Raw genomic sequence first — 57,264 nt, 5'->3', positions numbered from 1 at the left:
CACCCGGTGCGAAGCGGCGCGTGAGCCACACCACGGCGGCGGCGCAGGCCGGCGAGGCCAGCAGCGGCGACCACCAGGCCAGCGCCCGCATGGCGCCGAAATAATGGCTGGCGGTTTCGGCGAGCCAGGTGAAGCCGACCACGGTCAGGCCGGCGGCCACGGCGGCCGCGACCACCACGGTGCGCGCCCACCACAGGCGCCAGTCGGCAAGCTCCTGGCGCAAGGCCTCGCGCATGCTGCGTGGCGGCCTCATCGGGTTGTGGCGCCGCGATACGGCGCTGGCTCTGCTTGTGAATTTTCCGTTATCATTCGTCCATGTCCTCTTCTTCAACTTCGGCCAATCCGGCCGACCCCAACGATCCCGCACCCGCGACCCGCGTGCTGCGGCAGTTCCGCGTCGTCTTCAACTCGGTCAAAACCCACTTCCGACAGGTCGAGCGCGAAGCCGGCGTCGGCGGCGCCCAGCTGTGGGCGCTGTCCGTCATCCAGCGCCGCCCCGGCATCGGCGTGACCGAGCTGTCGCGCGAGCTCGACATCCACCAGTCCACCGCCAGCAACCTGATCAAGAGCCTGACCGAGCGCGGCCTGGTCACGGCGGCGCGCGAAGGCATGGACCGCCGCAGCGTGGCCCTGCGCATCGCGCAGGACGGCGAGACGGTGCTGAACAGCGCGCCCCTGCCCTTCGCCGGCGTGCTGCCCGATGCCCTGTCCAGCCTGGACCCGGCCACCCTCGACCGCCTGGAAGCCGACCTCGGCAAGCTGATCGCCATGCTCGCGGCCGACGAAGCCAGCGCCAAGGTCCCGCTGTCCCAGCAGCTTTGACGCCGCATCAGACCAGCGCCGGCTCCGGCTGGCGGAAGCGCTCCAGCGCGGCGTCGACCACGGCTTCGCGGCTGCCGCCTTCGCGCCAGGCCCGGCGCAGGTAGTCGGCGTCGCTGCCCATCTCGATGTCGCGGCGCAGCTGGGCCAGCGCGGCGGTCGAGCCGAGGGCCTCGAAATCCGGTTCCAGGCGCTTCAGGGTGGCCAGGATGTCGTCGCGCAGCACCATCTGTTCGTGGCGCTGCGGGTGCACCAGGGTGCCGTCGAGGCCGAATCGGCAGGCCTGGAAGCGGTTGTAGTTGTAGACCAGGTAGTCGTCCTCGCGCGGCGCCGGTTCGTTGCCGGCCAACAGGTAGCGGCACAGCGCCTGCAGGTAGCAGGCCAGCGCGGCGGCGCGCTCGACCGACAGCGGGGTATCGCAGACGCGCAGCTCGATGGTGCCGTACTCGGGCTTGGGCCGCAGGTCCCAATAGAAATCCTTCATGCTCTTCACGATGCCGGTGCCGGCCATGCGCTCGAAATAGTCCTCGGCGAAGGCGTTCCAGCTCAGCAGGAACGGCGCCCTGCCCGACAGCGGGAAGGCGAACACCGAGTTCAGGCGGGCCGACTGGAAGCTGGTATCGGCGCCCTGCAGGAAGGGCGATGAGCCGGACAGCGCAATGAAGTGCGGCACATAGCGGTTCAGCGCATGCAGCAGGTACATGGCTTCGTCGCCGGAGCGGCAGCCGATGTGCACGTGCTGGCCGAACACCGTGAACTGCTTGGCCAGGTAGCCGTAGAGCTGGGACACTTCCTGGAAGCGCGGCTTGGAGAAGATGCGCCGGTCTGACCATTGTTGGAAGGCATGGGTGCCGCCGCCGCAGACGCCGACGTTGAGGCGGTCGCCCGCCGCCAGCAGGGTGTCGCGGATCTCGCGCAGCTGGGCCACCAGGCCCTCGTGGCCGCTGTGTACGCTGCTGTTAATCTCGATCATGCTCTGCGTGATCTCGGGCGTGACATTGCCCGGAAAAGGCGCGCGCGCCAGCAGGTCCAGCATGTCCGGCGAGGCCGGCACCAGGTCGAAGTCGGACAGGCTGACCAGCTGGAGCTCGAGCTCCACGCCCATGGTCAGGGATTCCGAGGTGGCGAAGGGTCCCAAGGTCATTCAAACCTCCTTGTGTTGATGGGCTTCGTCGGCCCAGACCAGCGCGCGCTGGGTGATGATGGGACCGACCACCTGGAGCACCAGGGCCATCGCGGTCAGCGGCGCCAGGCTGTAGTTGAACTCGACGCCGAGGCGCCGGGTCTGCTCGATCATCAGCACGGTGAACACCGCCACCGGCGCCAGCGCCAGGCCGGACAGCGCACCCTTGCGCACCGAAATCCCGGACGGACGGGCCAGCGCGGCGCACACCCCCACCTTGACCACCATCCGCACCAGCACCACCAGCAGGCCGAGCACCATGCCCTCCCTGGCATTCTGCCAGGTCAGGGTCGAGGCCGCGAACACGAACAGCAGCACGGACAGGATGTCGCCGAGGGCGCCGAAGTTGCGCTGGGTGACGCCGAGGGCGCTGCGGCGGTGGCGGGCGGCGAGGCCGAAGCACAGCGCCGCCAGCACCGGCGACAGTTTCAGCACGTGGGTGGCGGCCACCACCAGCAGCACCGCCAGCGCGAAGGTGAGCGTGGCATCCTTGCCGCCGACGCTCCTCAGCCACAGCGGCACCAGGGTGCCGGCGATGGCGCCCAGCAGGCCGGACACCGCGAGCACCAGCAGGCTGGAGCCGGCCGCATGCAGCAGGTCGCCCGAAGTCTGGAACACCTTGACGCCGACGATCAGGTTGAACACGAACACGGCGGCCACGCAGTTCAGGGCCGCCAGGTGCATCGCGCGTTCGCTCACCTGGCCGCCGGCGCCCTGCTCGTTCAGCACCCGCAGCAGGCCGGCCGGCGAGGTCGCCATCGCCAGCGCGCCCAGCAGGCCGCAGCTGATCGGCGGCGCGCCGAACCAGGTCGAGGCCAGGTAGACGGCGATGAAGGTCAGGCCGGATTCGAGCAGCGAGGTCGCCAGGATCCAGGGATTGGCGCGCAGCCAGCGCAGGTTGATGCGGTAGCCGAGCTCGAACAGCACCAGGCCGAAGGCCAGGCTGGCGAACAGCAGATAGGGAGAATGGTCGATCGGACCTTGTACTTCGAGCGCCAGGTTACCGGCAAGGAAACCGGCCAGGCCGTAGATGCTGATGCGGGGGATGCCGGTCCAGCGGTGCGCCAGTTCGCCCGCCATCCAGGACACCACCAGGGCCAGGGGCCAGGCCAGCTGGGCGGCGGCGGAAATCAACTCGTTCATATACCCTCCTCCGTCGGTACGGTGGAGCGGGCAACCAGGGAAAAAAAGCTCCCGGACCAGCCGGGAGCTGAAGAGATACAAAGTATCCTCATCGCTGATCACGAAGACGGGCCGGCTCAGCGCCGACCGCCCCGCTCACACTCCAATTGTGACATAAATTATGTGTTGCAGGCAATCACATTTGAGCAAATACATCTTGCATTACAGAAAAGCTCAGTGTTGTACCATGCGCGGCACCTGCGGCAGCGCACAGTGCGAACGGCGTCCCTCGACGCTGCAGGTATTCCGTTCCTTGCCGTCGCGGTCGTGGATCGCCACCGACCAGCGCGCCGGGCCCGTCCTTTCCATGGTCATGAAGCCGAAGCCGTCGATCCAGGAACTCATGGACTCGACGATGGCCCCCGGCGCCGGGGTGGTGCCCGGCGCGACCCTGACCGGCAGCGGCACGATGTCCTCGGCGGTACCGGCGAAGCCGCTGACGAACTGGGTCGGATGATCGGACGAGAAGCTGACCTGCTCCCACAGGTGGACGTGGCCCGACAACAGGACGTCGACGTTCGCCGGCAAGAGCCGCGGCTGGATGGCGCCGAAGGCCTGGATCAGGCCGGCGTCGCCGCCGAACAGGCTGATCGCGCCGGTCTTCTTGTCCTCGGTGGCGCCGAAGCCGTACAGCGGGTGATGATCGACCGCGATGGTGTGGCGGGCTTTCGACGACAGCGCCTCGATCTTGCGGTAGGTGTCGGAATATTTCTCGATCCGGACGTCGCCGGGCTTGAAGCCTTTATAGCTCGTATTCGCGCTGTCGAACACCAGCAGCTGGGCGTCGCCGCCGAGCGGCACGGTGTAGGGGTCGGTATAGTCGCCGGTCTCGTCCCTGGCCGGGTCGTCGCAGCTCGATTCCGGACGCAGTGGGCGCGGATCGAGGAAGCGCCACCAGCCCTGGCCGCCACGCGCACAGTTCTCGTGGTTGCCGCGCGCGACCACCCAGGGCGCCGCCTTCAGCAGGGTCGTCGCCGGGGCGAAGAAGTCGGCCTTCCACGCATCCCAGCCATAGCCGAAGGGACTGCCGGCGCAGCCCGGGCGGTCGGCCGGACAAGGATCTTCGCGGTAGTGAAAATCGCCGACGTGGATCACCAGGTCCGGCTTCCAGGCGGCCGCGCTGGCGGCGACCCTGGCGAAGGGGAAGGCTTCCGGATCGTTACAGTCCTGGAATTCCTTGCCCTTCAGGCGGCAGCCGGTGTCGCCGATCACCACGATGCGTTTCGGCTCGGGCACCGGCAGCGGCAGCGCGCGGCCGGCCACCAGCACGCTGCGCACACCCGCCGGCAGCGGCGCTTCGCAGCTCTGCACCGGCGACGACACGGCCACAGGGCGATCCTTCGCCTCGCCGGCCTGGGGCCGCGGCGGAATCGGCGACAGGGGCGAGCGCACCGCCATCGGTGCGGATTTGCCGTCGATCTCGATGGCCGGGCAGCTGGCCGCCGTGGTGATGGCGCGGGCCGTCGCCATGCCGTCGTCGCCGAGGATCACGAAGGCGGATTCCACTCGTTCGCCGGCCGGCTGCATGCCGGCGCAACCGGCCAGGATGGCCGCACTCAGGGCGGCCAGGGGAAAGCGTTGAAATGACATGGGCGTTCGGTAAACGGAAAATTGACAATTTACCACACCCACCATGCATAAGATTTCCTAATGCAACCTGGCGCTTATCCCATCTGAGTATAAGCATAATCCGAAACGTTATTGGTCAGCCAATTTTCAGTCTGTTAAGCTCCCCACCCTCCCAGCCTTTGTGCTGTGCAACATTAATGAGAAGAACATGAGCGTCAAATATTCCCGTTCGAACCCCGCGCGCGCCCTGCTCGCCCTGAGCCTGATCGCCTCCGCCCTGCCCGCCGCCCGCGCCCAGGACGGCGCCGCCGCCAATACCGGCAACACCGCCGCCGATGCCGGCGGCCAGATGCAATCGGTGGTCGTCACCGGCACCCGCTCGCTGAACCGCCGCACGCTCGAGACCGAATCGCCGGTCGACGTCATCGGCAGCAAGGAACTCTTGAGCACCGGCTCGAGCGAGCTGGCCACCGTGCTGTCGCGCCTGCTGCCGTCGATGAACTTCCCCCACCCGACCGGCGCCGACGCCAGCGACGCCGTGCGCCCGGCCCAGCTGCGCGGCCTGTCGCCGGACCAGACCCTGGTGCTGGTGAACGGCAAGCGCCGCCATACCTCGGCCGTTGTGAACGTCAACGGTACCCTGGGCCGCGGCTCGGCCCCGGTCGACCTGAACGCCATCCCGCTGGCCGCGATCGACCACATCGAAGTACTGCGCGACGGCGCCGCCGCGCAATACGGCTCGGACGCCATCGCCGGCGTCGTCAACATCATCCTCAAGAAGGGCGCCGACGGCGGCGATGCCGAGATCCAGTACGGCGAATACGACAAGGGCGACGGCGAACAGACCACGGTGCGCGGCTCGACCGGCTTCCGGCTGGGCGACAAGGGCTGGGTGCGCGTGGCCCTGGAAGCCGCCAACCGCAACCCGACCAACCGCGCTTTCGCCGACCCGCGCCCCGAGGCCGGTCCGCGCCAGGGCACCATCACCCAGCGCTACGGCGATCCGGACAGCCGTCCGCGCACCCTGTTCGTCAACAGCCAGTACGCCATCAACGACGACATCGACTGGTACGCCTTCGCCAACTACGGCGAGCGCAAGACCTCGTCGGCCGCCACCTGGCGCACCGCCTACACCACGCCGTTCAACGCCGCCAGACCGGTGCAGCGTTCGGCGCTCTACCCGGAAGGCTTCCTGCCGCTGGAAGACAGCAAGTCGACCGACTCCTCGGTCGTGACCGGCCTGCGCGGCGAGCTGGCAGGCTGGCGCTGGGATGCGAGCCTGAACTACGGCCGCAACCGCTTCAGTCTGGACGTCGACAACACCACCAACCTGAGTGCCGGCTTCCCGAATCCCTCGCAGACCAGCTTCTACGCCGGCAAGCTGAGCTCGACCCAGGAACTGTTCAACCTGGACGTCGCGCGCGACATTCCGGTATCAATGATGGCCGGTCCGCTGACCGTGGCGCTGGGCCTTGAAGCCCGCCACGAATCGTATGAGATCGGCGCCGGCGAACCGAATTCCTACTTCGGCGGCGGCGCCCAGGGCTTCTCCGGCTTCCGTCCCGAGAACGCCGGCAAGAACAGCCGCAACAACCAGTCGCTCTACCTGAACCTGGAAGGCGACATCACCAAGAAGCTGTCCGGCTCCCTGGCCGTGCGCCACGAGCGCTACAGCGACTTCGGCAACACGACCTCGGGCAAGGCCTCGGCGCGCTACGCCTTCACGCCGGCATTCGCGCTGCGCGGCACGGTGTCGAACGGCTTCCGCGCACCCTCGCTGGCCCAGGAGTACTACACCATCACGACCACCAACTTCCTGGTGATCAACGGCCAGAACACGCCGATCGAAACCGGCACCTTCCCGGTCAACAGCGCCGCCGCCCAGGCCCTCGGCGCCCAGCCGCTGAAGCCCGAGCGCGCCCGCAACCTGAGCCTCGGCGCCCAGTGGCAGCCGATCCGCAACTGGACCACCACCGTCGACCTCTACCGCATCGACATCGACGACCGCATCATCTTCTCGTCGAACCTGCAGCTCTCGAGCGCCGCGGCCGCCGGCCTCAACACGGCGCTGCAGAACCGCGGCATCTTCGTCGGCGCGGCGCGCTATTTCACCAACGCCGTCGACACCCGCACCAAGGGCGTGGACCTGGTCAGCACCTACCGCATGAACCTGGCCCAGGGCGCGCGCGCCGACTTCACCCTGGCCTACAACCACAACGACAACGAAGTCCGCCACGTGGCCGCCACCCCGGCCGTGCTGTCCAACGCCAATCTGGTGCTGGCCGACCGCCAGACCGTGAATCGTCTCACGGTGGGTTCGCCGAAGGACAAGCTGACCCTGGCGGGCGATTACACCCGCGGCCAATGGAGCGGCCACGCCAACGTGACGCGTTACGGAAAATTCACCGTCCCGCAGAACAATGTGGCGCTGGACCAGACCTACGATCCGCAATGGGTGCTGGACGTCTCGGCTTCCGTGCGCGTGGCCAGCAACTGGCGCGTGACCCTGGGCATCGACAACCTGACCAACCGCTATCCCGCGCAAGTGACGGCTAGCGGCAACCTGAACGTGAACGGCACCCAGCCCTACAGCGTGTGGGCGCCGAACGGTTTCAATGGCCGCTTCTTCTACGGCAAGGTGGGATATACCTGGTAAGGTTTGCTGGTTTCAGCCTGCGAACGGCGGACTCCGGTCTGCCGTTTTCATTCCGGCTTGCGGTATAAGGCGCCATTTGGCAAAATGTCCGGACTTAGACATTTATTCCAGAGAGCCCGGACATGCCAATCTCGAACTACCTCGACGCCTTCCCCGCCCTCGACGAGCGCGTCTACATCCACCCATCCGCCCAGGTGATCGGCAATGTCCGGCTCGGCGCGGATTCCTCGGTATGGTGCAACACCGTGCTGCGGGGCGACGTCAACGACATCGTGATCGGCCGCTGCAGCAACGTCCAGGACTTCGCGATGGGCCACGTCTCGCACCGGTCGACCATGAAGCCTGACGGCTCTCCGCTCGTCATCGGTGACTACGTCACCGTGGGCCACTCGGTGATCCTGCACGGCTGCCGGATCGGCAACGAATGCCTGATCGGCATGGGCAGCATCGTAATGGACGACGTGGTGGTGCAGGACCATGTGATGATCGGCGCCGGCAGCCTGGTGTCGCCGAACAAAATACTGGAAAGTGGATTCCTGTATATTGGACGACCGGCAGTCAAGGTCCGCGCCCTGACCGAGGCCGAGATCGCCTACCTGCGCTACTCGGCCGAGCATTATGTGCGCGTCAAGGACAACTACCTCAAGGGCCCGGACCGTGCCTGAGATGCCCAAGCCATCCGAGACCCAGGCCTCGCTGATCGAACAGGTCCGGCAGATTGCCGCCGGCCTCGCCCAGACCTTCGCGCCCTTCTGCGAGGTGGTCGTGCACGACCTGCGCGATCCCCAGCATGCCGTGCTCGCCATCCACAACAACCTGTCCGGCCGCGCCGCCAGCGACCCCGCCACGGAGTTGGGCCTGGCGCGCATTGCCGACCCGGACTATCCGCAGATCGTGGCGAATTACACCAACCAGTTCGCCGACGGCCGCCCCGCCAAGAGCACCTCGATCGGCATCAGGGACGCCGATGGCCGCTACGTGGCCGCCCTCTGCCTGAACGTCGACCTGACCCTGTTCCGCTCGATGCGGAACGCGCTCGAACAGTTCACCGCCACCGATGCCTCGCCGCTGCAGGAATCCCTCGACCCGGCCAACGCCGAGGCGATCCGGCGCCGCATCGACCAGTACGCGGCCAGCCTGGCATCGTCGCCTCAGTTCCTGAAGGCCGACGAGCGCCGCGCGCTGATGCGCGAGCTGAAGGCCGGCGGCTTCCTCGAGATCCGGCGCGCCATGGAGATCGCCGCTACCCACCTGGGCATTTCGCGCGCCACCGCCTACAACGACATCAGCAGGCAATGATCAAGGCAATCCTGTGGGACAACGACGGCGTCCTGTGCGACACCGAGCGCCTGTTCTTCGAAGCGAACCGCCGCGTCCTCGAGGCCCACGGCCTGGCCCTCACCCACGCGCAATACGTGGCCTGGTACCTCGAACGGAACCACGGTGCCTGGCACGTGCTGCGCGCCCGCGGCTACGACGACGGAAGGATCGCGGAAGTCCGCACCGCCCGCGACGACTGCTATGCGCAACTGCTGTCGGATGCGCCGGGCCTGTGCTTCGAGGGCGTCGAAGCGATGCTGGCGCGCCTGGCGCGGCGCGTACCGATGTGCATCGTGACCGCCTCGTTTGCAGAACACATCGAACTCGCCCACCGCGCCGGCAAGGCCCTCGACCACATCGGCCACATCGTCGCCCGCGCGGACGGCCAGCGGCCCAAGCCGCATCCGGACGCCTATCTGCATGCGCTTGACAAGCTTGGCCTGCGCGCCGAGGACTGCGTCGCGGTCGAGGATTCGCCGCGCGGGCTGGCCGCCGCCCGCGCCGCCGGCCTGCGCTGCATCGTCCTGCGCAGCGCGCTGCTGGCCGGCTATCCCTTCGACGGCGCCTGGCGCGTGGTGGGCTCGCATCGCGAACTCGAGGCCGAACTCGCGCGTGAACTCGATGCTCTCCTCCCCTCCGAACCACTCTTTCAAACGGCATCCGCATGACTGAATTATCGACTCCGCCCGGCGTCGGCTCCACGCCCGTCTTCCTCAAACTGGTCGCGCTGCTCGACGCCGGCGCGGCCGGCTACCGGGTCATCGAGCACCCGGCCGCCGGCAAGTCCGAAGAAGTCGCCCGCATCCGCGGCACGGAGGTCGGCCAGGGCGCCAAGGCCATGGCCTGCAAGCTGCAGATACCGGATGCGCCGGCGAAGCACGTGCTGGCGGTGCTGGCCGCCGACCGCCAGCTCGACCTGGCCGCCCTCGCCGCGCACTTCGGCGCCAGGCGCGCCAGCCTGATGAGCCCGAGGGAGATCGCCGCCATGACCGGCTGCGTCCTCGGCGCGATTCCGCCCTTCTCCTTCCACTCCGAGCTGCAGCTGGTGGCGGATCCCGACCTGTTCGAACGCTATCGCGAGATCGTCTTCAACGCCGGCCGGCTGGATGCCTCGATGGTCCTCGACGCCGGCGATTACCTGCGCATCGCGCGGCCGGAGCTGGTGCGGATCCGCCAGCTCTGAGCCCGGCAACAAGCGGCCCCACCTGTGGGGGAAGCGGCGTCCGGTGCATTGCCATGCGTACCGACGGGAGATATCGTGCAGCCATCGCAGCTCCCGAATATCGGACAATGAACGAGGACACCATGACCCGCACCGCTTCCCGGATCGCCGCAATGCTTACCGCAGGCGCCTGCCTGCTCTCGATGAACGCCGCCCACGCCCAGCTGTCCGCCCTCGGCGGCCTGGCCAGCAGCATCGGCGGCATGCTGGCCGGCGGCGCGAATCCGCTAGCCGGCACCGACGCCTACGACGTCGACGGCTTCGTGCGCAAGAGCGCCGAATTGTCGGAGATCGCCGGCCGTTCGGTCACCGCGATCAACGCCGCCTTCGCCAACGAAGAACAACTGAGCACCAAGCGCGCCGCCCTGGCCGCGATCGCGCAGCTGGCCGACCCGAAGGAACGCGCGGCCCGCTACAGCGCCCTGTACGATGCGGAAGCCAGCGAGACCAGGCGCCTGATCGATTCCGGCGACATGGAAAAGCGCATGGCCGCGCTGGACGGCGAAAAAAAGAAACTGATCGGCCAGGCCCTGCTGAATTTCGCGATCGGCGCCCTGCAGGCCGCCGACCTGGGCCGCCAGGGCAAGGCGATGGCGTCCCAGGCCGGCATGAACCCGATGGAGCTGGCGCGGATGGCGCCGGTGAAGGATGCGATTCCGATGCTGGCCAAGGTGGCCTTCGACGTGTCCGGCTTCATGGGGACGGTGGTAAAGCTGGCGCGCGGTGCGGATATCGCGGTGCCCAAGGTGGGGGCGGATAGCAAGGCGGTGGTGTTGAACGTCTAGTTCGTCGTGCCGGGCATTGCCCGACCCGACTTCCCGCGAAAGCGGGAACGACGGGACACACTATTTGACTCGCTGCTTCTCCAGCTTCCGCGCCAGCGTCCGCCGGTGCATCCCCAGCCGCCGGGCCGCCTCGGAGATATTGAAATCGGTCTCGGCCAGCACCGCGTGAATGTGCTCCCACTCCAGGGTCTTGATCGAGGTCGAGCGCTTGGTCAGCTCCAGCTCCGTATTCCCGGCCACGTGGCCGAAGGCCGCTTCGATGTCGTCCGTATTGGACGGCTTGGCCAGGTACTGGCTGGCCCCCAGCTTGATCGCCTCGACCGCGGTACCGATGCTGGCGAAGCCGGTCAGGACCACGATCAGCATCTCGTCGTCATGGGCATGCAGCATCTGCACACAGGCCAGGCCGGAGCTGTTGCCCTTCAGCTTCAGGTCAACCACCGCATAGCCGGGGCTGTGCTCCTTCAGCAGCGCCTCGGCCTCCTCCAGGCCCGGCGCGTGCAGCACCCGGTAGCCGCGCCGCTCGAAGGAGCGGCCGAGGGTGCGCGCGAAGGCGTCGTCGTCCTCGATGATCAGCAGCAGGCGGTCTTCGATATCTTCAAGTTCTTCGATACTGGACATGTTCGTGTTCTTGTCGTCTTCACTCGTTGGCGAGGGCGATCGCCTTCAACGGCAGGGTCAGCGTAACCTTGGCCCCGCCCTCCGCCCGGTTGGTCACCGCCACCGTGCCGCCCAGGGTACGCGCCACGTTCACCACCAGGAACAGGCCCAGGCCGCCGCCCGGCCGGCCCTTGGTGGAATGATAGGGCTTGCCGTAGTTGACCAGCATGGCCGGCGTGAAGCCCGGCCCCCGGTCCAGCACCGACAGCACCAGGATGCCGTTCTCGACCTCGGCTTCCAGCTGCAACCAGTCGGGCGAGGCTTCCAGCGCGTTGTCGAGCACATTGTCGATCATCTGCTTGAGGGCTTCGTCGAAGGCCACCGGCRGGTCCTGCTCGATCCGGTTCACGTAGTCGAAGGCGCGTACCGGGCGGCTGTCCTGCCAGTCCTCGACCAGGTCGTCGAGGAAGTCGCGGATCGTGGTGCGGATCGCCGATTCGCCGCGCGCTTCCCCTGCCGACAATAATATCCCGCTGACGATGGATTTGCAGCGCTTGAGCTGGGTTTGCATCTCGTCGATCTCGGCCAGCAGGTCCGGATTCGACTTGAACTCGCGCATGCGCTTCCAGTCGCCGAGGATCACCGACAGGGTCGCCAGCGGGGTGCCGAGTTCGTGGGCCGCGCCCGAGGCCAGCAGACCCATGCGCACGATGTGCTCTTCCTCGGCGGCGCGCTGGTTCAGCGCCGCCAGCTGGGCCGCCTTGCCGCGCAGGGTGTTGCTGATGCGCGAGATGAAGACTACCAGCAGCGCGGCGTTCAGCACGAAGCAGATCAGCATGCCCTGCACGTACAGGCTGGAGATGCCGCGGGCGTGGTCGAAGGGCAGCGCCAGCGGCTTGGCGAAGATGGATAGTCCGGCCAGGCACAGCAACGTGATGCCGACGATGGTCCAGGTCGACCAGGCTTCCAGCAGCACCGCCGACAGGATCACCTGCAGCAGGTACAGGAAGGCGAAGGGATTGGTGGTGCCGCCCGACAGGTAGAGCTGCATGGTCAGGCTGGCGACGTCGACCAGCAGGGCCAGGAACAGCTCGTTGTTGGTGACGGGACGGTGTTCGTGCCAGCGCAGGTGGCTGGCGACGTTGAAGGCGATCAGGCAGGCCAGCACTTCGAGCATCTGCACCAGCGGCAGCTTGACGTCGAAGATCAGGATCGCGCCCGCGATCGTGGTGATCTGGCCGATGACGGCGATCCAGCGCAGCTCGATCAGCTGCAGCATGTTCTTGTGGCCGGCGACGTATTCGACGTCGGCGGCGGTGTTCTTCAGTAGCTCAGTGGTCGTCGTCATCATTCCCGGTCTTGCCCGATCGCGATCCGGCGCCGCGCGTGGTGTACCACCATGCGCCCGCCACCATCAAGGCCAGAGCATACCAAGTGAGGGCATAGACCAGGTGGCTGTTGTGGAAACCGACGACCGTGAGGCCGCCCTGCGGTTGGTCGGGCGAGCCGGGCGGGTTCTGGCCGGCGGCGGCGTCGATGAAGAACGGCGCCGTGAGCGAGCTGGGCAGGCCGCGGGCGGCCGCGATCCGGGCCACGTCGCGCGAGTACCAGCGGTTGGCGGCGGCATCGTTGGAGCGGGTGAAGGCACCGCCCTTCTCGCTGATGCGCAGCAGGCCGACCAGCTGGACCGCGCCGCCGGCATTGGTGGCGCAGGGATAGCCCTCGGATTTGCGCGGCGCGTAGCGGGTGCGCGCGCCGGGTTCGGCGGGAATGAAGCCGCGATTGACGAGGATGACGTGGCCGTCCGCGGTGCACAGAGGCGTCAGCAGCCAATAGCCGCTGCCCTGCTCGGTGAGCGCCTGGACCGGCGTCGTGTATTCGTAGAGATAGGTGCCGGCGACCTGTACCCGGCGGTATTCGTCGGAGCCGGCGGTGATGCCTTCCCAGCGCGCGCTTGGCGGCGGCGCCACCGGGGCGGCGTGCACGCGTGCGTTCACGCGGGCGATCAGGTCCAGTTTCCATTGCAGGCGGTAGACCTGCCAGGTGCCCAGACCTGCGAACAGCACGATCAGCAGCAGCGCCAGGATTCCCAGGATGATGCGCGGGGCCTTCCGGGCGGTACTGGCCGCCGCTGTCTGATCGTTTACTTCCATCTACTGCTTACTGTCTCTTTACTGCATGTCGTGCATGCCGTGCACGGCGGAGCCATCGTTGCCCATGTTCGGCATCATGTTGGCGTTCATGTGGTACATGACCCAGATCGAACCGGTCAGCACGATGAACAGCAGGATGACGGTGAGCAGCATTGCCATCATGTTCCAGCCGCCCTCGGACTTCGAGTTCATGTGCAGGAAGTAGATCATGTGCACGACCAGCTGGACGCCGGCGAAGGCCAGGATCACGGCCTTGGTGGTGCCGGGCGCCAGCTGGTGGGTCATCACCAGCCAGAACGGGATCGCGGTCAGGATCACCGACAGGATGAAACCGATCGAGTAATCCTTCAGGCTGCCGTGGGCTTCCATGTGGTCGTGGTGGTCGATGCCGTGGCCGTGCGCGTGGTCGTCATGGCCGTGAGCGTGGGTGTGGTGATCGCTCATGGCAGAACTCCCATCAGGTAGACAAAGGTGAATACGCCGATCCAGACGACGTCCAGGAAGTGCCAGAACATCGACAGGCAGGCGAGACGGCGGTAGTTGGCACCGGTGATGCCGTGCTTGCCGACCTGGACCATCAGCGTGACCAGCCACACGATACCGAAGGTCACGTGCAGGCCGTGGGTGCCGACCAGCGAGAAGAACGCGGTCAGGAAGCCCGAACGCCACGGGCCGAAGCCCTCGTGGATCAGGTGCGAGAACTCGTACAGTTCCAGGCCCAGGAAGCAGGCGCCCAGCACGCCGGTGATGGCCAGCCAGAGCTGGGTCTTGCCCAGGTCTTTCTTCTGCGCGGCCAGCATCGCGAAGCCGTAGGTGATCGACGAGAACAGCAGGAAGGCCGTGTTGATGGCCACCAGCGGCAGCTCGAAGATCTCGGCGCCCGACGGGCCGCCCGCGTAGTTGCGGCCCAGGACTGCATAGGTCGCGAACAGGCAGGCGAAGATGAGGCAGTCGCTCATCAGGTAGATCCAGAAACCGAGCAGGGTGCCGTTTTCCGGGTGATGCTCGCGCACGTAGTAGCGCGAGCTGATGTCGGCGCCGGTGGCGCTGACGGTGTTGGTATTAATGTCAGACATGGGCTTCCAGCAGTCGGGTATGGGCTTCTTCCGTACGTGCCACTTCTTCCGCGGGGATGTAGWAGTCACGCTTGTAGTTGAACGTGTGGTAGATGGTCACGGCGATCGTCGCAACGAAGGACAGTGCCACCAGCAGCCACATGTGCCAGATGATGCCGAAACCGAGCACGAAGGTGACCATCGGGATCACCGGACCTGCCCAGGTGTTGGCCGGCATGTGGATCGGCACGAAGCCGTTCAGCGGGCGCTTGTAGCCGGCTTTCTTCATGTCGGCCCAGGTGTCGTTGTCATGCACGACCGGGGTGAACGCGAAGTTGTAGGCCGGCGGCGGCGACGAGGTGGCCCATTCCAGGGTACGGCCGTCCCACGGGTCGCCGGTCACGTCGCGCAGCTTCTTGCGGTCGCGGACCGAAACGAAGACTTGCATCAGCAGGCAGGCGATACCGGCGGCGATCATCAGGGTGCCCAGCAGCGAAACCTGGAACAGCCAGTGGATCGACGGATCGTCGAAGTGGCTCACGCGGCGGGTCACGCCCATGAAGCCCAGGATGTACGGCGGGGTGAAGGCGACCCAGAAGCCGATCGACCACAGCCAGAAGGAGCGCACGCCCCAGGTACGGTCCAGCTTGTAGCCRAACATCTTCGGCCACCAGTAGTTCACGCCGGCGAACAGGCCGAACAGCACACCGCCGATGATGACGTTGTGGAAGTGGGCGATCAGGAACAGCGAGTTGTGCAGCACGAAGTCGGCCGGCGGGACCGCCAGCATCACGCCGGTCATGCCGCCGATGGTGAAGGTGATCATGAAGGACACGGTCCACATCATCGGCAGTTCATAGCGGATGCGGCCCTTGTACATGGTGAACAGCCAGTTGAACAGCTTGGCGCCGGTCGGGATCGAGATGATCATCGTGGTGATGCCGAAGAACGAGTTCACGCTCGCGCCCGAGCCCATCGTGAAGAAGTGGTGCAGCCACACGAGGTAGGACAGGACCATGATCACGCAGGTCGCGTACACCATCGAGGTGTAGCCGAACAGGCGCTTGTTGCAGAAGGTCGCGACGACTTCCGAGAAGATGCCGAAGGCCGGCAGGATCAGGATGTATACCTCCGGGTGGCCCCAGATCCAGATCAGGTTCACGTACATCATGGCGTTGCCGCCCAGTTCGTTCGTGAAGAAGTGGGTGTCGAACAGACGGTCCAGGCCCAGCATCGCCAGGGTGGCGGTCAGGATCGGGAAGGCCATCACGATCAGGATGTTGGTGCACAGTGCGGTCCAGGTGAACACCGGCATCTTCATCAGTTCCATGCCGGGGGCGCGCATCTTGACGATGGTGACCACCAGGTTGATACCGGACAGCAGCGTACCCACACCCGCGATCTGCAAGGACCAGATGTAGTAGTCCACCCCGACGTCCGGGCTGGCCAGGATGCCGGACAGCGGCGGATAGGCCAGCCAGCCGGTGCGGGCGAATTCGCCGACGAACAGCGAGGCCATCACCAGCACGGCGCCCATGGTGGTCATCCAGAACGAGAAGTTGTTCAGGAACGGGAAGGCGACGTCGCGCGCGCCGATCTGCAGCGGCACCACGTAGTTCATCAGGCCCGTCACCAGCGGCATCGCCACGAAGAAGATCATGATCACGCCGTGGGCGGTGAAGACCTGGTCGTAGTGGTGCGGCGGCAGGAAGCCGTGCGAATCGCCGAACGAGAACGCCTGCTGGGCGCGCATCATCAGCGCGTCGGCAAAGCCGCGCAGGAACATGATCAGACCGAGGATCATGTACATGATGCCGATCTTCTTGTGGTCGATACTGGTGAACCACTCGCTCCAGAGATAGCCCCACAGCTTGAATTTGGTGATCGCTCCCAGGACGACGATGCCGCCCAGGACCACCGCGATAAAGGTAGCGATCAGGATCGGCTCGTGGTAGGGAATCGCTTCCCAGCTGAGCCGACCGAAGATCAACTTCGCTAAGTCAAATTGCTCGTGCATGATTTACTTCTTCTTCACAGATTCATCGGGCGTGGTGCAGACTTCGCCGTTGTTGGCCTGGGCCAGGCGGGTCGCTGCCGCGTGTTGGGGCATCCGGTTCATCGCCATCTCGCGCGCCTTGCGGGCGTCGTCCATCATCATCTTGTCCATGCAGACGGCGCCGTCGGCGACGCAGCGGTTCAGGATGCGATAGTAGAGGTCGTCATCGACGCCGCCATAGTGGCGGACCGGATCCTTGATGCTCGGCTTCTCCAGCACCAGGTAGTTGGTGCGGTCGAGCTTGGCGGTGCCGGTGCTCTTGACCTGCTGCACCCAGGCGTCGAAATCGGCCTGCGGCACGCCGCGGTAGCCGAACTTCATGTCCGAATAGCCGGCGCCGCTGTAGTTGGACGAGATGCCGACCGACTGCACCGGCTTGTTCTGCACCGCATTCAGCGCGGTCTCCATGCCCGGCATCGCGTAGATCATGCCGGCCAGTTCGGGAACGTAGAACGCATTCATGACCGAGGTCGCGCTGATCTTGAAGCGCACCGGCACGTCGACCGGGACCACCAGTTCGTTCACGGTGGCGATGCCCTGCTCCGGATAGATGAACAGCCACTTCCAGTCCATGGCGACGGCCTGCACCACGAGCGGCTTGGCGGTTGCGGGGATCGGGCGGCCTTCGGCGAGGCGGTCGAGCGGACGGTAGGGGTCGAGCTTGTGGGTGTAGATCCAGGTCACCAGGCCCAGCACGATGATGATCAGGAGCGGTGCGCCCCAGATCACCAGTTCGAGCTTGGTCGAGTGGTCCCAGTCCGGCAGGTACTCGGCTTCGGTATTGCTGGCGCGGTATTTACGGGCGAACCAGACAACGAGGATCAGCACCGGTACGATAATCAACAACATCAGGACCACCGAGACGATGATCAGATGCGCCTGCTGCTTTGCTATGTCACCGGACGGGTTCATCACCACCGTATTGCAGCCGGCAAGGGCCGCCAGCAGGGGTGTGAGAAGCAATCCGCGACTTACGGTCTTAGGAATCATGCTTGTGTTTTACGTTACATGGGAAAGATAACATGCTAATGTAACGCCAACGGTGCACGTTTGGCGATTGGACGTTTTGTCCCACCCTTCGCGCTTTTGTTGTCGACGTTTCATCCTGAAGGGGCCCAGGCCCAAAAGTGTCATCGAGACCAAAGGAGACGAAATATGCAGCAGAACACCACGACGTACGGCGACGCAGCCGCCGCTCCGATCACCGCGCCAAACAGCGGTGCCCGTAACATCAATTCCCGCGATACGGCCATCGCCCCGGGTGACATCGCCGTCGGCGTGGTCATCGGGCGAGCCTCGGAATACTTCGACTTCTTCGTCTACGCGATCGCTTCCGCGCTCGTATTCCCGGCGGTGTTCTTCCCGTTTGCCGACCGCCTCGAGGGAACCCTGTACTCCTTCGCCATCTTCGCCCTTGCGTATATTGCAAGGCCGATCGGCACCGTCATCTTCATGGCCATCCAGCGCCACTTCAGCCGCGAAATCAAGCTGACCATCGCCCTGTTCATGCTCGGTACGGCCACCGTCGCCGTCTCCGCCCTGCCGACCTACTCGCGCTGGGGCGAATGGGCCATCATTTCGCTCGCCATCCTGCGCCTGGGCCAGGGTTTCGCGCTCGGCGGGACCTGGGACGGCCTGCCTTCGCTGCTCGCGCTGAACGCGCCTGAACACAAGCGTGGATGGTACGCGATGTTGGGACAACTTGGCGCACCGGTCGGATTCATCATCGCAGCCGGCATATTTTCCTACCTGATGGCCGAGCTGTCGCAGGACGATTTCCTGGTCTGGGGCTGGCGCTTTCCCTTCTATGTAGCCTTCGCGATCAACGTGGTCGCGCTGTTCGCCCGCCTGCGCCTGGTCTCGACCCCGGACTACACCCACCTGCTGGACGAGCACCAGCTGGACCCGGTGCCGGTGCGCGAAGTGGTCGGCAAGCAGGGCGGCACCATCGTGCTGGGCGCCCTCGCCGCCCTGGCCAGCTATGCGCTGTTCCATGTGGTGACCGTGTTCCCGCTGTCCTGGCTGCAGCTCTACGACACCCGCTCGATGGCGGAATTCCTGCAGATCCAGATGTGGGGCGGCGGACTGGCCATCGTCGGCGTGCTGGCCTCGGGCCTGATCGCCGATAAATTCGGGCGCCGCAATACCCTGGGCACCCTGGCCGCGCTGATCGCCCTGTTCGCCGGTTTCGTGCCGACCCTGATGGACGGCGGCGTGGCCGGCCAGAACACCTTCATCCTGATCGGTTTCCTGCTGCTGGGCATGTCCTACGGCCAGGCCGCCGGCGCCGTCACCTCCAACTTCCTGGCCGAGTACCGCTACACCGGCGCCGCCCTGACCTCCGACCTCGCCTGGCTGGTGGGCGCCGCCTTCGCGCCGCTGGTCGCACTGGGCCTGGCCGCCAACTACGGCCTCGGCTTCGTCAGCCTCTACCTGCTGTCGGGCGCGGTCGCATCGCTGGCGGCGCTGAGCGTGAACCGCGCGCTGGAGATCCGGAACTGAAGCTAGAGTAAACAGCAGCAGAGCTTCTGCCCCGGCGCCGACCGGGGCATTTTTTTGCGCGCTGCGGATTTTCTCTCCCCGCTATAATCGAACTGTACGGGCCTCTCCAGCCCGGCAGCGCCGGTACCGGTGCCAGCGCCGCACCCCGGGGAGGGGATGATCATGCGCAGACGGTTCACGTTCGCTCTCACGCTGCTGCTGGCGCTGGCGGTGATGTTCCTGCCGCCCTGGCTGGCCCTGCAGGAGGCGCAGCGCCAGGCCTTCGATGCCGAATCCTCGCTCACCCTCGCCTACGCCCACGACGTCCTGCACCGCACCGACGAGACCGCGCGCCAGGCGCTGGCCGCCATCAAGGTGCTGGTCAACTCCGGCCTCGATCCCTGCTCCAGCGGCGCACGCGCCCTGATGCGCGAGATCGACCTGACCTCGACCTACCTGCAGGCGATCGGCTACGTGCGCAACGGCGAGCTGGCCTGCTCGTCCATGACCGGGCCGCCGGTCCCGCTCGGCCCCGTGGCCTTCCAGACCTCCACCGGGTTCGACCTCTATCTCGACATCCCGATCCGCACCACCTACGGCCACCCGCTGATGGCGATTTCGCGCGACCACTACGCCGCCCTCATCCACCGCGACCTGCCGCTCGACATCTGGACCAACACGCCCGGGGTGTCGCTGGCCTCGGTTCACCTCGAACGCCGCCGCGCCAGCCTGCAGCACGGCTACATCGATCCGGCCTGGATCGACCGGCTCGGCAGCAACGGCAGCGTGACCTTCAACGACGGCCACCACCTCGTGACCATCGCCCGCTCGCACAGCTTCCTCACCGCCGCCATCGTCGCCATCCCCATCGCCAACATGCAGGCCCGCTACACCGAGATCGCCGGGCGCCTGGTGCCGGCCGGCGTCTTCGTCGGCCTGGCCGGCGCCGCCGCGGTGCTGCTGCTGGCGCGCCAGCAGATGTCGCTGATCGCCGCCCTCCGCACCGGCCTGCGGCGCGGCCAGTTCTATATGGAGTACCAGCCGCTGATCGAATTGCGCAGTGGCGCCTGCGTGGGCGTCGAGGCGCTGCTGCGCTGGCGCGACGGCGCCGGCGAGCTGGTGCCGCCCGAGGTCTTCATCCCGGTGGCCGAATCGGCGGGCGTGATCGGCAGGCTGACCGAGCGCGTGCTGGAACTGGTCTGCCACGACGCCGGGCAGTTCCTGGCCGGCCATCCGGGCTTCCACGTGGCGATCAACCTGTCGCCGGCGGATCTGCAGTCGACCGTCATCGTCGGCCTGCTGGACAAGCTGATGTCGCGCTGCGGCGCCGGGCCGAGCAACTTGATCGTCGAGATCACCGAACGCGGATTCGTGCACCGGGATTCGGCGCGCGAAGTGATCGCCGCCCTGCACGCGCGCGGAATCGAGGTGGCGATCGACGATTTCGGCACCGGCTATTCGAGCCTGTCCTACCTGGAGTCGCTCGACCTCGACTTCCTGAAGATCGACCGCTCCTTCATCGAATCGATCGGCACCGCGGCGCCGACCAGCCAGGTGGTCAGCCACATCATCGGGATGGCGCACAACCTTGAGCTGAGGATGATCGCCGAAGGGGTCGAGAACCACGAGCAGGCCACCTTCCTGCGCGTGCGCGGCGTGAACTTCGCGCAGGGCTGGCTGTTCGGCCGGCCCGGCAGCTTCGAGCATGCGGCCGACCTGCACCGCGCGGCGCTGGCGGCGCGCCAGTTGCGAACCTTGCCGCAGCCGGACGACGCCTGAGCCGAGTCCTTGCGCTCAGCCCAGCGCCGTATCCAGCACCGTCATCAGGATGAAGCCGAGGATCAGCGCCACGCTGGCCCAGGTGCCATGGCCGTTCCGGTGCGACTCCGGCACCACGTCGTTGGCGATCACGAACAGCACGCACCGGCCGCCGCCGCCAGGGCGAAGGGCAGCAGCCCGGCCGCGACGCCGATCAGGGCCACGCCGGCCACCGCCGCCACCGGCTCGATCAGGCCGGAGGCCACGCCCAGCGCGGTGGAAAGCCCGCGGCCGTAGCCGACGATCCATGTTCGCAGGCTTGCAGTGACCGGTAATCAGCGTGTCCGCCGTGCTTGTGTAGGACTCGGAGCGACAAGCTGTTGATGTAATCCAATAGCAATGTAATAATTCAATTTAACCAGGCAATAGTTTAGATCTATCGCCGCGATAGCTTTCTTTGCTAGGACTCCTTGGCACCCTATAGAAAAACCCAATCCGCTTCATAGGCTTAGACTATCCACCATGCATACGACAAGCACCCTGCGCGACGCCCTCCCCGCCGATGCCGCCGCCATCGCGGCCATCTACAACCATTACGTCGAAACCACCGTCATTTCGATGGAGAACGATCCGATCGACACGGCCGAGATGGCGCGCCGCATTGCCGCGATCCAGGACGCCGCCCTCCCCTGGATCGTGCTGGTCGAAGACGGCCGCGTGTGCGCCTACGCCTACGCGAGCATGTGGCGGGCCCGGCCCGGCTACCGGCACGCGGTGGAGTCCAGCGTGTATGTCGATCCGGAGCTGCGCGGGCGCGGCCACGGCCGGGCCCTCTACCGCGCCCTGCTGGCGCGCCTGCAGGGACGCTTCCACACGGTCATCGGCGGCATCGCCCTGCCGAACGCCGCCAGCATCGCCCTGCACGAGCGCATGGGTTTCCGCCAGGTCGCCTGCTTCCATGAAGTCGGCCACAAGTTCGGGGCCTGGGTCGACGTCGGCTACTGGCAGTTGAGCCTGCAGTAATATTGCAGCGCCGAGTGACGGCCTGGACGGGCCGGAACCTGCGCCCTGCGCTGACATCCGCCCGCGTCGCGCTCCTACGCGGCAGCCATGGCGCGCACTCTAAGATTCATCCATCCGACGACAAATCGCATCTCAATCGAGGAGAAGATGATGTTTTCTCTGAACAAACTCAGCCCGTCCATCACCGACATGATCCGTTTCGATCACTCGCACGTGATGGTGACCTTCCACCAGTACACCAGGGACAAGCGCCCGAGCGTCAAGAAGGCGCTGGCCGAAACTATCTGCGACGCCCTGGAGATCCACGCCACCCTGGAAGAGGAAATCTTCTACCCGGTGATGCGCGCGCGCGCCGCTGACCAGAAAGTCATGGAAAAGAGCGAGCCGGAGCATATGGAAATGCGCCGCATCATCGATGAGCTGCGCCGCACCGATCCGCGCGACACCCGCCACGACGAGCTGCTGTTCGAGCTGATGCGCGACGTCCAGCACCACGTGGCCGACGAGGAAACCGTGCTGCTGCCGGAAGCCGAACAGACCCTCAGCAAGGAACGCCTGTCGGAACTGGGCAGCGAGATGACCAAGCGGCGCCTGCAGCTGGTCACGCCGAAGGCCGGCAGGATCGCCAGGAACACCGCGGTCGGCTTCTCCGGCAGCACCGCCGCCATCGTCATGGGCGTGGCCGGAGCCCTGTTCGCGGCCCGCGCCATCACCCGCAAGCCGGCCTGAGGGCAGGCCAGGTACACCGCCCGACCTGGCGGACTCTCCGTTCTTCGCAGCGGCAACGCCGTTGCGCTCCCCCGGCAGCGGCCTGACCGCTGCTGCCAAGCCCGCCGCCCGTCAACGCGGCGGGCGCCCGCTCCCCTCGAATTCCCATCACGCGTGCAAGCGAACGCCGCGGCTCAGCATGTCAGCCAGCGCCGCCTGCGACAGCGCCGGGCTGAAATAAAAGCCCTGCATCTGGTCGCAATCGTGGTCGCGCAGGAAAGCCAGCTGTTCGCGGGTCTCGACGCCTTCGGCGATCACCTTCAGTTGCAGGCTGTGGCCCAGCGCGATGATGGCGCGCGTGATCACGCCGTGGCCGTCGTCGATGCCGCCGCCGAGGAAAGAGCGGTCGATCTTGATGTGGTCGACCGGGAAGGCCTGCAGCTGGCTCAGGCTCGAATAGCCGGTGCCGAAATCGTCGATCGACAGCCGCACGCCGAGCGCCTTCAGCCGCGCCAGCACTTCCTTCGCCTCGTCGGGACGGTCCATCAGCAGGCTTTCCGTCACCTCCAGCTCCAGGCAGGACGGCGACACCTGGTGCCGCTCCAGGCTTTCCATCACGCGCTCGACGAACTGGCGGTGGCGCAGCTGGCGCAGCGACAGGTTCACGGAGATGACGAAATCGTGCTCGCCCAGGTCGCCGATGGCCCGCAGCGCGCCGCAGGCTTCCTCGATCACCCATTCGCCCAGCGGCACGATCAGCCCGGTCTGCTCGGCCACGGGGATGAAGCTGTCCGGTCCGATCAGCCCGCGCTCCGGATGGTTCCAGCGCAACAGCGCCTCGGCGCCCACCATGCGGCCGCTGCGCAGGTCGACCTTGGGCTGGTAGCCCAGCACCATTTCGTGGTTGCCGATCGCGCGGCCCAGGCTGGCCTCCAGCAGCAGGTGCTGGTGCACCAGGCGGTTCAATTCGGCCGAATAGAACTGGCAGTTGTTCTTGCCCAGGCTCTTGGCGTGGTACATGGCGGCGTCGGCGGCGCGCATCACCTTGTCGACCGTGCTGCCGTCGCGCGGGAACAGTGCCACGCCGATGCTGGTGCTGGGCACGATCTCCTTGCCGCCCACCAGCACCGGGCTGCCGACGCTGCGGCGGATCCGCTCCACCAGGTCGGCCACCTGCTCCGCGCCGCCCTGGTCGTTGATCACGAGGACGAACTCGTCGCCGCCGACCCGCGCCACCGTGTCCTCCTCGCGCATATTGGCGCGCAGGCGCCCGGCGGTCTCGATCAGGACGGCGTCGCCGATGTCGTGGCCGAGGTTGTCGTTGATGTACTTGAAGTTGTCGAGGTCGAGAAAGGCCAGCGCGCCGACCATGCGGTTGCGCGCGGCAAACTGGATCGCCTGCTTCAGCCGTTCCTGCAGCAGGGTGCGGTTGGCCAGGCCGGTCAGCGGATCGTGGTGGGCCAGGTGGTGCAGGCGGCGTTCGTAGTGGCGCGCCTCGGTAATGTCGTTGATGACGGCGACGAAGTGGGTGACCTCGCCGTCGGCATTGCGCACCGGGTCGATGCGCAGCTCGTTCCAGAACAACTGGCCGTTCTTCCTGGCGTTGCGCAGCACCGCGTGCACACTTTCGCGACGCTGCAGGGCTTCGTGGATGCGCCGGTGCTCGTCGACGTCGCAGCCCTCGATGCGCATGAAGCGCGGATCGCGGCCCTTGATCTCGCCCAGCGTATAGCCGGTAACGCGCTCGAAGGCCGGGTTGACGTACTCGATGCGGTTCTCGCTGCCTTCGCAGCAAGTGATGCAGATGGCGTTCACGCTGGCGTAGATGGCGCGCTCGCGCACCTTCAGCACGTGCTCGGCGCGCTTGCGCGCGGTGATGTCCAGGCCGGTGCCGAACACGCAGGGCAGGCTGCCCAGGCTGGTACGGCAGCACTGGAACAGGAAACTGGTACGCTTGCCGTGCTTGCCGATCAGTTCCGCCTCATGCCAGGAACTCCCGGCGTCGAAGGCGTCCAGGATCTTCTGCACGATCTCGGCGCGGCAGGCCGGCTCGAAAAAGTACTTGACCTCGACCGTCGGCAGCTCCTCGCTCTCCATTTCCAGGGCCTGCTCGAGCTGGTGGTTCCACAGCAGCAGGCGGCCGCTCTGGTCGATCACGTAGAACACACAGGGCAGGCCTTCGATGATGTCGTTGACCGGCAGGTCCTGGATCAGGGAGTAGCGCGACGGCGCGGTGGCGCCGCGCGGCACCACGATGATGCTGTAGCTGCCCGGTTGTTCGGGATCGAGGGATTGCGGCGCCACCGTCACGCGCACCGGCAGGCGGCGGCCGTCGGCGCAGACGAGATTGCCGACACTGTCGATATCGACGCGGGCTTCGACCGACAATGCGTGGCCGCCGGCATCGTCGAACTCGATCAGCTGGTCGAGGGTACGGCCGTGCATCTCGGCGGCCGAATAACCGGCCAGCTTTTCGCAAGCCCGGTTCCAGCTCATGATCGTGCCGTGTACATCGGCGACGAAGACGGCAAGCGGCAATGGTGAGAGGTTCAATATGTCCTCCTGGAACAGCCAGGCTGGAATCATCATACGCCGCCGCAGCGCCGGCGGCGCGCGATACACGTTCAGAATCCAGGCTCAATGCCCCATCCAGCCCAGCAGCGCCGGCACCAGCCAGGGCGCCACCAGCGCGGTCAGCACGCCGTTCAGTCCCATGCCCAGCCCCGCATAGGCGCCCATCTCGGGGCTGACCTGGAAGGCGCGCGCGGTGCCGATGCCGTGCGCCGCCACGCCCAGCGCCAGGCCGCGCGCCGCATGCGATTCGACCCGCAGGGCGTTCATCAGGAAGCGCCCGCTGATGGCGCCGAAGATCCCGGTGCCGATCACCAGCACCGCGGTCAGCGCGGGAATGCCGCCCAGGCGTTCCGACACCGCCATCGCGATCGGCGTGGTGGCCGACTTCGGCGCGATGGTGCGCGCCAGCTCGGGCGAAGCGCCCAGCAGCAGCGCCACCAGCACCGCGCTGACGATTGCCGTGACGCAGCCGCACAGCAGCGCGCACACCAGTGGCAGCAGGCTGCGGCGCAGCCGCGGCACCTGGCGCGCCAGCGGCACCGCCAGCGCCACCGTGGCCGGGCCGAGCAGGAAGTGCACGAACTGGGCGCCGGCAAAGTAGCGCTGGTAGGACATGCCGCTGGCCACCAGCAGCAGGCTGATGATGGCGATCGAGATCGCCACCGGATTCGCCAGCGGAGAGAAGCCGCAGCGCGCGAACACCCATTGCGCGAACACGTAGGCGCACAGGGTCAGGGTAAGGCCCAGCAGCGGCGAGGCGGACAGGTAGACCCAGAAGTGGGTCAGTTCCTCGAAATTAAACATCGGCGCCGTCCTCCTTCGGGCGCGGCATCAGGACCTTCAGCACCAGCGCCGTCACCGCCAGCGTGGCCAGGGTGCTGACCACCACCGAGGCGCCGATCGCCAGCCACTGCCCGCTCCCGCTCGACGCCGCGACCACGATACCGACCCCGGCCGGCACGAACAGCAGCGACAGGTGGCGCAGCAGCTCGTTGGCGCCGGCCTCCACCACGTCCTGCAGGCGCGGTAAGGCGACCAGGGCGGCCAGCAGCAGCAGCATGCCGGTCACCGGCCCGGGGACGGGCCAGCCGAACAGGAACACCAGGCCTTCGCCCAGGCATTGGAACACCAGCAGAACGGCAAATGCGGACAGCAAGGCTTCCTCCCGAATCTCATCGATTCGGCGAGGATAGCAGTTATCGGCGCTCAGGCGCGGGCTTCGATCCGGAACTTGCCGACCAGTCCGACCAGCAGCGATGCCTGGTCCTGCAAGCTGGCGGCGGCGGCGGCGGCCTGCTCGACCAGGGCGGCGTTCTGCTGGGTCGCGCCGTCCATCTGCACGATCGCCGCATTGACCTGGGCAATGCCGTTGCTCTGTTCCGCGCTGGCGGCGCTGATCTCGGCGACGATCGCGCTGACCCGGCGCACGCTGTCCACCACCTGCTCCATGGTCATGCCGGCTTCACCCACCAGGGTGGCGCCGGTGCCGACCTTGGCCGCCGAATCCCCGATCAGGCCCTTGATTTCCTTCGCCGCCGCGGCCGAGCGCTGGGCCAGGTTGCGCACTTCGGAGGCCACCACGGCAAAGCCGCGGCCCTGCTCGCCGGCGCGCGCCGCTTCGACSGCGGCGTTGAGCGCCAGGATATTGGTCTGGAAGGCGATGCCGTCGATCACCGAGATGATCTCGACGATGCGTCCGGAGGCCGCGCTGATCGCATCCATGGTCTCGACCACGCGCGCGACCGCCGCGCCCCCGCTGGCGGCGGTGTCGGCGGCGGCCTGGGCCAGCCGGCGCGCTTCCCTAGCGTTGTCGGCGTTCTGCTTCACGGTCGAGGTCAGCTCCTCCATCGAGGCCGCGGTTTCCTCCAGAGCGCTGGCCTGTTGTTCGGTCCGGTCCGACAGGTCGGCATTGCCCTGCCTGATCTCGTGGCTGGCCGAAGCCACATTGTCCGAGCTGTGGCGCACCTGGGCCAGCACGTCCTGGATCCTGGCCACGAAGCCGTTGAACCCGGCGGCGATGGCCGCCAGCTCGTCCCTGCCCTTGACCTCGAGGCGCACCGTGAGGTCGGCATTGCCGCTCGCGAGGCCGCTCATGGTGCTTCCCAGCACGCGCAGCGGCCGGGTCAGGCGGTTCAGGACCGAGATCATCACCGCGGCGGCCAGCGCGGCGGACAGCAGCGCGGCGACCAGGGTCTCGTGCAGCAACCTGCGGGCGTCCGCCGTGGCCACGCTCTGCGGGAACACCAGCTGCACCGACCAGGGCGCGATGTCGGCATGCAGGCGCAGCGGCTGCAGCAGGTGCACCATGCCGGCGGCGTCGACGAATTCATAAGTCTTTCCGTCGCGGACCGCCGCCAGGCCGGCCGCCGGAATGTCGGCCGCCTTCTTGCCGTTGCGCGCCGCCTCCGGATGGCTGGCGTACAGGCCGCCGTTCGACACCAGCGACAGACTGCCGCCGCTGATGGCTTTCATGCCGCCGAGGATATCGCCCAGGCGGGTCAGCATGAAATCGGCGCTGGCCGTGCCCTTGAACTCGCCGTCGATCAGGATCGGCGCCACCAGCGACGCCATCTGCACCTGCTTGCCGCCGACCGGATAGGCATAAGGCTCGGTGAAGAACAGGCGCCGCGTGCGCTTCGGCACGTCGTACCAGTCGTTGGCGCCGGGGGCGTCCGAGAACACGATCGGCTCGACGTGCACGCTGCTCCCGCTGCGGGTGTAATAAGGCATGTAGCGCCCGCTGGCATCGTATTCGGGCTGCTTGCCGGCGTACTCGGCGTCCTTGCCGTCCAGCGCACCGGGCTCCCAGGTGACGGCGGCGCCGACCAGGTCCTCGGAACCGAGCAGCGTTCCTTTCGTCATCTCGCCGATCTGCGGCCGCGCCAGGGTCATGCCGGCGCCGCGGGTCGCACGCATGGCGGCGGCCAGGTTGGCGACCGCGCTGAGATTGGCGCCGATGCGGGCCCGCACCGCTTCGGCGGCTTCGCGCGCCGCGGTACGGGCCAGCTGCATGCTGGCGGCTTCCGCGCTGCGGCTGCCGCGCACGCCGATCACGGTGGCGGTGACGGCCAGGCTGAGGATTACGAGTGCGGTCGCGGTCAGGCAGATCCGCGCGTTCAGCGACAGGGAGGACAGGACTTTATTCGACATGGTGCTGGTTCAGAAAGTACGGGTTAGGGACAGGACCAGGGCGCGGCGGGCCACGTTCGAGAACGCGGGGCGGCCGTCGCCGCGCGGGACGCCGGTGGTGTAGCGATCGTAGATGCCGGCGCCGCCGAAGGCGCGGGTGACATTCAACGCAGCGACCCAGCCGCCCTCGAACTTCTTGCTGAGGCCGGCGCGCAGGTCGCGCCAGTTCCAGATCCCGTTGCCGGCGCCCGCCACCCGGCCGTCGCCGGCATGCAGTTGCAGTGCCAGCGCGTGGCCGAGCTCATGTTCGGCGCCGACGTCCAGGTAGCCGGTGCCGCGCGCATCCTGGATGCCGAAGAAATCGCGGCTGAAGGTGTAGTTGTATTTGGCGTACAGGGATTTCCAGCTCAGGCCGGCCTGCACTTCGCCGTAGTCGTAGCTGGTGCCGGTGGCGGAGACGCGTGCGCCCGGATACTTGTACCAGGTGAGCGTGGCGTTGTAGCCGAACGGACCGGCGGTGCCGGCATAGCCGGCGTAGAGGTCCAGTTCCATCGATCCGTTTTCGACGAAGCGCTCGTCGATGCTCGAGGCCCAGGCCCCGGCACTCCAGCCGCGCGGCCCCGCATAGTCGAGCCCGGCCTGGACGGCTGGACGGCCCCAGGACTGGCGGATGCCGCGTGAGACATACTGCGAGACCACGCTGACTGTGGCGCTGACGGGGGACGCCTCTTCGGAGGCAGCGGAATCGCCGGCGCTGCAGTGGCCGGCAACAAGGAAGCTGGCGAGCAGCGGAACGGCGGGAAGTTGGGAGAATCGCATGACGGCTGTGAGAATTGATGCCATGCGGAAATTCTAGGTGGTGCAGGTGAGAATGTGCGTATTTCCACACGGAAAAAATCACATTTCGCTTCGGGATGCGACGTCAACACAACACTTTTTATTGTTTTTGATAACAAGGTGAAAAATTATTCTGGCATCCCTGGGGCCTGATTTCACATCGTCTCCGCGCCCTGACGACGTCGTCCCCGCGAAGGCGGGGACCCAAGTTTGCATGCGCTTCGACYGCGCCAGCAGAACTTGGATTCCCGCAATGCCCGGAAATGACGACTCAAAGGCTGGCGGCCAAATCTTACGCCGCGGTCTTCAAGGCCCCGCGCTTCAGCTGATCCCGCTCCATCGACTCGAACAGCGCCTTGAAATTACCCTCCCCAAAGCCCTCGTCGCCCTTGCGCTGGATGAACTCGAAGAACACCGGACCCAGCTGGTTTTCCGAAAAGATCTGCAGGAGCAGGCGCTTCGAATCGCCCTCGACCTTGCCGTCGACCAGCAGGCCGCGCGCCTTCAGGGCGCCGACGTCTTCGCCATGGCCCGGCAGGCGGGCTTCCAGCATCTCGTAATAGGTTTCCGGCGGCGCGGTCATCAGCGGGATGCCGGCGGCACGCAGGCCGTCGACGGTCTCGAAGATGTTCTCGGTCAGCAGCGCGATGTGCTGGATGCCTTCGCCGTTGAACTTGAGCAGGTATTCCTCGATCTGGCCGCCGCCGGCCTGCGATTCCTCGTTCAGCGGAATCCGGATCATGCCGTCCGGCGCCGTCATCGCCTTCGAGGTCAGGCCGGTGTATTCGCCCTGGATGTCGAAGTAGCGGATCTCACGGAAGTTGAACAGCTTCTCATAGAAGCCGGCCCAATAGGTCATGCGGCCCCGGTAGACGTTGTGGGTCAGGTGGTCGATGATCTTCAGTCCATGACCCTGCGGATGGCGGTCGACGCCGTCGATGAATTCGAAGTCGATGTCATAGATCGACTTGCCGTCCTCGAAACGGTCGATCAGATACAGCGGCGCGCCGCCGATGCCCTTGATGGCCGGCAGGCGCAGTTCCATCGGGCCGGTCGGGATCTCCATCGGGATCGCGCCCAGTTCCAGCGCGCGCGCATAGGCTTTGTGGGAATCCTTGACGCGGAAGGCCATGCCGCAGGCCGACGGGCCGTGCTCGGCGGCAAAGTAGGCTGCCGCGCTCTTCGGCTCGTTGTTGACGATGAAGTTGATGTCGCCCTGGCGGTACAGCACCACGTCCTTCGAACGGTGCACGGCCACCTTGGTGAAGCCCAGCTTCTCGAAGATCGGCTCGAGCAGGCCCGGGGTCGGGGAAGCGAATTCGACGAATTCAAAGCCCATCAGGCCCATCGGATTCTCAAACAGGTCAGCCATTGTCATGTCCTCTATTCATTAAGCGATTTTATCGGTACTACTCTGCGAACACGTCCGCAATCAGGCCCCGCAGCCACTGGATGCCGGGATCGTGGTTGAAGCGCCGGTGCCAGAAGACGTTGGTTTGCAAGGTCGGCAAGGCAAGCGGCGGTTCGATCCACTTCAATCCGAATGGCGCCGCGGCACTCTCCGCCAGCTTCTGCGGCACCGTCACCACCAGGTCGGAGGTGGCCACGATATACGGTACCGCGGTGAAATGCGGCACCCGGAACCTCGCCTGCGTCCCCACCCCGGCCTTTTCCAGCAGGACGTTGATCCGGTCGTAGGGGCTCTGGGCCGCATCCACGATCAGGTGCGTCGCCTGCACGAAGCGCGCCAGGTCCACGCTGCCGGTCGCCAGCGGATGCCCCTTGCGGAACATGCTGACGAAAGGCTGCCGGAACAGCTGGCGCTGGTAGAGCGCTTCCGACACCTCCTCGAAGGCGCCGATCGCCAGGTCCACCCTGCCCGTCTCCATGTCGTCCTTCAGCGTGAGCGGGTTGGCGCGCTTCGAGGCGACCTCCACGTTCGGCGCCAGCGCGCGGCAGCGTTCGATCAGCACCGGCATGAAGTACACCTCGCCGACGTCGGTCATGGCCAGCGTGAAGCGGCGCGTACTCGTGCCCGGCTCGAAGCGGCTGCGCTGGCTCAGCGCCAGCGCCACCTGGGCCATCGCGGCGCCGATCGGCTCGGCCATCTGCTGCGCCAGCGGGGTCGGCTGCATGCCGTGCGCGGTACGCACGAACAATTCGTCGCCGAAGGTGCGGCGCAGGCGCGCCAGCGCATTGCTGACGGCGGACTGGGTCAGGCCGAGGCGGCGCGCCGCGCCCGAAATCTGGCGCTCGCGGTAAACCTCCTGAAACACGGACAACAGGTTCAGGTCGATGCTAGACGGTTCGATCATGCGCTCGATAGTGTTATTGACGGGGTAAATAGTCTACATTTTTATATTCACCTCGTAAAATTCGCAAGTCTCCTCTACAGTGACGAAAAAGCCACGTCATATGCCATAGATCGTCCAGGAGAAAATCTTGACCCACGGATACATGAGCGGATTCGGCAACGAATTCGCCACCGAAGCCCTGCCGGGCGCCCTGCCCGCCCACCGCAACTCCCCGCAGCGCGTGGCCTATGGCCTGTACGCCGAACAACTCTCCGGTACCGCCTTCACCGCCCCGCGCGGCCACAACCGCCGCAGCTGGCTGTACCGGATCCGTCCGGCCGCCATGCACGGCGCCTTCGTCCCGGTCGAGCAGACCCGCATCGCGGCCGGCTTCGACGGCCTGGCGCCCTCGCCCAACCAGATGCGCTGGAGCCCGCTGCCGATTCCCGATGCCCCCACCGACTTCATCGACGGCTGGGTGACCATGGCCGGCAACGGTTCGCCGGGCGCGATGGCCGGCTGCGCGATCCACCTGTACGCCGCCAACCAGCCGATGACGGGACGCTACTTCTACAGTGCCGATGGCGAACTGCTGATCGTGCCCCAGCAGGGCCGGCTGTCGATCGCCACCGAGCTGGGCCTGCTGGAAGTCGAGCCGCAGCAGATCGCCGTGATTCCGCGCGGCATGCGCTTCACGGTCGCCCTGCCGGACGGCGCGGCGCGCGGCTATATCTGCGAGAACTTCGGCGCCCTGCTGCGCCTGCCGGACATGGGGCCGATCGGCTCGAACGGCCTGGCGAATCCGCGCGACTTCCTGTCGCCGGTGGCGCGCTACGAGGATGTGGAGGGGGATTTCGAACTGGTGGCGAAATTCGGCGGCAAGCTCTGGGCGGCGCCGATCGGGCATTCGCCGCTGGACGTGGTGGCCTGGCACGGCAACTACGCACCCTACAAGTACGACCTGCGCCACTTCAACACCATCGGCTCGATCAGCTACGACCACCCGGATCCGTCGATCTTCCTGGTGTTGCATTCGCCGACCAGCACGCCCGGCGTCGACGACCTCGATTTCGTGATCTTCCCGCCGCGCTGGCTGGTCGGCGAGGATACCTTCCGCCCGCCCTGGTTCCACCGCAATGTGGCGAGCGAGTTCATGGGCCTGATCCACGGCGCCTACGACGCCAAGGCCGAGGGCTTCGTTCCGGGCGGCGCCAGCCTGCACAACTGCATGAGCGGCCACGGGCCGGACGCCGCGACTTTCGACAAGGCCAGCAGCGCCGACACCTCGAAGCCGCACAAGGTGACCGACACGATGGCCTTCATGTTCGAGACCCGCACGCCGATCGTGGCGACGGCCCAGGCCCTGGAATCGCCGCAGTTGCAGGCGAATTACCAGGACTGCTGGGCGGGTATCGGCAAGCATTTCGATCCGGCCCGCCCTTGATGCAATCGCCGGCCGGAAGGCGCTGTCCTATTCGGACTCCGCTTCCGGCCGATGCCGGGCCTCACAAGCGCTGAGGTCATTCGCTGTTTCCTTCAGCGAGCGCACCACCCCCTTCTCGACGACCAGCTCCTGGCTCACGGCATAAATGGACTGGCTGCCTGCATGGCATCGGTAGTCCAATACCGTCTTGAAGGTGCCGCTCAGCCATTCCGCGAAGGCCGGGCTTTTCATGTCGGGATAGATTTCCTGCAGAGGGATGTCGCCGCCGCATTTCATGAGGCCGGTCAGCCACAGCCTTCCGTCTTCCAGCCTGAACCGCCCAACGGGGCCGCCAATGGCGGAGCATCCGAATTCTTTGCGACGGATTTTCCATATAGGCTCGTTGTCGGGCAGCTCGACCCAGCAACAGCTCGACGGAAAAATACGGCCGCTACGTTCGCCATCGGCATACTGGTCGATCAGGGGCTCGGTTGCCGAGCCGGGGCCTGCCGCCATCAAGGCCGGGACCAGGAAGAGGATTCTTCGTACCTGCTTGCAGAAATGAGGAAAGGTCATCTTCATCCGGTCGAGCTCCGTTCCAGGCGCGGCGAACGTCAAGTGTACGGGTATTATTGCTCTTATTGCAAGTAAAGCCGTTTCTCATCCATTCTTGCCCTCGGCGAATCGTGCGACCGTTGGCGCGCGATTGCTGCCGTGCGATGATAAGGTGACAACCCACGGAATCCGCATGGCCGACATCATCATCATCCTCGTCCTCATTCTGCTCAACGGCATCTTCGCGATGTCGGAACTGGCGGTGGTCTCGGCCAAGCGCATGCGCCTCGAGAAGATGGCTGCCGAAGGCAATGCGGGCGCCCCGGCCGCGATCAGGCTGTCGGAAGATCCCAGCCGCTTCCTCTCCACCGTCCAGGTCGGCATCACCCTGATCGGCATCTTCAATGGCGCCTTCGGCGAAGCCTCGCTGGTGGCGCGCCTGATTCCCTCCTTGACCGACATCGGCATCCCGGAAACGTATGCGCGCCCGGCGGCGCTGACCGTGGTCGTGGTCGGCATCACCTTCGCCTCGATCGTGCTGGGCGAGCTGGTGCCCAAGCGCATCGCCATCCTCTACCCGGAATTCCTGGCCAGCCGTATCGCGCGGCCGATGAAGGCGCTGTCGCGCCTGATGCATCCCTTCGTGCAATTGCTGTCGCTGACGACCGACTTCATCATGCGGCTGCTCGGCATGCGCCACCACAAGGACGAGACCCCGACCGAGGAAGAAGTCACCGGCATGATCCGCGAGAGCACCGATGCCGGCGTCTTCGAGCGCGCCGAGTACGACATCGCCGCGCGCGCCCTGCGCCTGGACGACTGGCATCTGCGGGCGCTGATGACGCCGCGCGTCGACCTCGAATACCTCGACCTCGCCAACCCGCTGGAAGTCAACCTGGTCCACATCGCCGACCGTCCCTACGCCCGCTTTCCGGTCTACCGCGGCGACCGCTCCCAGGTGCTGGGCATCGTCAACGCGCGCGACCTGTTCCGCCAGGCCATCCGCAAGGGTTCGCTGCAGGAAATCGACATCGAGTCCGAGCTCGACGCCCCGCTCTACGTGCCGGAATCGGTCAGCGCCATCGACCTGCTCGAACAGCTCAAGAAGAACCATGCGGAACTCGCGATGGTCGTCGACGAGTACGGCGAGATCCAGGGCATGATCACCCTCACCGACGTGATGGGCGCCCTAGTGGGCGAAGTGCCTGCGGTCGAGGACGAGGAAGCCCCGGACGCCGTGCAGCGCGAAGACGGCAGCTGGTTCATGGACGGCGGCATGGTGCTGGACCGCTTCCGCTACCTGACCGGGGCCCAGTTCAGATTCCCGGATGAAGGCTCGGACGCCTATCACACGCTGGCCGGCTTCATCCTCTACCAGCTCGGCTACATCCCGAAGCCCGGCGAGCGCCTGGACTGGGGCGGCTGGCTGTTCGAAGTCGCGGACATGGACGGCAACCGCATCGACCGCCTGCTGGTGATGCCCGCCGCAAGCCTTCCTTGACAGCGTCGGCATACCTGCCAGAATTCAGCTGAGGGGAGGAACGACATGGTCATCGACAGCATCCACTTCACCCCGCTGGCCTCGTTCGGCGGCGGCCTGCTGATCGGGCTCGGCGCCGCCGTGCTGCTGCTGGCCAACGGACGCGTGGCCGGCGTCAGCGGCATCGCCGGCGGCTTGCTGCGTCCGGCGCGCGGCGACATCGGCTGGCGCCTCGCATTCCTGCTCGGCCTGCTGGCCGCGMCGCTCGGCTGGCTGGCGCTGCAGGCGATGCCGCCGGCCCAGATCGACCACTCGCCCGCGCTGCTGGCCGTGTCCGGCCTGCTGGTGGGGCTCGGCACGCGCTTCGGCTCGGGCTGCACCAGCGGCCACGGCGTGTGCGGCATCGCCCGCCTGTCGCCGCGCTCGATCGTCGCCACCATCTGTTTCGTGGCGGCAGGTTTCGTCACCGTTTACGTGATGCGTCACGTGCTGGGCTGATCATGCCGACCGTAACCGCCTTCATTGCCGGCCTGCTGTTCGGCTCCGGCCTGATCCTGTCGGGAATGAGCAACCCGGCCAAGGTGCTGGCCTTCCTCGACCTGGCCGGCCGCTGGGACCCGTCGCTGCTGTTCGTGATGCTGGGCGCGATCCTGGTGGCGGCCGTCGCCTTCCGCGCCGGCGGCGAACGCACCCGCACCGTGCTCGGCGCCACCATCCACCTGCCCGGCGCCCGCCACATCGACGCCAGGCTGATACTCGGCAGCGTGGTGTTCGGCGTCGGCTGGGGCCTGGTCGGCTACTGTCCCGGTCCCGCGCTCACCAGCCTGGGCGTCGGCGGCTGGCCGACCCTGCTGTTCGTGGCCGCCATGATCGCYGGGATGGCCGTGTTCGAAGTCAGCGAACGAATCAACGCCCGGCGCACCTCGGGCGGACTTCCCCAACCCGCAACGGAGACTCCATGAAGCAACGCGAAGACGTCCTGATCGCCGGCGCCGGTCCCACCGGCCTGGTGCTGGCCCTGTGGCTGGCGCGCCAGGGAGTGAAGGTGCGCATCGTCGACAAGACCGCCGGCCCCGGCACCACCTCGCGCGCGGTGGTGGTCCATGCGCGGACCCTGGAGCTCTACCGCCAGCTCGGCATGGCCGGCGAGGTGATCGCGTCCGGCATGGTCAATCCAGGCATCAACCTCTGGGTGCGCGGCAAGCGGCGCGCCCACGTCACCTTCATCGACGCCGGCACCGACCTCACGCCCTACCCCTTCATCCTGGTCTTTCCCCAGGACCGGCACGAGCGCCTCCTGATCGCCCACCTGGAGCAGATGGACGTGAAGGTCGAGCGCGAGACCGAGCTGCTGGGCTTCGAGCAGCACGAGGACCACATGCAGGTGCGCCTGCGCGGCCCCGCCGGCGAGGAAACCTGCGAGGCGCGCTACCTGGCCGGCTGCGACGGCGCGCGCTCGCCGGTGCGGCACCAGCTCGGCGCCCACTTCGAAGGCGGCACCTACGACCAGCTGTTCTACGTCGCCGACGTGGTCGCCGGAGGCCCGCAGGCCGACGGCCAGATCCACGTCTCGCTGGACGATGCCGACTTCCTGGCCCTGTTCTCGTACACCAAGGACGGCCTGGCGCGCCTGATCGGCAGCATCCGCGAAGACCGCGTCGCGCCGGACCGCGAGCTGACGTTCGACGACGTCAGCGAACGCGCCATCCGCGGCCTGGGTGTCGAGGTCAAACAGGTGAACTGGTTCTCGACCTACAAGGTGCACCACCGCCTGACCGAGCACTTCCGCCACGGACGCGTGTTCCTGCTGGGCGACGCCGCCCACATCCACAGCCCGGCCGGCGGCCAGGGCATGAACACCGGCATCGGCGACGCCATCAATCTGGCCTGGAAGCTGAAGGCGGTCCTCCACGGCGACGCCGCCGACCGCCTGCTCGACAGCTACGACAGCGAACGCCTGGCCTTCGCGCGCACCCTGGTCGAGACCACCGACCGCGTCTTCACCTTCGTCTCCGCCGAGGGCGGCTTCGCGAACTTCGTCCGTACCCGCATCGCTCCGCTGTTCGTCAGCGCGGCCTACAAGGTGGAAGGCGTGCGGGAGTTCATGTTCCGGCTGGTGTCCCAGTGCATGCTGAACTACCACGGCAGCCCGCTCAGCAGCGGCTCGGCCGGCAAGGTCAAGGGCGGCGACCGCCTGCCCTGGGCCCACGGCGCYGCGCTCGACAACTACGCGCCGACCGGCACCGTGGACTGGYAGGTCCATGTGTATGGCAGGGCGTCCGATGCGCTGTCAAGCTGGTGCCACCACGTCGGCCTGGCGCTGCACGTGTTCGACTGGGAGCGGGCGCATGAGCACGCCGGACTGGCGCGGGATGCGGCATACCTGGTGCGGCCGGATGGGTATGTGGCGCTCGCCGATCCGCAGGCGCGGCCGGAGGGGATACGGCATTATTTTCGGGAGATCGGGTATCAGCGGTTCACGGGGTAGAGGCGGCCGAGGGTCCGGAAACTTGCCGCTCCGACAGCAACATGGCACACTGCGGCATCCACCTTCTTGTATAGACATGGCATGAATCCGATCCAACTGTTCGACCCCGTCTCGTCCACCTTCACCTACATCATCGCCGGTCCCGACGACAAGGAAGCGGTGATCATCGATCCGGTCGACCAGCACTGTGAGCGCGACCTGGCCCATGTCGACAGGCTCGGCCTGCGCCTGGCCTACGTCCTGGAAACCCACGTCCACGCCGACCACGTGACCTCGGCCGGCCGCCTGCACGCGCTGACCGGGGCCAAGACCGCCGTGCCGAGCGGCTGCGGCGTCCCGACGGCGGAACTGCAGCTGCGCGACGGCGACACCATCCGCTTCGGCAGGATTGAAACGATTTCGGTGATCCACACGCCCGGCCACACGGCGGGCAGCATGTGCTATGTCTGGCGGGGGAATGTGTTCACCGGCGACACCCTGCTGATCAACGGCTGCGGACGCACCGATTTCCAGGGTGGGAGCGCGGAGGCGCTGTACGACAGCGTCACCGGCAAGCTGTTCGGCCTGCCCGACGAGACCAGGGTCTGGCCGGGCCACGACTACAAGGGGCAGTCGGTGTCCACCATCGGCTGGGAGAAAAGGAACAACGCGCGCCTGGCCGGACGCTCGCGCGAGGATTTCGTGCAGCTGATGGGGCAGCTGAACCTGCCCAAGCCGAAGCTGATCGACGTCGCCGTGCCGRCAAACCGCAACCTCGGCCTGCCGCACAGCGTCTGAATCACATACCCGGGCCGCCGCCGCCCGGGCCGCTGCCGCCGAAGCCGCCCGGGCCGCCATGCCGGCCTTCGCCCTCCGGACCACCGCGCTCCCGGCGCTGACCACCGCCCTGCACGCCGCCGAAGCGGTAGGACAGGCCGATGAAAGCCATGCGGCCATCGTAGCGCGTGATCGAATGCTGCTTCAGGTAGGTGGTATCGGTAATGGTTTCCATCTTCTGCGAACGGAAGACGTCGCGCACATCGAAGACCAGCGACAGCTGCGGCGTCAGGCTGCGCTTGTAGGTGAAGTTGAGCGTCGCCGACGGCTCGCGGTAGCCGGTACCGGCCAGGGTCTTGCCCTGGGCGCTGATCATGAACTGCAGCATGTCCTGCGGCGTCATCTGGTAGTTCAGGCGGCCGCGCGCGGTCAGCGAGGTCGCCGATCGCGTGTACTCGGCACCCGTGATGTCGATCTGCTGCTGCTCGGTGTAGGCCAGGTTGCCGCTGGTGTTGATCGTCAGTTGCGGCGTGAGCTTGCCGCTCAAGGTGAACTCCAGGCCGCCGGCGCGGTTATGGCCGCCGTTCTCCAGCGTCGTCAAGAGCACGGTATCGTTGACCGCCACCTGGCGGCTGCGGATCATGTCGCGGTCGGCGCGGTAATAGGCGCGCAGGTTGGCGTTGAGCTGGCCGGCCTTGGTCTCGTAGCCGATCTCGAAGGAATCGGTCTGCACCGGTTTCAATTTCGGGTTACCGCTCGACTCGTTCAACTCGTCCTGGTAGACGACGAAGGGATTGAGCTGCTGGCCGGTGGCGCGGCGGATCCGGTGGGCGTAGGCAAAACGCAGATTGGTCGTCTCGTTCAGCTTGTAGGTTGCGAAGGCGCTCGGAATCCAGTTCAGGTAGCTGTTGGTGGCACTCAGCCCGGTCGTGATTTCGTCCAGGTCCATGTGCGTGTGCTCGGCGCGCAGGCCGACCAGCGCGCCCCAGCGTTCGTTCACCTTCCACTGGTAGGAGCCGTACAGGGCGGCGTCGCGCTCGTCGACCTCGAAGGCGTTGGTGCGGCGGCCGTTCGCCACCGCCGCGCCGCTCAAGGGATCGAAGTCGAAGTAGCGGGTATCGAACTGGCTGTCGGTGTCGATGATCTTGTATCCCAGCTTGACGATGGCGCCGCTCTCGAGCGGGGTTTCGTAGTCGCCGGTGTAGTCGACGATCCTGACCTTGTTGGCGACGTCCTGCAGGCTGCTGGTATCGGTTCCCGAGAACGGCTGCCCCGGGTCGATCGGGCGCGGCGGCGCGATCAGGTACTGGTTCGCGTAACGCGAGTCATTACTGTTGTCGCTGTCCGACACGCGCAGGTCCATGCGGAACAGCTCGCCGATCTTCTCGCCCTTGTGGTCCCAACGGGCGCCCCATGTCGAGTTGGTATTCTCGCCGGTGCGCCTGGTCGTGCGGAAGTAGTCGCTGTACGGCGCGCCATCGTTGGCCAGCGTGTAGTGGCTCTGGTTCAGGTTGTCGTTGTTGCGCTTCATGTAGCCGGCGTTGGCTTCCAGCGTATCGTCCTGGCCCAGGTTATAGGTCAGCTGGCCGCGCGCCCCCGCCATGTCGTTCAGGCCCGTGCTGGAGGAGGTCTGGATCGTGTGCTGGTCGGCGCCGGTGCGCGGATCGATGCGGTCACGCTCGGTGTCGCCGGTCGAATTGCGGCCGTCGTGGCGGAAGTTGACACCGCCCTGCATGCCCCACCGTCCGCTGTTGTAGCCGCCACTGACCTGGCCGTTGTAGCGCCCCGCCGTCCCATAGTTGACGTTGGCCACGCCCTGTCCGCCCGGACGGCGGGAACGCTTCATCACCAGGTTCAGGATCGGGCCGCCGCCGCCCTCGTTGCCGAATTCCGCGCCGGGATTGTTGATGACCTCGATCGAGTCGATGTCCTCGGCCGGCATGGCCTGCAGCATCGAGCCGCGCCCTTCTCCCTGCAGCATTGCCGAAGGCTTGCCGTCGACCAGGATCTGCACATTGGTATTGCCGCGCAGGGACACGGTGCCGTCCGGATCCACGCCGACCGAGGGCACATTGCCAAGCGCATCGGCGGCGCTGCCGTTCGAGCTGCTGGCGTCGCTCTTGACGTCGTAGACCTGGCGGTCGATGCGGTTGGTCTGGCGTTCGCCGACCACGTTCACGGACTGCACCTTGCCGCCGGTCGCGGCCTGGCCGCTGGTGGCGCCGCTCGATGCCGGTGCCGAGGTCGGCGCGGCGTCCGTCGTCTGGGCGATGGCTGGATGCAGGACGGCCAGGTCGCACAAGGCCAGGCCGATTGCCAGGTAATGGGCGCGGCGCCGCCGGGACGCACCGCCGCCAAGCTTGCGTTGGGAGTGGTTCATTTGATTGTTGTAGGCGTTGAACGAGTCTCGAAAGCGCCGACCGGACGCAATGCCGGCCTAACGAAGCGTGCAGGATACCTGAACAGCAGCGAAAGTTGCCGAGACTTACAACTCTTTGCACATGTCAATACGTGAATGCAAGGAGCTCGGCCGGCGATAATCTCCCCCGCACGGCGGGCATCGATTATCATTCCTGTCTTTCAGGCAAGACAACCCATGGCGGGAACCCGATGGCGCTCCACGAAAACCACCTCAAACGCGGCCTCAAGAGCCGGCACATCCAGCTGATCGCCCTCGGCGGCGCGATCGGCACCGGCCTCTTCCTCGGCGTCGCGCAGACGGTCAGCATGGCCGGCCCCTCGATCCTGCTGGGCTATGCGGTGGCCGGCCTGATCGCCTTCCTGATCATGCGCCAGCTCAGCGAGATGATGGTCGACGAACCGGTGGCCGGCTCGTTCAGCCACTTCGCCGACAAATACTGCGGCCGCTTCGCCGGCTTCCTGACCGGCTGGAACTATTGGGTACTGTACGTGCTGGTCAGCATGGCCGAGCTGTCCGCGGTCGGCATCTACGTGCAGTACTGGTTCCCGGAGATCCCGACCTGGGTCTCGGCCCTCGGCTGCTTCGTGTTCGCCAACGCCATCAGCATGTTCAATGTGCGCGCCTTCGGCGAGACCGAATTCTGGTTCGCGGTCATCAAGGTGGTCGCCATCGTCGCCATGATCCTGTATGGCATCTTCCTGCTGTTCTCCGGCGGCGCCGGTCCGCAGGCGGGTGTGGCCAACCTGTGGCAGCACGGCGGCTTCTTCGCCCACGGCATCGAAGGCCTGGTGATGTCGATGGCGGTGCTGATGTTCTCCTTCGGCGGCCTGGAAGTGATCGGCATCACGGCGGCCGAGGCGGACAACCCGTCGAAGTCGATCCCGAAGGCCACCAACCAGGCGCTGTGGCGCATCCTGGTGTTCTACGTCGGCTCGCTGGCCGTTCTGCTGTCGCTGTATCCCTGGAACCAGATCAAGCCCGGCGCCAGCCCCTTCGTGCTGATCTTCAAGGCGCTGGACGCCGGCGCGGTCGCCCACGTGCTGAACCTGGTGGTGCTGACGGCCGCCGTCTCGGTCTATAACAGCTGCGTGTATTCGAACAGCCGCATGCTGTACGGCCTCGCCACCCAGGGCCACGCGCCGCGCGCGCTGTTGAAGGTGAACGAGCGCGGCGTGCCGCTGGTGTCGCTGGGCGTGTCGGCGGTGGCGACCGTTATCTGCGTGGCGGTCAACTATGCGCTGCCGGGCAAGGCGCTGGGCATGCTGATGGGCCTGGCCGTGGCGGGAATGATGATCAACTGGGCGATGATCAGCTGGAGTCATCTGCGTTTCCGTCAGGCCAAGGCGGCCCAGGGTGCCAAGCCCGTATTCGCCAGCCCGTTCTATCCGGTGACGAACTGGTTGTGCCTGGCGTTTTTGGCGGGGATTCTGGTGATTATGTATATGACGCCGGAGATGCGGGTGTCGGTTTGGTTGATTCCGGTTTGGCTGATGGTGCTGGGTGCCGGCTACCGGATGCGGATGCGGACCCGCGACACGGCGGCGGCCTGAATGGACGAAGGCCTCCTTCCGAGCAGGCCGCCCGCACGCGCTTGAAGCCATGACGCCGTAGCCGCAAATAAAAAAGCGGCGCCTCGGCGCCGCTCCCGTCAGCACGTCATCCGATCAGAACGCGTGCCGCAACCCGATCATCGCCGACTTGTCCCCCGTCCCCGACTCGATCGCACTACCCACCGTATAGCTCGCACCATTCCGGTTATTGATCTTCGAGATCGCCATATTGATGTCGGTCCGCTTCGACAAGGTATAGCGGTAGCCGATCGCAAGCTGCGAGGCATCCTGGTTGAAGGCCGTACGGTCATCCTTGTAGATGTACGAGGCCAGCAGGGCGTGGACGCCACCGATGGGCACCGTCAGGCCCACCATCGCATCGCGGCTGTCGGTCGAGGCGATCGCCGGCCGGCCGAAGGGATTCGCCGTGTTGCGCAGCACCGAGCTGTTCAGGCCGCGGTTCCAGTCGTACAGCCCGTGCAGCCTGACCACGCCGAAGTCGTAGACGGCGGCGATCGTCGTGTTCTTGGCGTTCTCGGTACCATGCAGGGTCGTGCTATCGTTGTTGCGGTTGTGGTAGCCGAGGCGCACCTGCAGCGGGCCGTTGGCCCAGGCCAGCGATCCGCCCAGCTGGCGGCCGGAGGCGCTGCTGCCGCTGACTTCACCCGGCGCCGCCACCAGTTCCACCGTCACGCCGTTGGCGGTCGGCGAGATGTACTTGACCGTGTTGTCCATGCGGCTGAAGGAGTTGCCGCTGGTGCCGAGCAGGTTCTTGGTATCGCCAACCCAGCCCGATCCGAAGGGATCGGCAAACACCTGCACCAGGTAGTGTGGCGTGTATTGCCGGCCGAGCAGCACGCTGCCGAAGCCGCCCTGCAAACCGACATAGATCTGGCGCCCGAACAGCAGGCCGCCCTGGCCCGATGCACCGGTGTCGGGCTGGAAGCCGCTCTCCATCAGGAACAGCGCCTTCAGGCCGTTGCCGAGGTCCTCGGTGCCCTTGAAGCCGAGCCGCGAGCCGCCGGTGGTGCCGCCGGTGATCTTCGTCATCGAGCCGGCGGTGCCGCCGCTTTCGCGTACCACCGCCGTGTCGAGCATGCCGTAAATGGTGACGTTACTCTGGGCGCCAGCCAACTGCGATGCTGACGCCAGCAAGGCAGATACGATCAGTTTCTTCCTCATCCGTTGTCTCCGTTTTTTGTCCGCATTATTTTGGGTTGACCGCCTTTGCAGGCAATGCAAAGGTTAGCACACAGCCAACTAATAGACAGACAGCAATCGCGATCACGCCCGCATTGGTGCTGTTTGTCATGGTTTTCACCACACCCAGCATGTAGGGCGCGATCATGCCGGACACGCTGCCGACCGAATTCGCCAGCGCGATGCCGGCAGCGGCAGCCGCACCTGTCAATACGGCCGGAGGCAGCAGCCAGAACTGCGAGATCGTGGTGATGATGCCCATGGTTGCCAGGGTCAGCGCCAGCATGGCGATGGCCGTGTTGTCGGCATAGGCCGCGCTCCAGGTCAGGCCAACGGCGCCGGCGACGCCAGCCAGCGCCAGGTGCCAGCGGCGCTCGCGCCGGATGTCGGAGCTGCGACCGACCAGGATCATGGTGACGGTGGCCGCGGCATAGGGAATGCAGGTCAGCATGCCGATGTCGAAGGGGCTGGAGACCCCGCTGGCCTTGATGATGGTCGGCAGCCAGAAGCTGATGCCGTACAGGCCCATGGTGTAGAACAGGTAGATGCCGCTCAACAGCCAGACGCGCGGGTTCACCAGGCCGTCGCGCAGCTTGTGCAGATGGCCGCCGTGCCTGTCCTGGGCGAGGTCGTGCTCGATCAGCGACTTCTCGCTGTCGTCCAGCCACTTGGCGTCGGCGACCTTGTCGTCGAGGTAGAACCAGGCCATGCAGCCGAGGATGATGGTCGGGATGGCCTCCAGCACGAACACCCATTGCCAGGCGTGGTGCCCGCCGACATTGTCCATCGTGCCCATGATCAGGCCGGACAGCGGTCCGCCGATCACGCCCGACATCGGGATGCCGGTCATGAACAGCGCCGTGACCTTGCCGCGGCGGCTGGCCGGGAACCAGTAGGTGAGGTACAGCAGGATGGCGGGGAAGAAGCCGGCTTCGGCGACGCCCAGCAGGAAGCGCAGCGCGTAGAAGCTGGCCGGCGACTTCACGAACATCATGGCCGCCGAGATCACGCCCCAGGTCACCATGATGCGGGTGATCCACTTGCGGGCGCCCACCTTCAGCATGACGATATTACTCGGGACTTCGAACATCAGGTAGCCGGCAAAGAACACGCCGGCGCCCATCCCGTAGACGGCCTCTGACAGGCCGAGGTCGGACATCATTTGCAGCTTCGCGAAGCCGACGTTTACGCGATCGAGATAGGCGAACACGTAGCATAGAAAAAGAAAAGGCAGCAGGCGCCAGGCGACCTTCGAATATGCCCTGGACGCTTCGTCGATCGTGGACGTGCCTACTGCCACCTTGGTTGAGCTCAGCATTGTTTTGTCTCCAGATATGGTTATGGGACGTGCCCGGTATGGCGGCATCTCGTGGATGCCGCTTCCGTGGTCTATCGTCCACGGTGTCACCGCCCGTGGTCGGCGGTTTGAAACAATGGAGCAGCGGGATAGCTAACTGAACATCAGTCAAACCTCAGTTAAACATATCGGGCTGCGTTTTTGCCAACTGGTCAAAAATCGGCTGGAAGTGCAGCCAGCCGATGTATTCGCTGCCGACGTGCTCGCGGCTGTAGCGCGAGCGGTCCGGCGGCACCATCACCGGCTTGATGCCGGTCGCTTCGATCATCAGCTGCTGCTGGCAGCAGCGCTCCAGCGCGATGAACCAGAAGGCGGCCGCTTCGATGCTGTGGCGGCTCGCCGTCAGCAGGCCGTGGTTCTGGTGGATCGCCGCCTTCACGCCCTTGAACCAGTCGCACACCGACAGACCCGCCTTTTCCTCAACCGCCACCTGGCCCGCCTCTTCGCGGATCACGACGTGGTCTTCGAAGAAGGCGGCGGCGTCCTGGCTGATCGGATCGAGCTCGCGGCCCAGCGAGGCGAAGGCGGTGCCGTAGACCGTATGGGCATGGCACATGGCGACGATGTCCGGATGCGCCTCGTGCACCGCGGCGTGCAGCACGAAGCCGGCGCGGTTGATCGCATACTCGCCCTCGACCACGCGGCCCTGGTGGTCGGCCAGGATCAGGTTCGACACCTTCACCTGCGAGAAATGGACGCACATCGGGTTGGTCCAGTACAGCTCCGGATGCTCGGGGTCGCGCACCGTCAGGTGGCCGGCGAAGCCATAGTCGAAGCCGTGCTGGGCGAAGGCGCGGCAGGCCGCGACCAGGCGCTCCTTGCGGTGGCGGCGTTCGTCGGCCGGATCGTCGAAGGCCGGGATCTCGGGGTAGATGACGTCGCTCTGCCGCGGATGGTAGATCGATCGCAGCGCGTCCTTCCGCGACTGCGCGATGCGCTCCGCCTCGACGGGGGCGAACTGTTTTACTTTGTCCAGCATGTTGTCTCCTTGAGTATCAACTTGGGTTCCCGCCTTCGCGGGAACGACGGTGGCGTTTAGAGGTCCAGTACCAGCACGGGGCTGGTGGCGCGCGACACGCAGGCGGTAAGGAACTGTCCGTGTTCGTCGTCGCCGAGGATGTAGTCGCGGTGGTCGACCTCGCCCTCGAGATAGCGGATCTTGCAGGTGGCGCACAGGCCGGCCTGGCAGGAAGTCTCGATGCGGATGCCGTTCTGTTCCAGCACGTCGGCGATGCTGCGGTCGGCCGGCACTTCGAGCATGGCGCCGCTGCTGGCGATCTTCACCATGAAGGCGCCGGGCGCCAGTGCCCTCCCGTCGGGCGCGGGCTCGGGCGCCTTGAAGTGCTCGAAGTGGACGGTGCCGGCCGGCCAGTGGCCGCACGCCTCCGCACAGGCTTTCATGAAGCCGGCCGGGCCGCAGTAGAACAGGTGGGCGCCCTCTTCCGGCTCGCGCAGCAGTGCGCCGATATCGAGGCCGTCGGCCGGATTGCCGTGGTCGAAGTGGTGCACCAGCTTGCCGTGTTCCCAGGCGATACCGAGTTCTTCCCTGAACGCGGCGCAGCCGGGATTGCGGGCGCAGTAGTGCAGCTCGAAGGGGATGCCGGCATGGTCGAGCGCATGCGCCATCGACTTCAGCGGAGTCACGCCGATGCCGCCTGCCAGCAGGATCACCTTCTTCGCCTGCGGCACCAGTTCGAAGTTGTTGCGCGGTGCGCTGACCGTGGCCAGGTCCTGCACCCGCAGCGCGTCATGCAGGGCCTTCGAACCGCCACGTCCCTTGTCGTCGCGCAGGACCGCGATCACGTAGCGGTGGCGCTCGGCCGGCGGATTGCACAGCGAGTACTGGCGCGTCATCCCGTTCGGAAGATGGACGTCGATGTGTGCGCCGGCGCTGAAGGACGGCAGCTCCTCGCCCTGCGGGTGCACCAGTTCGTACGAATTGATGCCGCTCGCCTCGAAGCGGATTTGCTTCACCAGCAGCGACAGCTTGCTCTTGTCGCGGCTGATGATATGGGTCTGAGTCATTTCCATGTCGGGTCTCCCGCGGGATTACAGCCTGGTCGACTGTTCCAGCTCGTCGAACTTCTGGCGCACGAAGGCCGCGCGTTCGTCGCCCTTCATGTTTTCGCTTTGCGTGAGGATGGCGACGATCTGGCGCGTCACATGGCGGCGGCGCGCCACTTCTTCCTCGACGGTTCCGCCTTCCGGCACCTCCAGCACATTGCCCGAGCAGTAGCTGTTCGGCGCGGCCGCGTTATCGCGCAGCCACTGCGCGAATTCCCGCGGACCGGCGGCCGGGTTGCTGCCGCGGACGGCGTCGCGCAGCATCTTCCGGAACAGGAACACGCCGGCGTCGAACTTGGTCGGGTTCTCCAGCGCGTGCACCGCGATCGGGCGCTGGCTGATGATGGCTTCGTAGTCGCCCGGCGCGTACTGGCACTCCTTGTAGTTGTGGCGTGCGCGGTGGTCCGACGGAATCGGCGGCATGTCTTCGAGCTTGTACTTGCCGAAGCGTTCGGGACGGCGCATCGCCACCTGGCCTTCGAGGAAGTCGATGGTCTCGTAGCCGACCATCTCCTTGTTGCCGATGCCGCGGGTGTCGATACCGGGGCCCATCACGCGCCAGCCGATCATCTTCGAATTGACGTCGTCGACCGGCACGGTCCAGCGGATGATGTGGAACCGCGAGAACAGCTTCTTGTTCGAGCCGTCTTCCGAGGTATAGGCGTGCAGGCTGAGGTTGGGCAGTACCTGGTGCTGGACGCGCACGAAGAGCTTGTCCTTGTTCACGCGGCGGGCGCCGGCGCAGGCCAGGCCGCGGCCGCCATGCACGGGAATGAACTGCATGTCCGGCGCGACTTCCATCGAAGCGGCGCCGACTTCGTCGAAGGTCGTGCCCTGGTACTGCTTGTTGACGACGTTCTTGGCGGAGTGCAGCGCGGTCGGGTGGAAGTTGTCGGCGGCGTTGTCCTGCACCTGCAGCCAGTTACAGTGCTGGAAGTTACTGTAGGGGACCAGCTCGTCGCCCTCGGCCACCGTAAAGTTGCCCTCCCACTCGGGGAAAGGCGGTTCCTCTTCCGGCGGGCCCATATAGGCGAACACCAGGCCGTGGCGCTCGAAAGCCTTGTACGCGCCTTGTTTGATCGAGCAGGCATACTTCTCGGCTTCCTTCTCTTCCCCCTTTGGAAAAGGCACGTGCAGGCAGCTGCCGTCGACGTCGAACACCATGCCGTGGTAGCAGCACATGATGCCCTTTTCCTGGATCGCGCCGTATTCCAGCGAGGCGCCACGGTGCACGCAATGGGCGTGCAGCAGGCCGACGCGGCCGGAGCCGTCGCGGAAGGCGACCAGCTCTTCGCCGAGGATCTTCAGGAAGTGCGGGGTATCGGTCAGTTCCATCGACATGCAGACCGGATGCCAGAAGCGGCGCATGTACTCGCCCATCGGCGTGCCGGGGCCGACTTCGGTCAGCTCCGGATCGTGGCCCGGCACTTTATTGGTGTGGTAGCCGCCGTACGGGATCAGTTTCTTCGCAACCGCTTGGGTCTGGGCTGCGGCTTCGGCGGTCTTGTCGCGGGTGTTCATCGTGTGTCTCCTCTGGCTCGATGGTGGCTGCGTCCCGGAGGCGCATCCGTGTTCCGTATTCTGTATACAAAGCATACAGGCAAAAAATTTTTGTCGTTCGCACAGTTTGCGGTCGGGAATCTTCTTACGACTCCGTCCACTCTGCGTTCTGTATACAGAATACATTTTTCGCTGACGTGAGTCGCTTGTCAACCGATTTTTTGTATCGCGTACTCCCGCCCCGGTGACCAGGCTTAATGAATTGACTTCGGGTCAACTGGACGTATACTGAGTACAAAGGTGAACCCATGCTCAAACAACTATCGAAAATTCAGGTACGTCCGGACCTCGTCGACCAGGTCTATCAAACACTGCTCGACGCTATCAGCGACGGCTCGCTGCCGCCCGGCGCCCGCATCACCCAGGAAGAAATCGCCGAGCAGATGGACGTCTCGCGCTCGCCCGTGCTGCAGGCCCTGCGCCTGCTGAAGAAGGACGGTCTGGTGAAGGATGCGCCCGGACGCGGCGTGCTGGTGGCGGAACTGGATCCGCAATGGATCGGCAACCTCTACCAGGTGCGCGGCGCCCTCGACACCCTGGCGGCGCGCCTGGCCGCCGAACGCAGGGCCGCCATCGACCCGCAGATCATCGCCAACGGCCGCAAGGCTTCGCGCGGCAAGGACGTGAAAGCGATGATCGACGCCGACATCGCCTTCCACACGGCGATCTACCAGGCCTCGGGCAATCCGCTGATCTTCGAGACGACCCAGTTCCACTGGGTGCACCTGCGGCGCGTGATGGGGGCGGTGCTGCAGTCTGCGATGCAGCGCGAATCGATCTGGGACGAGCACGAGGCGATGGCGCGGGCGATCGCGGCCGGCGACGTCGCGCGGGCGGTCGAGATGTCCGACCATCATGCGACCGAGGCGCGGCTGAATCTGGTGGCGCGGCTGAATGAAGTTCTGAGCCATCGGGTAGCATGAGACGCCTTGCCTTGGCCTGGGCGGCGATGGCGCTGGCCGCATCGGCTGCGGTGCTGGCTGCCGGCCCCTATCCGAACACCGCCAACTTCGGCGTGCCGTTTTCAAAGGATGAGGACTGGTACAAGCAGTGCATGCGAGTCGAACGACTGCAGCCGGCGCCTGCGCCTGCACAAGTCAGGGCGGCGCCGGACTGCGACGCCATCGACCTCTATGACCGCAAGCGCAGCCAGGCCAGCACGTCGCAGGCCGAATGGGATCAGGTCCGCGCCTGCGCGCTGGCGAAGAACGACAACGGCGTGCTGATGATGCTGTATGCGAACGGCTACGGGGTGGCGCGCGATATGGACCGTGCGATTCATCACGCCTGCATCGTCGACTACATCGCAAAGGCCGAGATGACGTCGCGCGTCGCCCATCTCGCCGGCGCGCAGGCACAGGACAAACCCATCGATGTCTGCGACGACATCACCAGCGGCTATATGGGCGCCGTCTGCGCGCAGCGGCGGGAAACGCAGAACGGTCGGACGCGCAATTCCCGCCTGGAGCGAATGGAACGCGCGCTTCCTGCCGCAAGCCGCGCAGCATTCTCGAAGCTTCGTCAGGCGGCGGAGCGCTACGCCAGCGAAGCCGGCAGCGGCGAGAACGACGCCCGCGGCACGGCTGCAGCGGACTTCGCGTTCCAGCGCCAGGCCAAGCTGCGCGAACAAGCCATGCAAGCCATGCTCGACACAGTCGCCGGCAAGCTGCCGCCGGCGTCGGCCGAGGACTTCGCGCAATGGGACCGCCAGCTGAACGATGCCTATGGCAAGGTCATGGCGATTCCGTCGACCCAGGATGGCTATCCCGACCGCATCGGTGACTCGACCATCGAACACGCTGACGTGCGCAAGGATCAGCGCCTCTGGCTGGCCTACCGCGACGCCTTCCTCGCCTTCCGCGCCAGTCTGCCTTCGGGTGCAGGCGCGGACGCGATCAGGACCTTGCTGACCTCCCAGCGGACGGCCGAGCTGCGCGCACTCGAGAGCTATCGCTAGCGCGGGCGGACGTCGACGGTCAGGGTCGACAGGCAGGAATCCACCAGCATCGCCGACACGTGGACGCCGGGGTCGCGCGGAACGTGGCCGCCCGCCACGTCATGGGTCCTGAAGCACCCTCAGTGTGCATCGCCCAGCACGCGCAAGTGGTCGATCGCGACGACGTTGCCCTGCGCGGCGGCCTTTGCGTACAGGCGGTACGCTTCGGCGATATCCCTGGGAACCTGCTTTCCGGACTCGTATTTTGAAGCCAGCGCAATCTGCGCCATGGGCTGCCCAGCCTCCGCCGCGCTGATCACCAGCTTCAGGCCCGCCGCCTGCTCGGCCTCCGTCCTGCTCGGCGCGCTCAGCAGCGCGCCAAGCGCATAGCGCGCTTCCAGGTTTCCGTCGAGGGCGGCTTGCTGGAGCCCCTTCCACAGCTTGCCGCTCGACGGCTCCATCGTCCACACATACTGAACCTGTCCCCACATCGTCACCGGCCGACCATCGACCGTGCCAGGCTTATGGGGACACTTCCGAAACGCGGTCCGCGCGGCCTGGTCGAGGTCGGGCGAACCGCTGGACAACAGGATTTTCGTATCGAGCACGGTGCCGCTTTCATCCACCTGGACGCCGACGATGACCAGGCCTTCCTCGCCCCTTCTCAAGGCCGGCTTTGGATAGCCGGGAAACTTGCACTGCGCCGCGTCGATCGAGGGCAGCTTGAACCGGGTTTCCTCGGCAAGCGCGGAACCTCCCGTATGAGACAGGGCCGCGGCGAGAACGAGGGTCAAGGTGGTCCGCTTCATGGCGCGCGCTCGATACGAAAGTGATTGGAATGACAATCTTATGGCATTGTCATCACAGCGGCAAGCTTCGATGCCGCCGAAGCGGAATCACCCTTTGTCGTCCCCGGCAAAGAACGGCGCCCCGATCTCGAAGAAGTGGCCGCCCGCCACATAATGGATGCTGCGCATGCCGCCCTCTTCCATCTTCCAGTGCGCGCCGTCGAACACGGCGGGATCGGCCCAGGCCGCCACGACTTCGCCGAGGAAGAGGTCGTAGGCCTGCTGGATATGCGGTTCCGGAATCAGCCTGCACTCCAGCCAGCCCAGGCAGCCTTCGACCAGCGGCGCGGCCACTTTCGATCCCGCGGCGGTGGCAATGCCGTGCGCGGCAAACTTGTCGACGTCGGCGCCGGTCTCGTTGCCGACATCGACGGTCAGGCGCGCCTGCGCCCGCGACGGAATGTTCAGCACGAACTCGCCCGAGGCCTCGACCAGCCCGCGGGTAAAGGTCGACTTGTCGATCACGACCGCCACCTTGGGCGGATCGAAGTCGAGCGGCATCGACCACGCCGCCGACATGATGTTGGACCGCCCGCCGTGGTGGCTGGTGACGATCACGGTCGGGCCATGATTCATCAGGCGGTAGGCTTTGCCTGGCTCGACTGGTACGCGGTCGCTCATCCTGCTGCTCCTTTCGAACGGCCGCGCACGCGCATCAATGCCCCGGCATCACCATCAGCTGCAGTCCCGAAGGCGTCTGCGCCGCATGGTAGACACGCTGGGTCGCGGCCTTGAAGTCTTCCGGCCTGGCCTTCGGAATCGAGGTGAAGGTCTGCGGGTTCAGGTCGATCAGCGGGAACCAGGAACTCTGTACCTGCACCATGATGCGGTGGCCGCGCCGGAAGGTGTGGTTGACGTCGCCCAGATGGTAGCTGATTGCCTCGATCTTGCCCGGCACGAAAGGCTCCGGTTTCTCGAAGCTGTTGCGGAATTTGCCGCGCAGCGGGTTGCCGCGCACCAGTTGCTGGAAGCCTGCCAGGCTGGTCTCGGGCGCGCCGACGTCCTTGCCGCGTGGGCCGCGTTCGCCGGACGGGTACTCGTTCGGATACACGTCGATCAGCTTGACGACCCAGTCGGCGTCCGTGCCGGTGGTCGAGACGAACAGCTTGGGCGTGACCGGTCCGGCGATGGTGACGTCCTCTTCCAGTACGTCCGACTGGTAGGTCAGCACGTCCGGACGGGTTGCGGCAAAGCGCTGGTCGGACACCATGTATTCCTGCGGCACCCCTAGCGAGGGGTAGCCGATGTAGGGCACCGGCTTCTTCGGATCCGATACGTACTCGTCATAGTCGGCGCCGGCGGCGGGCTGGGTCCAGCTCAGCTTCCCGCCCGGTGCCAGGTAGAGCATGCGGGCCTTGGCCGGCGCCGGCGGCCAGGCCGTGTACTGGCGCCAGACGTTGGAGCCGGTCTCGAACACGGTCACCTCGGCGATCGGCCGGGCCGGCTTCACGCCCTTCAGGTGCTGTTCGAAGAAGGGGAACTGGATCTGGGTGCGGAAGTATTCGCCGGTCTTGCTGTCGAAGCGCACGTGGCCCAGTTGCTGGCCGTCGTAGCGCGCCCAGCCGCCGTGCACCCACGGGCCCATCACCAGGCCGCTGAAGGTGGTCGGGTTGAACTTCTTGACCGCCTGGTAGGTCGTGAACGGGCCTTGCGGGTCTTCGGCGTCGAACCAGCCGCCGACGCTCAGCACCGCCGCCTTGACGCCCTTCAGGTGGCGCGAGATGTCGCGGGTCTGCCAGAACTGGTCGTAGGTGTCGTGCTCGATGGTCGGCGCCAGGTAGGCGCGCTGGCCGTCGGTCAAGGTCGCCAGGATGTTCGGCATGGTCAGGTGGCGCAGGTAGAAGTCATAGGCGTCGGACGCGCCATAGTCGAAGCGCTCGCGGCTCTTCGGGCCGGTGGTCGGGTTTTTCTGCTCGACGAAGTTGGCGTAGAAGCCGAAGTTCGCCGCCAGCATGAACGCGCCGCCGTGATAGGAGTCGTCGCCCATGTAGAGGTCGGTGACCGGCGCCTGCGGCGAGGCCGCCTTGATCGACGGGTGGGAATCGATGATGCTGGCCGAGGTGTAGAAGCCCGGGTAGCTGATGCCGTAGATGCCGGCCTTGCCGTTGTTGTTGGGGACGTGCTTGAGCAGCCATTCCATGGTGTCATACATGTCCTGGCTTTCCTGGCCCTCGCCGGCGGCGCGCTGCGCCTTCAGGTGCGGGGTCATCTCCTGCCACTTGCCCTCGGACATATAGCGGCCGCGCACGTCCTGCTTGACGAAGATGTAGCCGGCATCCTCGAATTCCTTCGACGGGCCGATCGAGGTCGGATACCAGTCCTCGCCGTAGCGCAGCTCACCGTCGGCGTACACGCCGGCGCTGTATGGCGTGCGGTTGATCAGGAAGGGATAGCTCTTCGAGCCGTCCTTCGGCACGTAGACCACGGTGAACAGCCGGGTGCCGTCCCGCATCGGGATGCGGTACTCGTACTTGGTGTAGCTGGCGCGCAGGTCGCGCTGGACGGCGGGCGCATCGGCGGCCACGGCATTGGCGGCGAAAGCCGGGGCGGAGGCTGCGCCCGCGAATGCGAGGGCCAGTGACAGTGCGAGGATCGAAAGAGGACGGCGGCTCATGATTTCCTTATCGGAAAGATAAAGCTGCCAGTATATGTTCAGTAAGTAAGATTTGTCATGCCTGACAGCCCGTCAAAAGTATTTCGACAGGTAGAAGGCGCCCGAATCCGGGAAGACGGTGGCGATGCGCAAGCCCCGCAGCCGCGGGAGCAGGCCGGCGATGCCGGCGGCCACGCAGCCGCTCGAGCCGCCCGCCAGGATGCCCTCTTCGCTCGCCAGGCGCCGACACCAGGTCAGCGCGTCCTCGTCCGCCACCTGCACCACGTCGTCGACCACCGCCGGGTCGAAGCTGCGCGAAGGCTGGCGCTTGCCGACGCCTTCGATCCGCGTCTCGAGGGTCCCCTGGACAGCCTCGTCGGTCACCAGCTTGCGGTAGGACGAGTGCAGGGGCTCGACGCCGATCACGCGCACCCGTGCGTCGCACTCCTTCAGGTAGCGGCCGATGCCGGAGATGGTGCCGCCCGAGCCCACGCCGCAGACGAAGACGTCGATCTCGCCGGCCAGCTGGCGCCACAGTTCGGGGCCGGTGTCGCGGTAATGCGCTTCGCGGTTGAGCGGCGTGCAGTACTGGTCGAGGTAATGGGCTTCGTTGTCGCGGGCCAGGCCTTCGGCGCAAGCATGGTAGTCGTCCGGCGCACAAGCGTGGACGGTGGCGCCGTAGGCGGCGATGCGCCTGAGCTTTTCGGTACTGGTGGTGTCCGGCACCGTGACGTCGCAGCGCAGGCCCAGCACGGCGCTGGCCATGGCGAGGGCGGCGCCGGTATTGCCGGACGAGCTCTCGACCACGTGGCGGGTGCCGGCCGGCATATGGCGCAGCATGTAGCGCACCATGCGGTCCTTGATGCTGCCGCCCGGGTTCATGTACTCGAGCTTGGCCACCACGTTCGCCTCCGGAAATACCCGGCCAAGCCTGACGACCGGGGTCTCGCCGATCGCGTCCATCACGGAATTTCTGACCTGGGATTGCACGCCTTCTCCTCCTTATAATTGCTATGGAGCAAGGCTAGCATGAAGAGTTTTTACGTGGCGCAAGATTGCAAACAATCGTGCGCCACGTGTCACAGTCTGGGGGGGTCACTGCCTCCGCGCGGCGACGGCGGCGATCACGGCCTGCTTGAGCTGCAGGTCCGTGAACGGCTTGGTCAGCACGCGCGCCGCCAGGTCGGAGGCGCCCGCCACCAGGCTGCCGTAGCCGGACGCGAACACCAGCGCCACACCCGGATGGTCGGCGACGATCCGGCGCGCCAGGGTCAGGCCGTCCTGGTCGGGCAGGCTGTAGTCGACCACGGCGACGTCGAAGCGTTCGCGCGCCAGGATCGCGATCGCGGCGGCGGCCGTCGGCGCTTCGGCGACGCGGTAGCCGGCAGTGCCCAGGATGTCGCGGTACAGCTCCCTGGCCTGGGCATCGTCTTCGATCAGCAGCACGCGCAGGCCGTCCGGGTGGACGACGCGGCCCGGCTGGGCCGGGGGCTCCGGCGCCGCGGCGGCCTGCTGGCCCTGGCCGCCCAGCATCTGGCGCACCTTGGCGGCCAGCTTCTCGCGGCGATAGGGTTTGCTGAGGAGTTCCACACCGGCGTCGAGGCGGCCACCATGGATGATGGCGTTCTGGGTGTAGCCGGAGGTGTACAGCACCTTCAGGTTGGGCAACAGGCTTCTCGCCTGGCGCGCCATCTCGGTGCTCTTGATCTTGCCCGGCATGACGACGTCGGTGAACAGCAGGTCGCAGCGCACGCCGGCGCGCAGCACGGCCAGCGCCATGTCGGCGTTATCGGCGCGCAGCACTTGGTAGCCGAGTTCGGACAGGATGCCGACCACGGTGGCCTGCACGTTCAGGTCGTCCTCGACCACCAGGATGGTCTCCGTGCCGCCGCGCATGTCGCCGCCGCCGACCTGTTCCGGCAGCGCCTGCTCGGCTTCCAGCGAACGCGGGAAATAAGCCTTGATCGTGGTGCCGTGGCCGACTTCACTGTAGATGCGAAAGTGGCCGCCGCTCTGCTTGACGAAGCCGAAGGCCATCGACAGGCCCAGGCCGGTGCCCTGCCCTTCGCCCTTGGTGGTGAAGAAGGGTTCGACGGCGCGCGCCAGCACCTCGGGCGTCATGCCGGTACCCGTGTCGCTGATCGCCAGCAGCACGTACTGTCCCGAAGGCACCTCGTGGGCCGCGCTCACATAGGTATCGTCGAGCATGGTGTTGGACAGCTCGATGGTGAGCTTGCCGCCGTTCGGCATCGCATCGCGCGCGTTGATCGCCAGGTTCAGCACCACGTTCTCGAGCTGGTGCGGGTCGACCAGGGTATTCCACAGCGAGGCCGACACCGCCATCTCCACCTCGACGGTCTCGCCGACGGCGCGCTGCACCAGGTCCTCCATGCCGCGCACCACGCGGCCGGCGTTCAGCACCACCGGCTGCAGCGGCTGGCGCCGCGCGAAGGCCAGCAGCTGTGCMGCCAGCTTGCCGCCGCGGTCCACCGCCGACAAGGCCATGTTCAGGTGGCGCTGCGCGGCCGGGATGCCCGCCACGGTGCCGCTCAAGAGCTGCAGGCTGCCGCCGATGACTTGCAGGATGTTGTTGAAGTCGTGGGCCACGCCGCCGGTCAGCTTGCCGACCGCCTCCAGGCGCTGCGCATGCTGCAGGGCCTGGCGCGCTTCCTCCAACTGGGTGCGCTGGGTGATGTCGCGGGTGATCTTGGCAAAGCCGACCAGCTTGCCGTCGGGATCGTGGATGGCATCGATCACCACGCTGGCGCGGAAGGTGGAGCCGTCCTTGCGCACCCGCAGGCCTTCGGCTTCGAAGCGGCCGTCCGCGCGCACCTGGGCCAGCACCTGTTCGGGCTTGCCGTTGCGGCGATCTTCCTCGGTGTAGAAACGGCTGAAGTGGCTGCCGACGATTTCATCGGCCGCATAACCCTTGATCTTGCGCGCGCCGGCATTCCAGGTGGTCACCACACCTTCAGGGCTGAGCATGTAGATGGCGTAGTCGACCACGCTGTCGACCAGCAGCTTGAACTGCTCCTCGGTGCGGCGCAGCGCATCGCGGGCCAGCTTCCTGTCGGTGATGTCGCGCGTGATCTTGGCAAAGCCGAACAGTTCGCCGTGGTCGTCGTGGATCGCGTCGATCACGACCGAGGCCCAGAAGCGGCTGCCGTCCTTGCGCACGCGCCAGCCTTCGGCCTCGAAGCGTCCCGACTCCAGCGCGGTCTTCAGGGCCCGCTCGGGCACGCCCGCAGCACGGTCGGCTTCCGTGTAGAAGCGCGAGAAGTGCTGGCCGAGGATTTCCTGTTCCTCGTAACCCTTGAAGCGGCGGGCGCCGGCGTTCCAGCTCGCCACCGTACCGTCCGGATTGAGCATGTAGATCGCGTAGTCCGCCACCCGCTCGATGAGAAGCTGGGCACGGCGCTGGGCATTGAGGTCGCTCGACATGAAATTATGGAAACTTTAAATTCCCGAGTATAACAGTGGGGTGGCCGCCTGCGCGGAATCCCGCGGTCTTATACAATCGATATTGGGCAGCAGCTGTCGAACGCAAGAGGCAGCTGCCGAAACTGAGTCAACAGGAGAACAAGCATGTCGGGTTACAGCATCAATATCGAAGAAAAAACCCTCGCCG

General features: G+C 66.1%; 52 protein-coding genes (2 of these 52 cut by a window edge). 21 read left to right on the top strand and 31 right to left on the bottom strand.

Going from position 1 to position 57,264, the window contains the following annotated elements:
- Positions 1-253, bottom strand: the start of a protein-coding gene (locus AC1DIX_RS02765; RefSeq protein ID WP_477321840.1) for a chloride channel protein. It extends 1,097 nt beyond the left edge of the window; the window shows 253 of its 1,350 coding nt (coding positions 1-253); the start codon lies at positions 251-253; its stop codon lies off the left edge, out of view.
- A 62-nt stretch (positions 254-315) separates the two neighbouring features.
- Between AC1DIX_RS02765 and AC1DIX_RS02760 the strand changes: the two genes are divergently transcribed.
- Positions 316-822 (top strand): MarR family winged helix-turn-helix transcriptional regulator, encoded by a 507-nt coding sequence (locus AC1DIX_RS02760; RefSeq protein WP_477251344.1) that lies wholly within the window; start codon positions 316-318, stop codon positions 820-822.
- Positions 823-829: 7 nt separating this feature from the next.
- On the opposite strand, the gene AC1DIX_RS02755 is transcribed toward AC1DIX_RS02760, so the two are convergent.
- From AC1DIX_RS02755 to AC1DIX_RS02745, 3 genes are all read right to left on the bottom strand, one after another.
- Positions 830-1,963 (bottom strand): YbdK family carboxylate-amine ligase, encoded by a 1,134-nt coding sequence (locus tag AC1DIX_RS02755; protein WP_477321838.1) that lies wholly within the window; start codon positions 1,961-1,963, stop codon positions 830-832.
- Entirely contained in the window at positions 1,964-3,145 is a 1,182-nt protein-coding gene (locus AC1DIX_RS02750; RefSeq protein WP_477251340.1) for a cation:proton antiporter, read from the bottom strand.
- A gap of 213 nt (positions 3,146-3,358) precedes the next feature.
- Complete coding sequence (locus tag AC1DIX_RS02745) at positions 3,359-4,774, bottom strand: metallophosphoesterase (protein ID WP_477321836.1); 1,416 nt, start codon at positions 4,772-4,774, stop codon at positions 3,359-3,361.
- A gap of 187 nt (positions 4,775-4,961) precedes the next feature.
- Here AC1DIX_RS02745 and AC1DIX_RS02740 point away from each other — a divergent pair, with 187 nt between their 5' ends.
- From AC1DIX_RS02740 to AC1DIX_RS02715, 6 genes are all read left to right on the top strand, one after another.
- Positions 4,962-7,409: a TonB-dependent receptor plug domain-containing protein gene (locus tag AC1DIX_RS02740; RefSeq protein ID WP_477321834.1), complete on the top strand. Its 2,448-nt coding sequence runs from the start codon at positions 4,962-4,964 to the stop codon at positions 7,407-7,409.
- A gap of 122 nt (positions 7,410-7,531) precedes the next feature.
- On the top strand, positions 7,532-8,074 hold the full coding sequence (locus tag AC1DIX_RS02735) for a gamma carbonic anhydrase family protein (RefSeq protein ID WP_477321832.1): 543 nt from the start codon (positions 7,532-7,534) through the stop codon (positions 8,072-8,074).
- Between the two features lies 1 nt (position 8,075).
- Positions 8,076-8,708, top strand: a complete 633-nt coding sequence (locus tag AC1DIX_RS02730; RefSeq protein WP_477321830.1) for a helix-turn-helix transcriptional regulator — start codon at positions 8,076-8,078, stop codon at positions 8,706-8,708.
- Positions 8,705-9,397, top strand: a complete 693-nt coding sequence (locus AC1DIX_RS02725) for an HAD family hydrolase (protein ID WP_477321828.1) — start codon at positions 8,705-8,707, stop codon at positions 9,395-9,397. Before AC1DIX_RS02730 ends, AC1DIX_RS02725 begins: the two co-directional genes overlap by 4 nt.
- Positions 9,394-9,912 (top strand): YbaK/prolyl-tRNA synthetase associated domain-containing protein, encoded by a 519-nt coding sequence (locus AC1DIX_RS02720; RefSeq protein WP_477321826.1) that lies wholly within the window; start codon positions 9,394-9,396, stop codon positions 9,910-9,912. Before AC1DIX_RS02725 ends, AC1DIX_RS02720 begins: the two co-directional genes overlap by 4 nt.
- 107 nt (positions 9,913-10,019) lie before the next feature.
- Positions 10,020-10,736 carry a hypothetical protein gene (locus AC1DIX_RS02715; RefSeq protein ID WP_477321824.1) on the top strand — a complete coding sequence of 239 codons (717 nt, stop codon included), beginning with the start codon at positions 10,020-10,022 and terminating at the stop codon, positions 10,734-10,736.
- 60 nt (positions 10,737-10,796) lie between these two features.
- Here the strand turns inward: AC1DIX_RS02715 and AC1DIX_RS02710 are convergent, their stop codons facing one another.
- The 7 genes from AC1DIX_RS02710 to cyoA are packed head-to-tail and all read right to left on the bottom strand — an operon-like array spanning position 10,797 to position 17,590.
- Positions 10,797-11,357, bottom strand: a complete 561-nt coding sequence (locus AC1DIX_RS02710; RefSeq protein WP_442121436.1) for a response regulator transcription factor — start codon at positions 11,355-11,357, stop codon at positions 10,797-10,799.
- A gap of 19 nt (positions 11,358-11,376) precedes the next feature.
- On the bottom strand, positions 11,377-12,684 hold the full coding sequence (locus tag AC1DIX_RS02705; protein WP_477321822.1) for an ATP-binding protein: 1,308 nt from the start codon (positions 12,682-12,684) through the stop codon (positions 11,377-11,379).
- Positions 12,668-13,489, bottom strand: coding sequence for an SURF1 family protein (locus AC1DIX_RS02700; RefSeq protein WP_477321820.1), 822 nt, complete (start codon positions 13,487-13,489; stop codon positions 12,668-12,670). The genes AC1DIX_RS02705 and AC1DIX_RS02700 overlap by 17 nt, the downstream gene beginning before the upstream one ends.
- Positions 13,490-13,507: 18 nt before the next feature.
- On the bottom strand, positions 13,508-13,933 hold the full coding sequence (gene cyoD / locus AC1DIX_RS02695; protein ID WP_442121439.1) for a cytochrome o ubiquinol oxidase subunit IV: 426 nt from the start codon (positions 13,931-13,933) through the stop codon (positions 13,508-13,510).
- Positions 13,930-14,565, bottom strand: a complete 636-nt coding sequence (gene cyoC / locus AC1DIX_RS02690) for a cytochrome o ubiquinol oxidase subunit III (RefSeq protein WP_442121440.1) — start codon at positions 14,563-14,565, stop codon at positions 13,930-13,932. Before cyoC ends, cyoD begins: the two co-directional genes overlap by 4 nt.
- On the bottom strand, positions 14,558-16,561 hold the full coding sequence (cyoB, locus tag AC1DIX_RS02685; RefSeq protein WP_477321818.1) for a cytochrome o ubiquinol oxidase subunit I: 2,004 nt from the start codon (positions 16,559-16,561) through the stop codon (positions 14,558-14,560). The genes cyoC and cyoB overlap by 8 nt, the downstream gene beginning before the upstream one ends.
- A gap of 3 nt (positions 16,562-16,564) precedes the next feature.
- Positions 16,565-17,590 carry a ubiquinol oxidase subunit II gene (cyoA, locus tag AC1DIX_RS02680; RefSeq protein ID WP_442121442.1) on the bottom strand — a complete coding sequence of 342 codons (1,026 nt, stop codon included), beginning with the start codon at positions 17,588-17,590 and terminating at the stop codon, positions 16,565-16,567.
- A 165-nt stretch (positions 17,591-17,755) separates the two neighbouring features.
- Here cyoA and AC1DIX_RS02675 point away from each other — a divergent pair, with 165 nt between their 5' ends.
- Complete coding sequence (locus AC1DIX_RS02675; RefSeq protein ID WP_442121443.1) at positions 17,756-19,102, top strand: MFS transporter; 1,347 nt, start codon at positions 17,756-17,758, stop codon at positions 19,100-19,102.
- A gap of 162 nt (positions 19,103-19,264) precedes the next feature.
- Positions 19,265-20,860: an EAL domain-containing protein gene (locus tag AC1DIX_RS02670; RefSeq protein ID WP_477321816.1), complete on the top strand. Its 1,596-nt coding sequence runs from the start codon at positions 19,265-19,267 to the stop codon at positions 20,858-20,860.
- A 15-nt stretch (positions 20,861-20,875) separates the two neighbouring features.
- Here the strand turns inward: AC1DIX_RS02670 and AC1DIX_RS02665 are convergent, their stop codons facing one another.
- Positions 20,876-21,001 (bottom strand): hypothetical protein, encoded by a 126-nt coding sequence (locus tag AC1DIX_RS02665; protein ID WP_477321814.1) that lies wholly within the window; start codon positions 20,999-21,001, stop codon positions 20,876-20,878.
- Between the two features lie 360 nt (positions 21,002-21,361).
- Between AC1DIX_RS02665 and AC1DIX_RS02660 the strand changes: the two genes are divergently transcribed.
- Both AC1DIX_RS02660 and AC1DIX_RS02655 read left to right on the top strand, forming a co-directional pair.
- The gene (locus AC1DIX_RS02660) at positions 21,362-21,862 is read left to right on the top strand and encodes an arsinothricin resistance N-acetyltransferase ArsN1 family B (RefSeq protein ID WP_477251315.1); all 501 of its coding nucleotides are present in this window, start codon (positions 21,362-21,364) and stop codon (positions 21,860-21,862) included.
- Positions 21,863-22,012: 150 nt separating this feature from the next.
- On the top strand, positions 22,013-22,591 hold the full coding sequence (locus AC1DIX_RS02655; RefSeq protein WP_442121448.1) for a hemerythrin domain-containing protein: 579 nt from the start codon (positions 22,013-22,015) through the stop codon (positions 22,589-22,591).
- A 147-nt stretch (positions 22,592-22,738) separates the two neighbouring features.
- On the opposite strand, the gene AC1DIX_RS02650 is transcribed toward AC1DIX_RS02655, so the two are convergent.
- From AC1DIX_RS02650 to AC1DIX_RS02620, 7 genes are all read right to left on the bottom strand, one after another.
- The gene (locus tag AC1DIX_RS02650; protein ID WP_477321812.1) at positions 22,739-25,123 is read right to left on the bottom strand and encodes a sensor domain-containing protein; all 2,385 of its coding nucleotides are present in this window, start codon (positions 25,121-25,123) and stop codon (positions 22,739-22,741) included.
- Between the two features lie 84 nt (positions 25,124-25,207).
- Complete coding sequence (locus AC1DIX_RS02645; protein WP_477321810.1) at positions 25,208-25,948, bottom strand: LrgB family protein; 741 nt, start codon at positions 25,946-25,948, stop codon at positions 25,208-25,210.
- Positions 25,941-26,300, bottom strand: coding sequence for a CidA/LrgA family protein (locus AC1DIX_RS02640; RefSeq protein WP_442121451.1), 360 nt, complete (start codon positions 26,298-26,300; stop codon positions 25,941-25,943). The genes AC1DIX_RS02645 and AC1DIX_RS02640 overlap by 8 nt, the downstream gene beginning before the upstream one ends.
- A 50-nt stretch (positions 26,301-26,350) precedes the next feature.
- A complete protein-coding gene (locus AC1DIX_RS02635; protein ID WP_477321808.1) occupies positions 26,351-28,294 on the bottom strand; it encodes a methyl-accepting chemotaxis protein in 1,944 nt (647 codons plus the stop codon).
- A 9-nt stretch (positions 28,295-28,303) separates the two neighbouring features.
- On the bottom strand, positions 28,304-29,116 hold the full coding sequence (locus tag AC1DIX_RS02630) for a TorF family putative porin (protein WP_477321806.1): 813 nt from the start codon (positions 29,114-29,116) through the stop codon (positions 28,304-28,306).
- A 286-nt stretch (positions 29,117-29,402) separates the two neighbouring features.
- A complete protein-coding gene (hppD, locus tag AC1DIX_RS02625) occupies positions 29,403-30,482 on the bottom strand; it encodes a 4-hydroxyphenylpyruvate dioxygenase (protein ID WP_442121454.1) in 1,080 nt (359 codons plus the stop codon).
- A gap of 37 nt (positions 30,483-30,519) precedes the next feature.
- Positions 30,520-31,425 (bottom strand): LysR family transcriptional regulator, encoded by a 906-nt coding sequence (locus AC1DIX_RS02620; RefSeq protein ID WP_442121455.1) that lies wholly within the window; start codon positions 31,423-31,425, stop codon positions 30,520-30,522.
- A gap of 142 nt (positions 31,426-31,567) precedes the next feature.
- Here AC1DIX_RS02620 and hmgA point away from each other — a divergent pair, with 142 nt between their 5' ends.
- Positions 31,568-32,848, top strand: coding sequence for a homogentisate 1,2-dioxygenase (hmgA, locus tag AC1DIX_RS02615; protein ID WP_477321965.1), 1,281 nt, complete (start codon positions 31,568-31,570; stop codon positions 32,846-32,848).
- Between the two features lie 27 nt (positions 32,849-32,875).
- Here hmgA and AC1DIX_RS02610 read toward each other — a convergent pair whose 3' ends face one another.
- The gene (locus AC1DIX_RS02610) at positions 32,876-33,409 is read right to left on the bottom strand and encodes a hypothetical protein (RefSeq protein WP_477321804.1); all 534 of its coding nucleotides are present in this window, start codon (positions 33,407-33,409) and stop codon (positions 32,876-32,878) included.
- Positions 33,410-33,554: 145 nt separating this feature from the next.
- Here AC1DIX_RS02610 and AC1DIX_RS02605 point away from each other — a divergent pair, with 145 nt between their 5' ends.
- The 5 genes from AC1DIX_RS02605 (at position 33,555) to AC1DIX_RS02585 (ending at position 38,127) form a co-directional block, all read left to right on the top strand.
- Positions 33,555-34,883 carry a hemolysin family protein gene (locus tag AC1DIX_RS02605; protein WP_477321802.1) on the top strand — a complete coding sequence of 443 codons (1,329 nt, stop codon included), beginning with the start codon at positions 33,555-33,557 and terminating at the stop codon, positions 34,881-34,883.
- 45 nt (positions 34,884-34,928) lie between these two features.
- A complete protein-coding gene (locus tag AC1DIX_RS02600; protein WP_477321799.1) occupies positions 34,929-35,360 on the top strand; it encodes a YeeE/YedE family protein in 432 nt (143 codons plus the stop codon).
- A 2-nt stretch (positions 35,361-35,362) separates the two neighbouring features.
- Complete coding sequence (locus tag AC1DIX_RS02595; RefSeq protein ID WP_477321797.1) at positions 35,363-35,824, top strand: DUF6691 family protein; 462 nt, start codon at positions 35,363-35,365, stop codon at positions 35,822-35,824.
- Positions 35,821-37,350, top strand: a complete 1,530-nt coding sequence (locus tag AC1DIX_RS02590) for an FAD-dependent monooxygenase (protein WP_477321795.1) — start codon at positions 35,821-35,823, stop codon at positions 37,348-37,350. Before AC1DIX_RS02595 ends, AC1DIX_RS02590 begins: the two co-directional genes overlap by 4 nt.
- 81 nt (positions 37,351-37,431) lie before the next feature.
- Positions 37,432-38,127 (top strand): MBL fold metallo-hydrolase, encoded by a 696-nt coding sequence (locus AC1DIX_RS02585; protein ID WP_477321793.1) that lies wholly within the window; start codon positions 37,432-37,434, stop codon positions 38,125-38,127.
- Position 38,128: 1 nt separating this feature from the next.
- Here AC1DIX_RS02585 and AC1DIX_RS02580 read toward each other — a convergent pair whose 3' ends face one another.
- On the bottom strand, positions 38,129-40,486 hold the full coding sequence (locus AC1DIX_RS02580) for a TonB-dependent receptor domain-containing protein (RefSeq protein ID WP_477321791.1): 2,358 nt from the start codon (positions 40,484-40,486) through the stop codon (positions 38,129-38,131).
- A 230-nt stretch (positions 40,487-40,716) separates the two neighbouring features.
- On the opposite strand from AC1DIX_RS02580, the gene AC1DIX_RS02575 reads away from it, so the two are divergent.
- A complete protein-coding gene (locus AC1DIX_RS02575; protein WP_477321789.1) occupies positions 40,717-42,078 on the top strand; it encodes an amino acid permease in 1,362 nt (453 codons plus the stop codon).
- 114 nt (positions 42,079-42,192) lie between these two features.
- On the opposite strand, the gene AC1DIX_RS02570 is transcribed toward AC1DIX_RS02575, so the two are convergent.
- The 5 genes from AC1DIX_RS02570 to AC1DIX_RS02550 form a co-directional block, all read right to left on the bottom strand.
- Positions 42,193-43,260 carry a porin gene (locus AC1DIX_RS02570; RefSeq protein WP_477321787.1) on the bottom strand — a complete coding sequence of 356 codons (1,068 nt, stop codon included), beginning with the start codon at positions 43,258-43,260 and terminating at the stop codon, positions 42,193-42,195.
- Between the two features lie 25 nt (positions 43,261-43,285).
- Positions 43,286-44,596, bottom strand: coding sequence for an MFS transporter (locus AC1DIX_RS02565; RefSeq protein ID WP_477321785.1), 1,311 nt, complete (start codon positions 44,594-44,596; stop codon positions 43,286-43,288).
- A gap of 154 nt (positions 44,597-44,750) precedes the next feature.
- Complete coding sequence (locus AC1DIX_RS02560; protein ID WP_477321783.1) at positions 44,751-45,614, bottom strand: class II aldolase/adducin family protein; 864 nt, start codon at positions 45,612-45,614, stop codon at positions 44,751-44,753.
- Positions 45,615-45,670: 56 nt separating this feature from the next.
- Positions 45,671-46,666: a PDR/VanB family oxidoreductase gene (locus AC1DIX_RS02555; RefSeq protein ID WP_477321781.1), complete on the bottom strand. Its 996-nt coding sequence runs from the start codon at positions 46,664-46,666 to the stop codon at positions 45,671-45,673.
- Positions 46,667-46,684: 18 nt separating this feature from the next.
- The gene (locus AC1DIX_RS02550; protein ID WP_477321779.1) at positions 46,685-48,220 is read right to left on the bottom strand and encodes a Rieske 2Fe-2S domain-containing protein; all 1,536 of its coding nucleotides are present in this window, start codon (positions 48,218-48,220) and stop codon (positions 46,685-46,687) included.
- A 287-nt stretch (positions 48,221-48,507) separates the two neighbouring features.
- Here AC1DIX_RS02550 and AC1DIX_RS02545 point away from each other — a divergent pair, with 287 nt between their 5' ends.
- The gene (locus AC1DIX_RS02545) at positions 48,508-49,182 is read left to right on the top strand and encodes a GntR family transcriptional regulator (RefSeq protein ID WP_477321777.1); all 675 of its coding nucleotides are present in this window, start codon (positions 48,508-48,510) and stop codon (positions 49,180-49,182) included.
- Complete coding sequence (locus tag AC1DIX_RS02540; RefSeq protein WP_477321775.1) at positions 49,179-50,216, top strand: lysozyme inhibitor LprI family protein; 1,038 nt, start codon at positions 49,179-49,181, stop codon at positions 50,214-50,216. The genes AC1DIX_RS02545 and AC1DIX_RS02540 overlap by 4 nt, the downstream gene beginning before the upstream one ends.
- Before the next feature lie 119 nt (positions 50,217-50,335).
- Here the strand turns inward: AC1DIX_RS02540 and AC1DIX_RS02535 are convergent, their stop codons facing one another.
- The 5 genes from AC1DIX_RS02535 to AC1DIX_RS02515 form a co-directional block, all read right to left on the bottom strand.
- The gene (locus tag AC1DIX_RS02535) at positions 50,336-51,004 is read right to left on the bottom strand and encodes a TonB family protein (RefSeq protein WP_477321773.1); all 669 of its coding nucleotides are present in this window, start codon (positions 51,002-51,004) and stop codon (positions 50,336-50,338) included.
- An 87-nt stretch (positions 51,005-51,091) separates the two neighbouring features.
- On the bottom strand, positions 51,092-51,664 hold the full coding sequence (locus AC1DIX_RS02530; RefSeq protein ID WP_477321771.1) for a flavin reductase family protein: 573 nt from the start codon (positions 51,662-51,664) through the stop codon (positions 51,092-51,094).
- Positions 51,665-51,698: 34 nt separating this feature from the next.
- A complete protein-coding gene (locus AC1DIX_RS02525; protein ID WP_477321769.1) occupies positions 51,699-53,657 on the bottom strand; it encodes a CocE/NonD family hydrolase in 1,959 nt (652 codons plus the stop codon).
- A 72-nt stretch (positions 53,658-53,729) separates the two neighbouring features.
- Positions 53,730-54,626: a PLP-dependent cysteine synthase family protein gene (locus AC1DIX_RS02520; protein ID WP_477321767.1), complete on the bottom strand. Its 897-nt coding sequence runs from the start codon at positions 54,624-54,626 to the stop codon at positions 53,730-53,732.
- Between the two features lie 105 nt (positions 54,627-54,731).
- Positions 54,732-57,077, bottom strand: coding sequence for a hybrid sensor histidine kinase/response regulator (locus AC1DIX_RS02515; protein ID WP_477321765.1), 2,346 nt, complete (start codon positions 57,075-57,077; stop codon positions 54,732-54,734).
- A gap of 144 nt (positions 57,078-57,221) precedes the next feature.
- Between AC1DIX_RS02515 and AC1DIX_RS02510 the strand changes: the two genes are divergently transcribed.
- Positions 57,222-57,264, top strand: the start of a protein-coding gene (locus AC1DIX_RS02510; RefSeq protein ID WP_477251277.1) for a cupin domain-containing protein. The gene runs 347 nt beyond the window's last position; the window shows 43 of its 390 coding nt (coding positions 1-43); it begins with the start codon at positions 57,222-57,224; its stop codon lies beyond the right edge, outside the window.

It is taken from the genome of Massilia sp. 05N420, from assembly GCF_056397205.1.
This window is presented reverse-complemented; position numbering and strand designations above follow the sequence as displayed.

Bases quoted from the DNA above. Each gene is read 5' to 3' on its own strand.
- AC1DIX_RS02730 (WP_477321830.1), top strand. From the start codon at position 8,076: ATGCCCAAGCCATCCGAGACCCAGGCCTCGCTGATCGAACAGGTCCGG.
- AC1DIX_RS02645 (WP_477321810.1), bottom strand. From the start codon at position 25,948: ATGTTTAATTTCGAGGAACTGACCCACTTCTGGGTCTACCTGTCCGCC.
- AC1DIX_RS02725 (WP_477321828.1), top strand. From the start codon at position 8,705: ATGATCAAGGCAATCCTGTGGGACAACGACGGCGTCCTGTGCGACACC.
- hmgA (WP_477321965.1), top strand. From the start codon at position 31,568: ATGAGCGGATTCGGCAACGAATTCGCCACCGAAGCCCTGCCGGGCGCC.
- cyoD (WP_442121439.1), bottom strand. From the start codon at position 13,933: ATGAGCGATCACCACACCCACGCTCACGGCCATGACGACCACGCGCAC.
- AC1DIX_RS02545 (WP_477321777.1), top strand. From the start codon at position 48,508: ATGCTCAAACAACTATCGAAAATTCAGGTACGTCCGGACCTCGTCGAC.
- AC1DIX_RS02570 (WP_477321787.1), bottom strand. From the start codon at position 43,260: ATGAGGAAGAAACTGATCGTATCTGCCTTGCTGGCGTCAGCATCGCAG.
- hppD (WP_442121454.1), bottom strand. From the start codon at position 30,482: ATGGCTGACCTGTTTGAGAATCCGATGGGCCTGATGGGCTTTGAATTC.
- AC1DIX_RS02560 (WP_477321783.1), bottom strand. From the start codon at position 45,614: ATGCTGGACAAAGTAAAACAGTTCGCCCCCGTCGAGGCGGAGCGCATC.
- AC1DIX_RS02565 (WP_477321785.1), bottom strand. From the start codon at position 44,596: ATGCTGAGCTCAACCAAGGTGGCAGTAGGCACGTCCACGATCGACGAA.
- AC1DIX_RS02745 (WP_477321836.1), bottom strand. From the start codon at position 4,774: ATGTCATTTCAACGCTTTCCCCTGGCCGCCCTGAGTGCGGCCATCCTG.
- cyoA (WP_442121442.1), bottom strand. From the start codon at position 17,590: ATGATTCCTAAGACCGTAAGTCGCGGATTGCTTCTCACACCCCTGCTG.
- AC1DIX_RS02750 (WP_477251340.1), bottom strand. From the start codon at position 3,145: ATGAACGAGTTGATTTCCGCCGCCGCCCAGCTGGCCTGGCCCCTGGCC.
- AC1DIX_RS02715 (WP_477321824.1), top strand. From the start codon at position 10,020: ATGAACGAGGACACCATGACCCGCACCGCTTCCCGGATCGCCGCAATG.
- AC1DIX_RS02675 (WP_442121443.1), top strand. From the start codon at position 17,756: ATGCAGCAGAACACCACGACGTACGGCGACGCAGCCGCCGCTCCGATC.
- cyoC (WP_442121440.1), bottom strand. From the start codon at position 14,565: ATGTCTGACATTAATACCAACACCGTCAGCGCCACCGGCGCCGACATC.
- AC1DIX_RS02540 (WP_477321775.1), top strand. From the start codon at position 49,179: ATGAGACGCCTTGCCTTGGCCTGGGCGGCGATGGCGCTGGCCGCATCG.
- AC1DIX_RS02555 (WP_477321781.1), bottom strand. From the start codon at position 46,666: ATGGAAATGACTCAGACCCATATCATCAGCCGCGACAAGAGCAAGCTG.
- AC1DIX_RS02670 (WP_477321816.1), top strand. From the start codon at position 19,265: ATGCGCAGACGGTTCACGTTCGCTCTCACGCTGCTGCTGGCGCTGGCG.
- AC1DIX_RS02700 (WP_477321820.1), bottom strand. From the start codon at position 13,489: ATGGAAGTAAACGATCAGACAGCGGCGGCCAGTACCGCCCGGAAGGCC.
- AC1DIX_RS02575 (WP_477321789.1), top strand. From the start codon at position 40,717: ATGGCGCTCCACGAAAACCACCTCAAACGCGGCCTCAAGAGCCGGCAC.
- AC1DIX_RS02630 (WP_477321806.1), bottom strand. From the start codon at position 29,116: ATGGCATCAATTCTCACAGCCGTCATGCGATTCTCCCAACTTCCCGCC.
- AC1DIX_RS02620 (WP_442121455.1), bottom strand. From the start codon at position 31,425: ATGATCGAACCGTCTAGCATCGACCTGAACCTGTTGTCCGTGTTTCAG.
- AC1DIX_RS02760 (WP_477251344.1), top strand. From the start codon at position 316: ATGTCCTCTTCTTCAACTTCGGCCAATCCGGCCGACCCCAACGATCCC.
- AC1DIX_RS02580 (WP_477321791.1), bottom strand. From the start codon at position 40,486: ATGAACCACTCCCAACGCAAGCTTGGCGGCGGTGCGTCCCGGCGGCGC.
- AC1DIX_RS02525 (WP_477321769.1), bottom strand. From the start codon at position 53,657: ATGAGCCGCCGTCCTCTTTCGATCCTCGCACTGTCACTGGCCCTCGCA.
- AC1DIX_RS02735 (WP_477321832.1), top strand. From the start codon at position 7,532: ATGCCAATCTCGAACTACCTCGACGCCTTCCCCGCCCTCGACGAGCGC.
- AC1DIX_RS02610 (WP_477321804.1), bottom strand. From the start codon at position 33,409: ATGAAGATGACCTTTCCTCATTTCTGCAAGCAGGTACGAAGAATCCTC.
- AC1DIX_RS02550 (WP_477321779.1), bottom strand. From the start codon at position 48,220: ATGAACACCCGCGACAAGACCGCCGAAGCCGCAGCCCAGACCCAAGCG.
- AC1DIX_RS02530 (WP_477321771.1), bottom strand. From the start codon at position 51,664: ATGAGCGACCGCGTACCAGTCGAGCCAGGCAAAGCCTACCGCCTGATG.
- AC1DIX_RS02535 (WP_477321773.1), bottom strand. From the start codon at position 51,004: ATGAAGCGGACCACCTTGACCCTCGTTCTCGCCGCGGCCCTGTCTCAT.
- AC1DIX_RS02655 (WP_442121448.1), top strand. From the start codon at position 22,013: ATGTTTTCTCTGAACAAACTCAGCCCGTCCATCACCGACATGATCCGT.
- AC1DIX_RS02740 (WP_477321834.1), top strand. From the start codon at position 4,962: ATGAGCGTCAAATATTCCCGTTCGAACCCCGCGCGCGCCCTGCTCGCC.
- AC1DIX_RS02660 (WP_477251315.1), top strand. From the start codon at position 21,362: ATGCATACGACAAGCACCCTGCGCGACGCCCTCCCCGCCGATGCCGCC.
- AC1DIX_RS02710 (WP_442121436.1), bottom strand. From the start codon at position 11,357: ATGTCCAGTATCGAAGAACTTGAAGATATCGAAGACCGCCTGCTGCTG.
- AC1DIX_RS02720 (WP_477321826.1), top strand. From the start codon at position 9,394: ATGACTGAATTATCGACTCCGCCCGGCGTCGGCTCCACGCCCGTCTTC.
- AC1DIX_RS02755 (WP_477321838.1), bottom strand. From the start codon at position 1,963: ATGACCTTGGGACCCTTCGCCACCTCGGAATCCCTGACCATGGGCGTG.